At 67.1% G+C, this 49,145-nt stretch carries 47 protein-coding genes and 4 pseudogenes; 31 read left to right on the top strand and 20 right to left on the bottom strand.

Annotated elements, in window-relative coordinates; all coding sequences use genetic code 11:
- From VML93_RS16690 to eccE, 9 genes and pseudogenes are all read left to right on the top strand, one after another.
- Positions 1-1,123, top strand: a pseudogene (locus VML93_RS16690) (FtsK/SpoIIIE domain-containing protein); the annotation flags it as partial.
- A complete protein-coding gene (locus tag VML93_RS16695; protein WP_325612303.1) occupies positions 1,120-1,428 on the top strand; it encodes a PE family protein in 309 nt (102 codons plus the stop codon). The pseudogene VML93_RS16690 and the gene VML93_RS16695, both read left to right, overlap by 4 nt.
- Before the next feature lie 3 nt (positions 1,429-1,431).
- Positions 1,432-2,970, top strand: a complete 1,539-nt coding sequence (locus VML93_RS16700) for a PPE family protein (protein WP_325612304.1) — start codon at positions 1,432-1,434, stop codon at positions 2,968-2,970.
- A gap of 57 nt (positions 2,971-3,027) precedes the next feature.
- A complete protein-coding gene (locus VML93_RS16705; RefSeq protein WP_325612306.1) occupies positions 3,028-3,321 on the top strand; it encodes a type VII secretion protein EsxS in 294 nt (97 codons plus the stop codon).
- A gap of 38 nt (positions 3,322-3,359) precedes the next feature.
- Positions 3,360-3,650 carry a WXG100 family type VII secretion target gene (locus VML93_RS16710; RefSeq protein WP_325612308.1) on the top strand — a complete coding sequence of 97 codons (291 nt, stop codon included), beginning with the start codon at positions 3,360-3,362 and terminating at the stop codon, positions 3,648-3,650.
- A 10-nt stretch (positions 3,651-3,660) separates the two neighbouring features.
- Positions 3,661-4,536 carry an ESX secretion-associated protein EspG gene (locus VML93_RS16715; RefSeq protein ID WP_325612310.1) on the top strand — a complete coding sequence of 292 codons (876 nt, stop codon included), beginning with the start codon at positions 3,661-3,663 and terminating at the stop codon, positions 4,534-4,536.
- A 36-nt stretch (positions 4,537-4,572) separates the two neighbouring features.
- Positions 4,573-6,018, top strand: a complete 1,446-nt coding sequence (eccD, locus tag VML93_RS16720) for a type VII secretion integral membrane protein EccD (RefSeq protein WP_325612311.1) — start codon at positions 4,573-4,575, stop codon at positions 6,016-6,018.
- Positions 6,015-7,436 carry a type VII secretion-associated serine protease mycosin gene (gene mycP / locus VML93_RS16725; RefSeq protein WP_325612313.1) on the top strand — a complete coding sequence of 474 codons (1,422 nt, stop codon included), beginning with the start codon at positions 6,015-6,017 and terminating at the stop codon, positions 7,434-7,436. The genes eccD and mycP overlap by 4 nt, the downstream gene beginning before the upstream one ends.
- A complete protein-coding gene (eccE, locus tag VML93_RS16730; protein WP_325612314.1) occupies positions 7,433-8,434 on the top strand; it encodes a type VII secretion protein EccE in 1,002 nt (333 codons plus the stop codon). Before mycP ends, eccE begins: the two co-directional genes overlap by 4 nt.
- Here eccE and VML93_RS16735 read toward each other — a convergent pair.
- Positions 8,421-9,641, bottom strand: coding sequence for an alpha/beta hydrolase family protein (locus VML93_RS16735; RefSeq protein WP_325612316.1), 1,221 nt, complete (start codon positions 9,639-9,641; stop codon positions 8,421-8,423). The two genes, eccE and VML93_RS16735, sit on opposite strands and share 14 nt — an antisense overlap.
- 184 nt (positions 9,642-9,825) lie before the next feature.
- Here VML93_RS16735 and VML93_RS16740 point away from each other — a divergent pair, with 184 nt between their 5' ends.
- Entirely contained in the window at positions 9,826-10,611 is a 786-nt protein-coding gene (locus VML93_RS16740; RefSeq protein ID WP_325612317.1) for a trans-aconitate 2-methyltransferase, read from the top strand.
- Positions 10,612-10,614: 3 nt separating this feature from the next.
- Here VML93_RS16740 and VML93_RS16745 read toward each other — a convergent pair whose 3' ends face one another.
- Positions 10,615-12,021, bottom strand: coding sequence for a sulfatase (locus VML93_RS16745; protein ID WP_325612319.1), 1,407 nt, complete (start codon positions 12,019-12,021; stop codon positions 10,615-10,617).
- A 262-nt stretch (positions 12,022-12,283) separates the two neighbouring features.
- Between VML93_RS16745 and VML93_RS16750 the strand changes: the two genes are divergently transcribed.
- On the top strand, positions 12,284-12,967 hold the full coding sequence (locus tag VML93_RS16750) for an SMP-30/gluconolactonase/LRE family protein (RefSeq protein ID WP_325612321.1): 684 nt from the start codon (positions 12,284-12,286) through the stop codon (positions 12,965-12,967).
- Here the strand turns inward: VML93_RS16750 and bluB are convergent.
- Positions 12,892-13,623, bottom strand: a complete 732-nt coding sequence (bluB, locus tag VML93_RS16755; RefSeq protein ID WP_325612322.1) for a 5,6-dimethylbenzimidazole synthase — start codon at positions 13,621-13,623, stop codon at positions 12,892-12,894. The genes VML93_RS16750 and bluB overlap by 76 nt on opposite strands.
- A 55-nt stretch (positions 13,624-13,678) precedes the next feature.
- Between bluB and VML93_RS16760 the strand changes: the two genes are divergently transcribed.
- Entirely contained in the window at positions 13,679-14,023 is a 345-nt protein-coding gene (locus tag VML93_RS16760) for a hypothetical protein (RefSeq protein WP_325612324.1), read from the top strand.
- Here VML93_RS16760 and VML93_RS16765 read toward each other — a convergent pair.
- Positions 14,013-14,495 carry a hypothetical protein gene (locus VML93_RS16765; protein ID WP_325612326.1) on the bottom strand — a complete coding sequence of 161 codons (483 nt, stop codon included), beginning with the start codon at positions 14,493-14,495 and terminating at the stop codon, positions 14,013-14,015. The two genes, VML93_RS16760 and VML93_RS16765, sit on opposite strands and share 11 nt — an antisense overlap.
- A gap of 66 nt (positions 14,496-14,561) precedes the next feature.
- On the opposite strand from VML93_RS16765, the pseudogene VML93_RS16770 reads away from it, so the two are divergent.
- Both VML93_RS16770 and VML93_RS16775 read left to right on the top strand, forming a co-directional pair.
- Positions 14,562-14,879 (top strand): annotated as a pseudogene (locus VML93_RS16770) (phosphatase PAP2 family protein); the annotation flags it as partial.
- Between the two features lie 4 nt (positions 14,880-14,883).
- Positions 14,884-15,540, top strand: a complete 657-nt coding sequence (locus tag VML93_RS16775; RefSeq protein WP_325612330.1) for a L,D-transpeptidase — start codon at positions 14,884-14,886, stop codon at positions 15,538-15,540.
- Here VML93_RS16775 and VML93_RS16780 read toward each other — a convergent pair.
- On the bottom strand, positions 15,533-16,021 hold the full coding sequence (locus tag VML93_RS16780) for a nuclear transport factor 2 family protein (protein WP_414686380.1): 489 nt from the start codon (positions 16,019-16,021) through the stop codon (positions 15,533-15,535). The genes VML93_RS16775 and VML93_RS16780 overlap by 8 nt on opposite strands.
- 4 nt (positions 16,022-16,025) lie before the next feature.
- Positions 16,026-16,634 (bottom strand): TetR/AcrR family transcriptional regulator, encoded by a 609-nt coding sequence (locus VML93_RS16785; protein ID WP_325612332.1) that lies wholly within the window; start codon positions 16,632-16,634, stop codon positions 16,026-16,028.
- Positions 16,635-16,672: 38 nt separating this feature from the next.
- Between VML93_RS16785 and VML93_RS16790 the strand changes: the two genes are divergently transcribed.
- The 4 genes from VML93_RS16790 to VML93_RS16805 all read left to right on the top strand — a co-directional run bounded on the left by VML93_RS16790 (position 16,673) and on the right by VML93_RS16805 (position 23,645).
- The gene (locus tag VML93_RS16790) at positions 16,673-17,899 is read left to right on the top strand and encodes a hypothetical protein (RefSeq protein WP_325612334.1); all 1,227 of its coding nucleotides are present in this window, start codon (positions 16,673-16,675) and stop codon (positions 17,897-17,899) included.
- A gap of 155 nt (positions 17,900-18,054) precedes the next feature.
- Entirely contained in the window at positions 18,055-19,971 is a 1,917-nt protein-coding gene (locus tag VML93_RS16795; RefSeq protein WP_325612335.1) for an Hsp70 family protein, read from the top strand.
- A gap of 91 nt (positions 19,972-20,062) precedes the next feature.
- Positions 20,063-20,446 (top strand): hypothetical protein, encoded by a 384-nt coding sequence (locus tag VML93_RS16800; RefSeq protein ID WP_325612337.1) that lies wholly within the window; start codon positions 20,063-20,065, stop codon positions 20,444-20,446.
- A gap of 28 nt (positions 20,447-20,474) precedes the next feature.
- Complete coding sequence (locus VML93_RS16805; protein ID WP_325612338.1) at positions 20,475-23,645, top strand: AAA family ATPase; 3,171 nt, start codon at positions 20,475-20,477, stop codon at positions 23,643-23,645.
- Between the two features lie 260 nt (positions 23,646-23,905).
- Here VML93_RS16805 and VML93_RS16810 read toward each other — a convergent pair whose 3' ends face one another.
- A complete protein-coding gene (locus VML93_RS16810) occupies positions 23,906-24,610 on the bottom strand; it encodes a DUF3060 domain-containing protein (protein WP_325612340.1) in 705 nt (234 codons plus the stop codon).
- Positions 24,611-24,676: 66 nt separating this feature from the next.
- Here VML93_RS16810 and VML93_RS16815 point away from each other — a divergent pair, with 66 nt between their 5' ends.
- A complete protein-coding gene (locus VML93_RS16815) occupies positions 24,677-25,696 on the top strand; it encodes an NADP-dependent oxidoreductase (RefSeq protein ID WP_325612342.1) in 1,020 nt (339 codons plus the stop codon).
- 118 nt (positions 25,697-25,814) lie between these two features.
- Here the strand turns inward: VML93_RS16815 and VML93_RS16820 are convergent, their stop codons facing one another.
- Together VML93_RS16820 and VML93_RS16825 are read right to left on the bottom strand one after the other, a co-directional pair.
- The gene (locus VML93_RS16820) at positions 25,815-26,435 is read right to left on the bottom strand and encodes a hypothetical protein (RefSeq protein WP_325612384.1); all 621 of its coding nucleotides are present in this window, start codon (positions 26,433-26,435) and stop codon (positions 25,815-25,817) included.
- 93 nt (positions 26,436-26,528) lie between these two features.
- A complete protein-coding gene (locus VML93_RS16825; protein WP_325612343.1) occupies positions 26,529-27,275 on the bottom strand; it encodes a MerR family transcriptional regulator in 747 nt (248 codons plus the stop codon).
- 88 nt (positions 27,276-27,363) lie between these two features.
- Here VML93_RS16825 and VML93_RS16830 point away from each other — a divergent pair, with 88 nt between their 5' ends.
- From VML93_RS16830 to VML93_RS16855, 6 genes are all read left to right on the top strand, one after another.
- A complete protein-coding gene (locus VML93_RS16830) occupies positions 27,364-28,662 on the top strand; it encodes a cytochrome P450 (RefSeq protein WP_325612344.1) in 1,299 nt (432 codons plus the stop codon).
- Positions 28,652-29,842, top strand: coding sequence for a lipid-transfer protein (locus tag VML93_RS16835; RefSeq protein WP_325612346.1), 1,191 nt, complete (start codon positions 28,652-28,654; stop codon positions 29,840-29,842). The genes VML93_RS16830 and VML93_RS16835 overlap by 11 nt, the downstream gene beginning before the upstream one ends.
- Positions 29,843-29,858: 16 nt before the next feature.
- Positions 29,859-30,320, top strand: coding sequence for a type II toxin-antitoxin system Rv0910 family toxin (locus tag VML93_RS16840; protein ID WP_325612347.1), 462 nt, complete (start codon positions 29,859-29,861; stop codon positions 30,318-30,320).
- The gene (locus VML93_RS16845; protein ID WP_325612349.1) at positions 30,313-31,173 is read left to right on the top strand and encodes a MaoC/PaaZ C-terminal domain-containing protein; all 861 of its coding nucleotides are present in this window, start codon (positions 30,313-30,315) and stop codon (positions 31,171-31,173) included. The genes VML93_RS16840 and VML93_RS16845 overlap by 8 nt, the downstream gene beginning before the upstream one ends.
- 13 nt (positions 31,174-31,186) lie before the next feature.
- Positions 31,187-32,056: an SDR family oxidoreductase gene (locus VML93_RS16850; RefSeq protein WP_325612351.1), complete on the top strand. Its 870-nt coding sequence runs from the start codon at positions 31,187-31,189 to the stop codon at positions 32,054-32,056.
- Positions 32,057-32,236: 180 nt separating this feature from the next.
- Positions 32,237-33,028, top strand: coding sequence for a glycoside hydrolase family 16 protein (locus VML93_RS16855; RefSeq protein WP_325612353.1), 792 nt, complete (start codon positions 32,237-32,239; stop codon positions 33,026-33,028).
- Positions 33,029-33,040: 12 nt separating this feature from the next.
- Here VML93_RS16855 and VML93_RS16860 read toward each other — a convergent pair whose 3' ends face one another.
- The 3 genes from VML93_RS16860 to alsS are packed head-to-tail and all read right to left on the bottom strand — an operon-like array spanning position 33,041 to position 37,078.
- Entirely contained in the window at positions 33,041-34,537 is a 1,497-nt protein-coding gene (locus VML93_RS16860) for a glycosyltransferase family 39 protein (RefSeq protein ID WP_325612354.1), read from the bottom strand.
- Between the two features lie 52 nt (positions 34,538-34,589).
- Complete coding sequence (gene budA, locus VML93_RS16865; RefSeq protein ID WP_325612356.1) at positions 34,590-35,396, bottom strand: acetolactate decarboxylase; 807 nt, start codon at positions 35,394-35,396, stop codon at positions 34,590-34,592.
- A complete protein-coding gene (alsS, locus tag VML93_RS16870; protein ID WP_325612358.1) occupies positions 35,393-37,078 on the bottom strand; it encodes an acetolactate synthase AlsS in 1,686 nt (561 codons plus the stop codon). Before alsS ends, budA begins: the two co-directional genes overlap by 4 nt.
- 212 nt (positions 37,079-37,290) lie before the next feature.
- Between alsS and VML93_RS16875 the strand changes: the two genes are divergently transcribed.
- The 3 genes from VML93_RS16875 to VML93_RS16885 are packed head-to-tail and all read left to right on the top strand — an operon-like array spanning position 37,291 to position 38,584.
- Complete coding sequence (locus VML93_RS16875; RefSeq protein WP_325612360.1) at positions 37,291-37,575, top strand: hypothetical protein; 285 nt, start codon at positions 37,291-37,293, stop codon at positions 37,573-37,575.
- A 7-nt stretch (positions 37,576-37,582) separates the two neighbouring features.
- The gene (locus tag VML93_RS16880; protein WP_325612362.1) at positions 37,583-37,888 is read left to right on the top strand and encodes a hypothetical protein; all 306 of its coding nucleotides are present in this window, start codon (positions 37,583-37,585) and stop codon (positions 37,886-37,888) included.
- 21 nt (positions 37,889-37,909) lie between these two features.
- Positions 37,910-38,584 (top strand): GAP family protein, encoded by a 675-nt coding sequence (locus VML93_RS16885; protein WP_325612364.1) that lies wholly within the window; start codon positions 37,910-37,912, stop codon positions 38,582-38,584.
- On the opposite strand, the gene VML93_RS16890 is transcribed toward VML93_RS16885, so the two are convergent.
- The 5 genes and pseudogenes from VML93_RS16890 to VML93_RS16905 all read right to left on the bottom strand — a co-directional run bounded on the left by VML93_RS16890 (position 38,585) and on the right by VML93_RS16905 (position 45,760).
- Positions 38,585-41,236, bottom strand: a complete 2,652-nt coding sequence (locus VML93_RS16890) for an ATP-binding protein (protein ID WP_414686381.1) — start codon at positions 41,234-41,236, stop codon at positions 38,585-38,587.
- A gap of 50 nt (positions 41,237-41,286) precedes the next feature.
- Positions 41,287-42,091 (bottom strand): annotated as a pseudogene (locus tag VML93_RS38610) (serine/threonine-protein kinase); the annotation flags it as partial.
- 101 nt (positions 42,092-42,192) lie between these two features.
- On the bottom strand, positions 42,193-43,587 hold the full coding sequence (gene xylB / locus VML93_RS16895) for a xylulokinase (RefSeq protein ID WP_325612368.1): 1,395 nt from the start codon (positions 43,585-43,587) through the stop codon (positions 42,193-42,195).
- 9 nt (positions 43,588-43,596) lie between these two features.
- Entirely contained in the window at positions 43,597-44,871 is a 1,275-nt protein-coding gene (locus VML93_RS16900; protein WP_325612370.1) for a PE family protein, read from the bottom strand.
- Between the two features lie 97 nt (positions 44,872-44,968).
- Positions 44,969-45,760, bottom strand: coding sequence for an AraC family transcriptional regulator (locus VML93_RS16905; RefSeq protein WP_325612372.1), 792 nt, complete (start codon positions 45,758-45,760; stop codon positions 44,969-44,971).
- A 90-nt stretch (positions 45,761-45,850) separates the two neighbouring features.
- On the opposite strand from VML93_RS16905, the gene VML93_RS16910 reads away from it, so the two are divergent.
- Positions 45,851-46,513, top strand: a complete 663-nt coding sequence (locus VML93_RS16910; RefSeq protein ID WP_325612374.1) for a class I SAM-dependent methyltransferase — start codon at positions 45,851-45,853, stop codon at positions 46,511-46,513.
- Between the two features lie 12 nt (positions 46,514-46,525).
- On the opposite strand, the gene VML93_RS16915 is transcribed toward VML93_RS16910, so the two are convergent.
- The gene (locus tag VML93_RS16915; RefSeq protein ID WP_325612376.1) at positions 46,526-47,104 is read right to left on the bottom strand and encodes a TetR/AcrR family transcriptional regulator; all 579 of its coding nucleotides are present in this window, start codon (positions 47,102-47,104) and stop codon (positions 46,526-46,528) included.
- A 117-nt stretch (positions 47,105-47,221) separates the two neighbouring features.
- On the opposite strand from VML93_RS16915, the gene VML93_RS16920 reads away from it, so the two are divergent.
- Together VML93_RS16920 and VML93_RS16925 are read left to right on the top strand one after the other, a co-directional pair.
- Complete coding sequence (locus VML93_RS16920; protein WP_325612386.1) at positions 47,222-47,674, top strand: DUF1772 domain-containing protein; 453 nt, start codon at positions 47,222-47,224, stop codon at positions 47,672-47,674.
- 87 nt (positions 47,675-47,761) lie between these two features.
- Positions 47,762-48,091 (top strand): nitroreductase/quinone reductase family protein, encoded by a 330-nt coding sequence (locus VML93_RS16925; RefSeq protein WP_414686382.1) that lies wholly within the window; start codon positions 47,762-47,764, stop codon positions 48,089-48,091.
- A gap of 41 nt (positions 48,092-48,132) precedes the next feature.
- Here the strand turns inward: VML93_RS16925 and VML93_RS16930 are convergent, their stop codons facing one another.
- Together VML93_RS16930 and VML93_RS16935 are read right to left on the bottom strand one after the other, a co-directional pair.
- Positions 48,133-48,966, bottom strand: coding sequence for an enoyl-CoA hydratase/isomerase family protein (locus tag VML93_RS16930; RefSeq protein ID WP_325612382.1), 834 nt, complete (start codon positions 48,964-48,966; stop codon positions 48,133-48,135).
- 25 nt (positions 48,967-48,991) lie between these two features.
- Positions 48,992-49,145 (bottom strand): annotated as a pseudogene (locus VML93_RS16935) (alpha/beta hydrolase); the annotation flags it as partial.

A 49,145-nucleotide genomic window follows, 5' to 3' on the forward strand; every position in this document is an offset into this window, starting at 1 on the left:
TCGGCCTGGCGTACGGCATCCACGTGATCGTCACCACCCCGAGCTGGCTGGAGGTGCCGCTGTCGATGCGGGACGGCCTCGGGCTGCGACTCGAACTCAAGCTGCACGACCCGCGGGACAGCAACGTGCGGGTGGTCGGCGCCCTGCGCCGGCCGGCCGACGCCGTCCCGCACGACCAGCCGGGCCGCGGATTGACCATGGCCGCCGAGCATTTCCTGATCGCGTCTCCGGGACTGGACCAGATCTCCACGATCAACCTGCGTTACCCGGACATGGCCGCGCCGCCGGTGCGGTTGCTGCCCACCAACCTGTCGCCCGACGTGGTCGGCGTGCTCTACCCGGGCCCGGAGCAGGTGGTCATCGGCCAGCGCGAAGAGGATCTCGCGGCCGTGACGCTCGACTTCGCCGAGAACCCGCTGTTGATGGTCTTCGGCGACAGCAAGTCGGGTAAGACCACCTTGCTGCGGCACATCATCCGGACCATCCGCGACCACTCGTCCGCCGACCGGGTCGCGTTCACCGTGCTGGATCGCCGCCTGCACCTCGTCGACGAGCCGCTGTTCCCCGACAACGAGTACACCGCCAACGTGGACCGGATCACTCCGGCGATGCTGGCGCTGGCCAACATCATCGAGGCGCGGCGGCCTCCGGCCGGCCTGTCGGCGGCTGAGCTATCCCGCTGGACCTACACGGGCCACACCCACTACCTGATCATCGACGACGTCGACCAGATACCCGATTCGCCGGCGATGACGGGTCCCTACGTCGGGCAGCGGCCGTGGACCCCGCTGATCGGATTGCTGGGCCAGGCAAGCGATTTGGGGCTGCGGGTGGTCGTCACCGGCCGCGCCACCGGATCGGGGCACGCGCTGATGACCAACCCGTTGCTGCGCCGCTTCAACGACCTGCAGGCGACCACGTTGATGCTGGCGGGCAATCCGGCTGACAGCGGAAAGATCCGCGGTCAGCGGTTCGGCCGGCTGCCGGCCGGACGGGCGATTCTGTTGGGCGACAGCGATAGTCCGACGTATGTGCAGTTGGTCAACCCCTTGGTGGGCGAAGGGATCGAGGGGATGGCCCGGTAATGGTTGGTGAAACGCAACAGAAGGGATGTTTGTCATGACGTTGCGAGTGGTTCCCGAGGGCCTGGCCGCGACCAGTGCGGCGGTGGAGGCCTTGACGGCGCGGCTGGCGGCCGCGCATGCCGCTGCGGCTCCGTTGATCACCGCTGTGGTGCCGCCCGCGGCCGACCCGGTCTCGCTGCAGACCGCAGCGGGGTTCAGCGCGCAGGGCCAGGAGCACGCCGTCGTCGCCGCACAGGGTGTGACCGAGCTGGGGCGTGCCGGTGTGGGTGTGGGTGAAGCCGGTGTCAGCTATCTGGCCGGTGACGCCGCGGCCGCCGCTACCTATGGGATTGCGGGCGGCTAAATAGTGACTTCCCCCATCTGGGTTGCTTCGCCGCCGGAGGTGCATTCGGCGTTGCTGAGCGCTGGTCCGGGACCGGGGTCGCTGTTGGCGGCCGCGGGTTCATGGACTTCGCTCAGCACCGAATACGCCTCGGCGGCAGCGGAACTCAGTGGGCTGCTGGGGGCGGTACAAGCGGGGGCGTGGCAGGGACCGAGTGCGGAACAGTACGTGGCCGCACACGCGCCGTACCTGGCGTGGCTGACGCAGGCCAGCACGGACGCCGCGGGGGTGGCGGCCCAGCACGAGACCGCCGCGACGGCGTACACCGCGGCTTTGGCAGCAATGCCGACATTGCCGGAGCTGGCCACCAACCACGTGGTCCACGGCGTCTTGCTCGCGACGAATTTCTTTGGGATCAACACGATTCCGATCGCGGTCAATGAAGCCGACTACGCGCGGATGTGGCTGCAGGCCGCCGCCACGATGGGGTTCTACCAGGCGACCGCGGGCACTGCGCTGGCGTCGGCGCGGCGTGCCATCCCGGCGCCGACCGTGGTCACCCCCGGCGCCGAGGCCACCGCCGCGGCCGACGTGCCGCAGACCGCGGCGCTGGGCCAGGCCACCGATTCGGGTTCTTCACTGGACAACTCGAACATCATCGTCCAGTTGCTGGAGTCCTACGTAAAGTCGCTGCCCGATGGAGACCAGATCTGGAACTTCCTGTCCAATCCGGTCCCGACGATTCAGCAGATCCTTACCGATTTCGCCAACAACCCGTCGGCGGCGCTGGTTATCTGGGGGCCATTGCTTTTCGCGCTCGCGTATCAGGCGTTCTGGCAGCCGGTGGGGTGGACCAGCTGGGCTCTCATGCTCAGTACGCCCATATGGTTGCCTATCACGTTGGCCGCCGCCCTGGGCAATCTGAATCTGGATCTGCCCGATTTCGACGACCTGCCCGACGTCGCACCGGTGCAAGCGACGCCGGTTTCGGGTGGTGGCCAGCAGAGCTGGCCGGCCGCCGGACTGGCCTCGACGGTGGCGGGTCCCGCGGGGGCGCCGGCGTCGGCGACGGCGCCGACCGTTCCGGCGAGTGCGGCACCGGCGGGGGCTCCCTCGGCGGCGAGTTTCATGTACGCGGTCGGCGGAATCGGTGGCTGGGGGCCGAGTCTGGGGCCGACGGTGGGCGGCCGGGGCGGTATCAAAGCACCCGCGGCGACCGTGCCCGCGCCGGCTGCGGCGGTGCCGGCCCGCGCCGAGGCTAGGGCACGACGGCGCCGGCGCGCGTTGATGCACGACCACGGCGATGAGTACCTGGACATGGACTCCGACATCGGCGTGGTCCCCGACTTCGGCCCGCAGGCTTCCGGTCAGGGGGCCGGACCGCTCGGGTTCGCCGGGACCGCGCAAAAGGCGACCGCCCTGCAGGCGGCGGGGTTGATGATGCTGGATGGCGACGAGTTCGGTGGCGGCCCGCGGATGCCGATGGTGCCGGGGACTTGGCAGCCTGACCCGGAAGACCCCAGTGATCCCGGGGCGTCGGCGAAAGGGGGGCCCGACGGTTAGCGAGACGATCCACCAAAACCGGTCATATAACCGAAAAACGAAGGGAGAGAAATCATTATGAGTCTATTGGATGCTCATATTCCACAGTTGGTGGCCGCCGAAACCGAGTTCGGCACCAAGACCGCGTTGATGCGGCACACCATTGGTCAGGCCGAGCAGGCGGCGTTGTCGGCGCAGGCGTTTCACCAGGGCGAGTCCGCTATGGCCTTCCAGGCCGCGCATGCCCGCTTCGTCGAGGTGGCGGCCCGGGTCAACACCTTGCTGGATATCGCGCAAGCGAATCTGGGCGCTGCCGCCGGAACCTATGTGGCCACCGATGCCGCGGCCGCGTCGAGCTACACCGGCATCTGACCGGTCTGTCAATCCAAGAGACCTGAAAGGACATTTTGATGTCGCAGATCATGTACAACTACCCGGCGATGCTGGGCCACGCCGGGGACATGTCGGGCTACGCGGGCACCCTGCAGGGGCTGGGCGCCGACATCGCCAGCGAGCAGGCCACGCTGTCCAACGCGTGGCAGGGCACCACGGGTCTGACCTATCAGGCCTGGCAGGTGCAGTGGAACCAGGCGATGGACGACCTGGTGCGCGCCTACCAGGCGATGGCCGCCACCCACGAATCCAACACCCTGGCCATGATGGCTCGCGACCAGGCCGAAGCCGCCAAATGGGGCGGCTAACACTGCCTGGATGAGCGTCAAACCGAATGCCGTCGAGCTGACGGTCGATAACGCCTGGTTCATCGCGGAAACCATTGGGGCGGGAACCTTCCCATGGGTACTGGCGATCACCTCTCCGTACTGCGATGCCGCGCAGCGGGCAGCGTTTCTCGACCGTCAGCGGGCCGAGCTGACCGGGATGGGTCTGATGTCGCCGGAAGGTGCCATCAACCCTGCGGTCGCCGACTGGATCCGGGTGGTGTGTTTTCCGGATCGGTGGCTCGACCTGCGCTTTCTGGGGCCCGCCCCGGCCGGCAGTGCCGGCGAGCTGTTGCGCGGGGTGGTCGCGCAGCGTGCGCAGGACGGCAAGACCCTGAAGACGGTGGTCGCGCTGCGCAGTGCGCAGTTGATCACCTGCACCGCAATGGATGTGGACGACCCCCTGGCGCTGGTCCCGGTCCTCGGCGTCGGTTTGGCGCAGCGGCCGCCGGCGCGGTTCGACGAGTTCAGCATGCCCACGCGAGTCGGAGCCCGGGCCGACGAGCGGCTGCGCGCGGGCACCCCGCTCGCGGAAGTCCTTGACTACCTGGGTATCCCGGAATCGGCACGACCGGTGGTGGAGTCGGTCTTCTCCGGCCCGCGCAGCTACGTCGAGGTCGTCGCCGGCTGCCGCCGCAACGGTCGGCAATCCACCACCGAGGTCGGGATGAGCATCGTGGACACGACCGCGGGCCGGGTGCTAGTGAGCCCGTCCCGCGCATACGACGGCGAATGGGTCTCGGCCTTCAGCCCAGGTACACCATTTGCGATCGCCGTCGCTATCGAACAACTGACCGCCGGCTTGCCTGACAGCCAATGGTTTACCGGCCAGCGGCTGTCCCGAGATTTCTCCGTCCAATCGTCTTAAGTACACCAGTAGAGAAGAGAACACGATGTCCGAGGAATGGCCCCAACACGTCTCGAGGGCCCGGTGACGTCCGGCGCCGTCATGCCGATCGTCCGCGTCGCGATCCTCGCGGATAGCAGGTTGACGGAGATGGCCCTGCCCGCCGAGCTGCCGCTGCGCGAAATCCTGCCTGCGGTCCAGCGTTTGGTGGTTCCGGTCACCCGCAACGGTGAAGCCGGGGACGACGCCGGGGCGGTATCCCACTTGAGCCTGGCGCCCGTCGGTGGGGCGCCGTTCAGCTTGGATGCCAGCCTGGACACCGTGGGCGTGGTGGACGGCGATCTGCTTGCGTTGCAGCCGGTGCCGATCGGCCCGGCCGCGCCGGGCATCGTCGAGGACATCGCCGACGCCGCGATGATCTTCTCTGCCTCCCGGTTAAAGCCTTGGGGTACAGCGCATATCCAGCGCGGCGCGCTGGCCGCGGCGATCGCGGTGACCCTGCTGGCGACCGGTCTCGCGGTCGCCTACCGGGTGGCGACCGGTGCGCTGGCCGGGCTGCTGGCGGTCAGCGCCATCGCGGCGCTCGTCGCGGTGGCCGGATTGGTCATCAGGACACGTTCGGCGGCGGCGGGGATAGCGCTGTCGATCACCGCGCTGGTGCCGATCGGCGCCGCGCTGGCGCTTTCGGTACCCGGCAAGTTCGGCCCCGCGCAGCTGATGCTGGCCGCTGCCGGCGTCACTGCGTGGTCGCTGATCGTGCTGCTGGTGCCCGGACTCGAACGTGAGCGCGTCGTCGGCTTCTTCACCGCGGCGGCGGTGGTCGGCGCCGGGGTGCTGCTGGCGTCCGGCGCCGAATTGCTTTGGCAGCTGTCGATACTGGCCCTCGGCTGCGGGCTGATCGTGGCGGCCCTGCTGATCACCATCCAGGCGGCCCAGCTTTCGGCGCTATGGGCACGCTTCCCGTTGCCGGCCATCCCGGCACCCGGTGACCCCACGCCGTCGGCGCCGTCGCTGCGGGTGCTCGAGGACTTGCCCCGGCGGGTGCGGGTCAGCGACGCCCATCAGAACGGGTTCATTGCCGCGGCGGTGGTCCTCAGCGTGTTGGGGTCGGTGGCGATCGCGTTGCGCCCAGAGACGTTGAGTGGCGCCGGCTGGTATGTGGTGGGGGCGACCGCGGCGACCGCCGCGCTACGCGCCCGAGTGTGGGATTCGGCCGCGTGCAAAGCCTGGCTGCTGGCTCAGCCCTACCTGGTCGCCGCCGTGCTGTTGGTGTTCTACACCGCGACGGGACGATACGTCGCGGCGTTGGTCGCCGCGCTGGTACTCGGTGCGCTCCTGCTGGCTTGGGTGGTGGTCGCGCTGAACCCGCGCATCGCCTCGCCGGAGAGCTATTCGCTGCCGCTGCGCCGCCTGCTGGGCTTCGCCGCCGCCGGTCTGGACGTCTCGCTGATCCCCGTCATGGCCTACCTGGTCGGTCTGTTCACCTGGGTACTCAATCGATGATGCGAGCCGGATCAGTCCGTCTCACAGCCACTTTGGCGGCTTTGGCGGCGGCCATCGGATTGAGCTGCCCGCCGGCAGCGGCGATCACCAGACCGAAGGTGGACCCGGGTGTGCCGCCCCCGAGTGGAGCCCCGGGACCCGGCCAGCCGATGGAGCAGCGCGGCGTGTGCAGCACCTCCGGAGTCATCCCGGGCACTGATCCGGGCGTTGTGACGCAAAGTCAGACAATGCTGAATCTTGCTGCGGCATGGCAGTTTTCCCGCGGTGACGGTCAGCTGGTGGCGGTGCTCGACACCGGGGTGCGGCCGGGCCCGCGACTGCCGAACGTCACGCCGGGCGGCGACTATGTGGAAACGACCGACGGCCTGACCGACTGCGACGGCCATGGCACCCTGGTCGCCGGAATCATCGCCGGCCAGCCCGCCCCGGCTGGTGAGGACGGTTTCTCGGGGGTCGCGCCCGCGGCTCGGGTGATCTCCGAGCGGGTGACTTCCGCCAACTTCTCGCCGAAGACGCCGGGCGGCGACCCGCTGCTGGCCCGGGCGTCGGCCGACGTCGCGACGCTGGCCCGCGCGATCGTGCATGCCGCCGACCTCGGTGCGCGGGTGATCAACATCTCCGCGACCACCTGCCTGCCCGCCGATCGGCCGATCGACCAGGCCGCGCTCGGCGCCGCGCTGCGGTATGCGGCGGTGGACAAGGACGCGGTGATCGTGGCCGCCGCGGGCAACACCGGGCCGACCGGATCGGTCGCCGGTGGCACGTCGTGTGATTCCAATCCCCTCACCGATCTGGGCCGTCCGGAGGATCAGCGGAACTGGGCGAGCGTCACGTCGGTGTCGATCCCGTCGTGGTGGCAGCAGTACGTGCTGTCGGTGGCCTCGCTGACACCCGAGGGGCAGCCGTCGAAATTCACCATGGCCGGGCCGTGGGTGGGCATGGCGGCGCCCGGCGAGAACATCGTCTCGGTGAGCAACCGCGACGGCGGCGGCCTGGCCAACGGCCTGCCCGACGAACACCAGCAACTGATGGCGCTCAGCGGCACCAGCTACGCGGCCGGCTACGTGTCGGGCGTCGCGGCGCTGGTGCGTAGCAAGTATCCGAGCCTGACCGCAGAGCAGGTGGTGCACCGCATCACCGCGACCGCGCACAACGGTGCCCGGGCACCCTCCAACGTCGTGGGTGCCGGCATCGTCGACTCGGTCGCGGCACTGACCTGGCAGCTGCCCGCCAGCCCGGAAAGCGGACCGAACGGTGCGCCGGCCAAGCCGGTCGCCGCACCGCCCGCACCGGCACCGAAGGACAACACACCGCGGGTCGTCGCGTTCGCGGGGACCGCCGCGCTGGCTCTGGTGGTTGCGGCCGTCGCCGCAACCGCCGCGATCACCGCGCGCCGACGAAAGGATTCCACCTCGTGAGCCGATCGATCGTGTGGCCGGGAACCGGCCGCCTCACGCTGGCGCTGCTGGCCGTGGTGCCCGCGGTGATGGCCTACCCCTGGCGGTCGACCCGCGACTACTGGCTGCTCGGCATCGCTGTCGCGGTGGTGATCGTGTTGTTCAGCTGGTGGCGCGGACTGCATTTGACGACAATCCTGGGCCGCCGCCTGGTGATGATGTTCCGCCGCGGTGAGTCCGCGGCCGAATCAGACAGTGACACAAGCACAACGGCGCTGGTGCGGATCGGGCCGCCGGCCGGCGACTCGGACGTGCTCCCGTTGCCGCTCATCGCCAGGTACCTGGACTGCTACGGCATTCGCGCCGACACCGTCCGAATCACCAGCCGCGGCAACGCATCCGGTCCTCGGGACACATGGATCGGGCTGACCATCGCGGCGGTCGACAACCTGGCGGCGCTGCAGGCGCGCTCGGCGCGGATCCCGCTGCACGAGACCGCCGCGGTAGCGGCCCGCCGGCTCGCCGACCACCTACGCGAAATCGGTTGGGAAGCAAGCACTGTCGCCGACGAAGAGGTGCCGCGTCTGGTCACATCGGTCGGGCGCGAGACGTGGTGCGCGCTGCAGCAGGGCGGCTCGGATTACCTGGCGGCGTACCGGGTCAGCGTGGACGGGGCGCTTACTGAAACGCTGGATGCGATCCGGTCGGATCCGGCGCCCGAAACCTGGACGGCGCTGGAGATCGCCGGGGAACCAACGAATTACACGGTCGCGGTCGCATGCGCGTTCCGCACGCAGGCCCGGCCCGAGGCCGGAGCGCCGCTGCCCGGCCTCACCCCGGAAGGCGGAAACCAGCTGCCGGCGCTGACGGCATTGGACCTGTTGTCCACCCGGCGACTGGACGGGCACACCGCCGCCCCCGCGGACCTGCTGCTGCGGCTGAACTGGCCGACTCCGCCGACGGGCGCCCATCGGGCACCGCTGACCGAGGCCGTAACTCAGGTGATCACTCGAACATGAAGCTGTGCAGGAACGGCGTCATCCGCCGCAGGTAGTCCAGCTGACTGATGTGCATCACGTGGTTGCCGGGGAACCAGTGCAGTCTGCAGCGATCCCAATGCTCCCACAATGTGACGGCATGGTCGGGCGGGGCCATCCGATCGCCGAGACCGGTGATGATCATCCGGCGGTCCTTCGGGATCACCGGCTGATAGTTCAGCGGGCAGTGGTAGGCCATTCCGGCGTCTAACTCGTCGCGGTCGATGCTGGTGAGCCACAGGCCCAGTCGGACCAGTTCGTTGGCCGGGAACCATTCGTCGAACAACTTCGCCGGGCTCACGACGGGGCAGTTGGGGATCACGGCCTCGAGCCGGTCTTCGACGGTGGCAAGCAGCGCGGAGGTGTAGCCGCCCAGCGAAATCCCGGTCAGCGCCACACGTTCCACGCCGGTCTGGCGCAGATAGTCCACGACGGAGCGGAAGTCGTGGACGGCCTGGGCCATCGACTCGGCAAAGCCGCTGAGCCCGCTGGCGAAGTAGCCGAAACCGCTGAAAGGCGAAAGCTTTTCGGCTCGTCGCCCGTGGAACGGCAGCGTGTAGAGCAGCACATCGTAGCCCGACCGGTAATACCACGGCAGCGTGAAGAACAGGCCGTTGAGCAGGTACGACGAACCCATGAAGCCGTGGATCACGGACAGCGTCGGACGTGGTCCGTCGTCATGGCGCCAATGCTGCGCGTGCACGATGTTGTTGGCGCTCAGCCTGCTCCACTGCTTGCGCATCGCGGGGTTGATTGCGCGGAAGCTGCTGTCGAACCAAATATCGTCGACCATGCCGCGGGCGAGCCACTCGGCAACCGGGTTGGCCCGCCGCGACGAGATCCGGGGCATGTCGGTGGGCGCGGGAAACGACTTCGCCGTGTCCTGCTCAGCCGCCAGTTCCGCGTAGAAGGCCAAATTGCCGCGCTCGCTGCCGGGATGACGCATGACGTTGGCGATGACGGCCGGCGCCACCGTCGTGAGCATCGACGCGGCCGCGGTGCGCAACGCGACGTCACCGAGGGCCGACGCGTCGACAACGATGCGCTGGCGCAGCGACAGGGCGGAGCGTGGAGGTAGCCCGTCGGCCCAGGCCGGCACGTCTGCGCCGGCGGCCCCAGAGGCCTCCAAGGCCCCGGACAGATCCGGAACGGCGATGGGCGGATCGATCGTATCTGCGTCGAAGTCCACGGTCGGTTGGCCTTTCTTCCCGGTGAACGCGATGGTAACCCGCCATCGGCGCGGCTGGGCGTTTGCTCAGCGGTGGGCAGGTCATCCCCGAATTCAGTACCCACTCCGGGCGCGCCGGGGAACCATTCGGTAATACGGTTTGTCTATCAGCCGACCAGCGACGGTGTTGATCAGGAGGACCGACATGTGGGATCCCGAGGTGTACCTGGCCTTTGCGGACCATCGCAGCCGCCCGTTCTACGACTTGCTTTCGCGGGTGGGTACCGAGCGGGCCCGGCGGGTGGTCGACCTCGGCTGCGGACCCGGGCACCTGACGAAATACCTGGCCAAGCGCTGGCCCGGCGCGGTGATCGAGGCAATGGACAGCTCGCCGGAGATGGTCGCCGCCGCCCGGGAGCGCGGCATCGACGCCACCACCGGAGACCTGCGCACCTGGAAGCCGAAGCCCGACACCGACGTGGTGGTCAGCAACGCCGCCCTGCATTGGGTGCCTGAACATGTCGAGCTACTGCTTCGGTGGACTCGCGAGCTGGCGCCCGGATCGTGGATCGCCGTGCAGCTCCCAGGCAACTTCGAGACACCGTCGCACGGCGCGGTGCGGGCCCTGGCCCGTCGTGAACCGTACGCAAAGATCATGCGCGACATACCATTTCGAGTCGGCGCGGTGGTCCAGCCACCGGTGCAGTACGCAAACTTGTTGATGGACGCCGGATGCAAGGTCGACGTCTGGGAGACCACCTACCTGCACCAGCTGACCGGCGAGAACCCGGTGTTGGAGTGGATCACCGGAACGGCGCTGGTCCCGGTCCGGGAGCGGCTGGACGACGAGGGCTGGGAGCGTTTCCGTGAGGAGCTCATCCCGTTGCTGGACGACGCCTACCCGGCCCGGTCCGACGGTACGACGATCTTCCCGTTCCGGCGGGTCTTCATCGTGGCCGAGGTTGGTGGCGCGCGCCGTTCAACCGGTTAGCCGCTACTGATTGGTCTGGGTGACCTGCTCGGCGATGCCGCGGTCGTACGCGATCGCCGACCGGCTGCTGACCTTCGCGTGATGGGTCTTCAGATACGTTTCGGTGTAGCGCGACGCGATGCGGGAACCGGCGAAATCCGACGGTATGACGTCGTTGGTACGCCGGCGCCACTCGTGCAGTCGCACGGCCAGATCGGCCGCGATCTCGGCTATCTCCTCTGAGTGTTCGCTGCTGAGCAGGTTGTTGGCCTCGGTGGGATCCGCGCGCAGATCGTACAGTTCCCGCTCGGGACGCGACGCGCTGACTGATGGCGCGACGGCCAGCCCGGACGGGCTTTCCTCGATGTCTCGCGGCAGATCCAGCAGCGGCCGGGGCGCGTAGTTCTCGATGTAGCTGTAGTCCTTGGTCCGAATCGCGCGGATGGGGTCGAACGAGTCGTGATAGGTCTTCATGGTGTACACGTGCTCGCGTGCCGGATCGGTTCGCGTCTCGGGCGCAAGCATGTTGTGCGCGTGCGACACACCCTCGACGTCGGCCGGCACGTGCAGACCCAGCAGCCCCAGCAGCGTCGGGACCAGGTCGACGCCGCTGAACAGGTCGTCGTACACCTTGGGCGCCACCGCCCGGTCGGTGGGCGGGCGGACGATCACCGCGATCCCGGTTCCCGCGTCGTAAAGCGTGGACTTCGCGCGCGGGAACGGCGGACCGTGATCGGTGACGAACACGACCCACGTGCTGGCGTCCAAACCGGTGTCGGCCAGCGTGTCCAGCAGCTGGCCGACGGCCGCGTCGGCGGTGGCGATGGCCCCGTAAAAGTCGGCCACGTCCTGGCGCACCTCGGGGATGTCGGGCAGGTAGTCGGGCAGCTCGACGTTCGCGGAGTCGGCCGGCTCGTAGCGCTCGTGCGGATAGGGGCGGTGGGTTTCGAAGAAACCGGCCGTCAACAGGAACGGTTGCCCGGACAGGGCCGGGCTGCTGTCGCGCAGCCATTCCCGGGCCTTGTCCACCACGTACTCGCAATAGGAGTTCGACACGTCGAATTCGTCAAAGCCCAGCCGCTTCGGGTAGGAAGTCTCGTGCTGCATACCGAAAAGCGCTGAATACCAACCTGATTCGGACAATATCTGGGGAAGGGTGCGGATCCCTGCGCGGTACTCCCAGCCGTGATGGGCCAGCCCGACCAGCCCATTGCTCTGCGGGTAGCGGCCGGTGAAAAGTGAGCCTCGTGACGGTGAGCACAGCGGCGCGGTGGAATGGGCCCGGGTGAACAGGATGCCGTCGGCGGCGAGCCGGTCCAGGCGTGGGCTGGACACGTCCGAGTGGCCGTAGGCGCCGAGATAACGCCCCAGGTCATGCCAATGCACGAGCAGCACATTGTCACGGCCGGCCGTCACGGTGTCGTCCTCCATTCCTTCACCTCGACCGGCGACGATACCTGAGCCGGCTGACACAATGCGCTTATGTTCGCGGTGCTGACCGGTCTGGGATTGCTGGAGTCGCCGGGCTGGCATGACGGGCGACTGTGGGTGTCGGATTGGACGTCCGGGCTGATCCGTGCCGTCGAGCTGCCTGAGCGCGACGCTGACGATGACCAGCCGCGGGTCCAGGTTGTGCTCGAACACCGTTCGCTGCCAATGTGTTTCGATTTTCCTGCCGGACGGGAGCCTGGTGTTGACGAGTGCTGGGCAGGGGCTGCTTCGCCGGTCGCAGGACGGAAGCCTGACCCGGTATGCGGATCTGTCGGCGCTGTCAGCGCAACCCGTGCCCCGACCTTTTAACGACATTGTGATCGACGGGCGCGGAAATACCTACGTCAACAACGTCAACTTCGACTTCGCGGCCGGCCCGCCCGCCGGTGAGCCGGCGCCCGGGTTCGTCGCGCTGGTCGCACCCGACGGCCACGCCCGGGTGGTCGCCGACGATCTGGCGTTTCCCAACGGCATGGCGGTCACCGCGGACAACGCGACGCTCATCGTGGCCGAGTCCTACCGGCACCGGCTGACTGCCTTCGGCATCGGCGCCGACGGTGCGCTGGCCAACCGCCGGGTCTGGGCGGAGATGGGCGCTCACTCGCCCGACGGTATCTGTCTCGACCGCGACGGCGCCGCCTGGTACGCCGACGTGGCGGACAAATGCTGCGTGCGAGTCGGCCAGGGTGGCGAGGTCCTGCAGCGGGTCCAGCTGGATCGCGGCGCATTCGCCTGCATGCTCGGCGGGCCGCAGGGTTGCACGCTGTTCATGGTCGCGGCGCACTGGCCAGGGCCGCAGCACCTGATGAATTACACCGGCTGGGACGGCACCGTGCTGAGCGTTCCCGCGCCCGCCGGCGCTGCCGGATGGCCGGGCTCGGGCTGATCGAACGGAGCCTGGCCCCACCGGTTCTCGGAGACGAATTCCGCCAGCGGCCGTGCGTAGGCCCAGCCGTCCAGCTCCAGCGCGGGTCGGTCGGGAAACTCCGGCACCGGTCCCAGGCACAGGATGGCGATGGGTTCGGCGTCGTCCGGCATGGCCAGCAGGGCCGCCAGCCGTTGCGGATCGAACAGGGACACCCATCCCATGCCGAGTCCTTCGGACCGGGCTGCCAGCCACAGGTTCTGGATTGCGCACGACACCGACGCGAGGTCCATCTGCGGCAGCGTTCGCCGGCCGAAAACGTGCGCGTCGCGGCCGTCGCACAGGGCCACCACGAAAAGCTCGGCGCACTCGCGAACGCCCTCGACCTTGAGCTGCAGAAACTCGTCAGCCCTCGGTCCGAGGGCTTGCGCGGTGAGTGCGCGCTCCTCGTCGACCAGGGCGTGGATGCGTTCCCGCAGCTTCGCGTCGGTGATCCGGATGAAACGCCACGGCTGCATCAGGCCCACGCTGGGCGCGGCATGCGCGGCCCGCAGCAACCGCGCCAGCACCGCCTCGGGCACCGCCTCGCCGGGCACGAACCGGCGCATGTCCCGTCGCTCGGAGATCACCCGGTACACGGCCTGGCGCTCCTGCGGACTGAACGCGTAGTCGGGCACGAAACCATCGTAGAAAATGCGACTAGCCTCAATCTGTCGAAAGGGAGTGACCAACGTGAATCTTTCCGAGGTGCTCGACCAGTTGCCCACCGATGGCGCTGGCAGACGCGTCTTCGGTGAACCCCACGAAACGGCTGACGGCAGCACCGTCATCCCCGTTGCCCGGATTCGGATGGGCCGGGGCAGGCGTGGTTCCGGCCCGGACTCGGCGCCTTTCGGTTACGCCGCCGTGCCGGCCGGAGTGTTCGTCGTGCACGACGGGAAAGCGTCCTGGGTGCCGGCCATCGACGAGAACCGGGTCGCGCTGATCGGGGTGACCACGGGCCTGCTGGCAGCGGTGATAGGGACCCTGGCGATACTCCGTCAGCCACCGTGGCCGAAGATCACCATCAAGGGCTGAAGGTCACGCCGACCGCCCGGAAGACGTACTCGGGCGGCACATCGAAGGCCAGCGAGCGCAGCGGCAGTTGGGCCAGCACGTCTTCGGGGATGGCGTCTTTGTAATGCAGCGAGAGTTGGCCGTTGAATTTCGGGTCGACCGCAGCGACGTCCAGGTCGAGCTGCAGCCCCGCCGTCGAGATCTCGGCGGTTGCGGCGCCGGCCTGCGCATCGTTCCAGCGCACGTCGACCACGCGGCCCGCCAGCCTCGGCACCACCGACAGCGTCGCGAGCACCCGCTCGGCGGTGAAGGCCAGCGAACCCACGAAGCTGCCGACCGTGTGTGACGCGCGTAGACCCGGGATCGCACCGCTGAACCGCCTGGTCACCGCGACGTACTCGGCGAGATAGATGAGTCCTTCGGCCTCGATCTGGGCACGCATGTCGGCGGGCAGCTTGCCAATGCCGAACAGCTTGCGAACGAATACCGCCATCCCGCCAGTATGGACTGATGACCCGACGACAGGACGCCTTGGCCGTTTCTCTCGCGGTGTCCGCCGTCGTGGTCTATGGGGTCCGGACACGCGCTCGAGGCCACGGCGGGCACGCTTGCGCTGCTGGCCGTGTCGCTGCCGCTGCTGGGTGCGGCGGCGCGCCGGATCGCGGTGGCGGTGGCTGCGTTGAGCGTGCTGACTGTGGGGATCGCCAGAGTCGCGCTGAACGTGCACTACCCGTCGGACGTGATGGCCGGCTGGGCGCTGGGATACCTGTTTTTCCTATTGTGCCTGTGGATAATCCGGCCCTCTTTGTCACGACGTGGAGACCCAGCCGGGGCTAAATCTTTACTTGACCATGTGGTTGGATCGGTCCGACCATGAATGGATGCGCCGACTGGGAGCTCCGCTGTTCGCTGCGGTGTGCCTGTTGTGCGCGTGGGTGGTGCTGGCTCCGGTGAGTTGCGCGGCCGGCAATCCGTGGTTCGCGAACTCGGTTGGCAATGCCACGCAAGTGGTTTCCGTTATCGGGACCGGTGGCTCGAACGCGAAGATGGATATCTACCAGCGCACCGCCGCCGGCTGGCAGCCGATCAAGACCGACATCCCCACCCACATCGGTTCGGCCGGTCTGGCGCCACAGGCCAAGAGCGGGTACCCGGCCACCCCGATGGGCGTCTACAGCCTCGACTCCGCCTTCGGCACCGCGCCGAATCCCGGTGGGGGACTGCCGTATACCCAAGTCGGGCCCAACCACTGGTGGAGCGGTGACGACCATAGCCCCACCTTCAACACCATGCAGGTGTGCCAGAAAGCCCAGTGCCCGTTCAACACCGAGGACAGCGAGAACCTACAAATCCCGCAGTACAAGCATGCGGTGGTGATGGGCGTCAACAAGAACAAGGTGCCCGGCGGCGGGGCCGCGTTCTTCTTTCACACGACCGACGGCGGCCCCACCGAGGGGTGCGTGGCCATCGACGACGCCACGCTGGTGCAGATCATCCGCTGGCTGCAGCCCGGCGCGGTGATCGCGATCGCTAAGTAGGTTTGATGTCCGCTCGGGCGCGGCCGGGCGTGACCTTGAACTTCAGTTCGGCCACCGACATCGTCGCCTCGTAGGTGCGGTCGTAACCGGTGCCGCTGATCTTCCAGCCGTCCGCGGTGCGCCGATACTGGTCGCGGTAGAAGGCTGCACCGATCAGCATGAAGTCGTATTCGGGCACGATGACCCGGTCCTGCAAATACCAGATGCCCGAAGCCGTGTCGCCGCTGACGGTGATCTCCGGATGCGTAACCCGGTGTTCGGTGACCACGCCGGGGCCCATCGCCGAGCTCAGGTACTCCACCAGATCGGCGCGATTGCTGAAGTGCAGTTCCTTGCCCAGCGACGACCCGTAAGCACCGACGATGTCCTCGGTCATGGTGTCGGCGAACTCGTCCCAGTGCTTGGTGTCCATCGCCCGCAGGTAGCGGTATTTGACTTGCTTGATCGCTTCGATATCGGCGGCGACGTCGTTGAGGCTCATCCCGTCATTGCAGCACACGGGTGACCATGTCGATCAGCGCGCGTCGCTCCTGGCTCCAATCGATCGGGGCGCCCATGATCATCTCGGCCAGCACCACGCCCCGCAGCGCCGCCCAGATCACCTCGGCCACACCCGCATTCGCCGGGTCCTCGGTAATCAGCCGCCCGAGCTGGCTGATCGCGGCGTTCATTTCCAGCAGGTGGCGCCGCGACGACTCGTCCGAGCCGCCGCGGGTGGCCCGCAGGATCTCGAACGCGGCCATCGAGGTCGGGCTGCTGTAGCAGCTCCACGCGGTGTCCACGACCACCTCGATGCGCTCCCGCAGCGGAAGCTCGCTGACGTCGGCCGACGACAGGCTCTCGACCAGCCTGGCCACCCCGTCGTCGACGACGGCCATCAGCATGCCGTTGCGGTCGCCGAAGTGGTACTGAATGACGCCCCAGGTCACGCCGGCGCGTTCGGCCACGTGCTTGGCGGTCGCCGCGGCGAACCCTTCCTCGACGATGCAGCGGACCGTCTCGTCGATGATCTTGGTCCGGGTGTCGTCGCCGCGTTTGCGTGGCGCGCGGGTACGCCGGGTCGGGGTGACCCTCTGGCCTGCGGCAATGGACATTGTTGACTTTATAACATAGTCGCGACTATTTTTGAAGAGTGACCCAGTCCCGATATGCGCAGCTGTCCCGCGAGCAGCTGGCCGTCCTGGTGCCTGAGCTGCTTCTGATCGGGCAGCTGATCGACCGCTCCGGCATGGCGTGGTGCATCAAAGAGTTCGGCCACGAAGAAATGCTGCAGATCGCCATCGAGGAGTGGGCGGGCGCCAGCCCGGTCTACACCAAGCGCATGCAGCGGGCGTTGAACTTCGAAGGCGACGACGTGCCCACGATATTCAAGGGCATACAGCTCGACATCGGGGCGCCGCCGCAATTCATGGATTTCCGGTACACGATCCATGACCGCTGGCACGGCGAATTCCACCTCGACCACTGCGGCGCGCTGCTCGACGTCGAGCCGATGGGCGACAAGTACGTCCGCGGCATGTGCCACACCATCGAAGATCCCACGTTCGACGCCACCGCGGCCGCGGTCAACCCGCACGCGCAGATGCGGCCCATCCATCGGCCGCCCCGAACGCCGTCCGATCGGCACCCGCACTGCGCGTGGACCGTCATCATCGACGAGTCCTACCCGGCGGCGCAGAACATTCCCGCAGTGGACGTCATTCGTGAAACATGGGCCGCGACCTGGGAACTCGATCCCGTCGACCGGTCGCAGCAGGGACGGGCGGATTACTCGGGTCCGCTGCTCTCCGACTTCGACTTCGGCGCGTACTCGCATTCGGCGCTGGTGCGGGTGGCCGAAGAAGTCTGCCTGCAGATGCACCTGCTCAACCTGTCGTACGCGATCGCGGTGCGAAAACGAGCCGCCGACGCCGAAATGGCCACCTCGATAAACACGCAGCAACTGATCGGCCTGGCCGGCGTGGCCGCCGAGCGCATTCGCCGAGCCCTGGATCTGCCCGCCGGGATCGACGGCGTGCTAAAGGTTTTGGAGTTGCATCCGCTGCTCAACCCGGCCGGTTATGTGGTGGCCGACGTCGAATCGCCGAGGCTGGTCGTGCACCGTTCACCGGCGCATGACGACGCGGCCTGGATTTCGCTGTGTTCTCCCGGATCGGTAAAGCCGTTGCAGGCCATCGCCACCGCGGTCGATCCGCACGTCCAGGTGCACGTCAGCGGGACCGACCTGGACTGGGTTGCTGAGCTGGTTGAATCCGATACCACCACAACGGAATTGCCAGAGGTCATGGTGGCCAAAGTCAGTAAGGGTTCCACCTTCGAGTTCGAGCCGAGGCGTTCGCTGCCACTTACCGTGGTATGAGCTGACGGCGGCTGTCAAGGGGCCGTTGGTACCTTTTCGGTGACGACACGGCATCGACCACGTACCAATGGGGTTGTGACCCAACCGTATCGGGCCCGACCATGGATATGGTTAACGCGGCCAAAAGACCCCCCATCGACGAAAGTTTTCGCTCTATGTACGACCCCTTGGGGTTGTCGATCGGGACCACCAACCTAGTCGCAGCGCGTAATGGAAGTCCGCCGGTCACACGTCGGGCTGTGCTGACCCTATATCCGCACTGCGCACCGAAAGTTGGTGTGCCTGAAGAGAACCCGAACCTGACCGAGCCGGGCATGCTGATGAGCGGCTTCGTGGAACGCATTGGCGACTCGGTGGCACTGGTATCGTCCGACGGGTCCGCTCACGACCCGGACCTGCTGATGGTCGAAGCCCTGGACGCGATGGTGGATGCCGCCGGCGCGGACGCGGGTTCCTCGGAGATCTCGATCGCGGTGCCGGCGTACTGGAAACCCGCGACGGTACAGGCGCTGCGCAACGGGTTACGCACCCATGTCGGCTTCGTCCGAAGTGGCATGGCGCCGCGGCTGGTCTCCGAGGCGGTCGCGGCATTGACCGCGGTGAACGCCGAGCTGGGACTGCCGGACGAGGGCGTGGTCGGGCTGCTCGATTTCGGCGGTGCCGGTACGTCCGCCACGCTGGTGCAACTCGGTGCCGAATTCGTGCCCGTCAGCGCCACCATGCGGTGCGCGGATTTCTCCGGCAACGAGGTCGATCATGCGTTGCTGCTTCATGTCTTCGAGGAACTCGGCGGCGATGTCGACTCGGCGAACACCGAAGCGGTCGGGCAGATCGGCAATCTCAGGGAGCAGTGCCGTGCGGCCAAAGAGCGGCTTTCCGCGGACGTTGTCACCGAATTGGTCACGGACTTCACCGGATTCAACTGCAACATTCAAGTAACCCGGGACCGGCTCGAAGATCTCATCCAGGATCGGCTGACCAGCTTCATCTATGCGTTCGACCACATGCTGGTGCGCTACAAGAAGGGCTGGCCGGAGCTGGCGGCGCTGGTCACCGTCGGTGGCGGCGCCAGTATTCCGCTTGTCACACATCGCCTTTCCAGGCACGCTCGGATTCCAATTCTGACCGCGTCGGAGCCGGCGCTGGCGGCCGCCACCGGCGCATTGCTGGTCGCCTCCCGCGGCGAACAGCTGGATATGCGGACGCGGACGTCGGTCGGCCTGCTCAGTGCGGCCGCCGGAACCAGTGTCATCGAACTGTCGGCCGGAGATGTGATGGTGATCGACCCGGACGCGCTGACGGACCGCGAATTGGCGTGGTCGCAGACCGAGTTCCCGGGCGAGCCGTCGACCCGCTTCCGCCGCGAAACCTACGACGACGACGATGGTCCGTCCGGTTGGTCGATGCGATTGAACTTGCTCGACCCGCCCAAGGCGCGGCCCTGGCGGCGCCTGCGGCTGTCGCAGCTGGTCATCGGGCTGAGCGCGCTGGTGGCCATGACCGCGATCGGCGGTGTGGCCTACACGTTGACGGGGGTCGAAAACCGCGAGGCGCCCGTCGTGCCCAGCATCGCGCCCCAGCCCGTGCCGCCACCCAGCTCCGTGGTCCCGAGCCCGTTGCCCCCACCACCCTCGGCTCCGCCGGTCCCCAGCGCCGCACCGGTCCCCAGCAGCGCGCCACCGCCACCCCCGCCACCGCCGTCGCCGTCGCCGCCACCGCCGGTCGTGGTGACGACCACCGCGCCGAAGCCCGTGGTGACGCCGACCACCACCGTGCCACCGAGGACGACCACCTCACCGTCGCCAACCACGACGACTCCGCCGACCACGACGACTCCACCGACCACGACGCCGCCGCCGACTACGACAACGACCACCACGACCGTGCCGATGACGACCGAGTGGTTGCGTATCCCGCTCATTCCGGTGCCCATCCCGGTTCAGGTTCCCCAGAACCAGGTGCCGGCTCCGCAGACTCCCCAGTACCCGCAGGCCCCCCAGTATCCCCAGTACCCCCAGTACCCCCAGTATCCGCAGAGCCCGCAGAACCCGTTCCTAGGTCCCGGCTACTGAGCGCAGGGGACACGTGGCGGATCGCGGCGAGTGAGCGCACACTGGGCAGTATCGGCTGGGCAGAAATGCGTGTGAACTGCAAGGAGGTCGCGTGGGCGACTACGGTGCGTTCGGGTTTGATCCCGACGACTTTGATCGGGTGATCAGGGAGGGCAGCGAGGGGCTGCGCGACGCGTTCGAGCGGATCGGCAGGTTCCTGGGTGCTCCGTCGGGCCGGGCGGGCTGGTCGGCGGTATTCGAGGACCTGTCCCGGCGTTCGCGGCCGGCGCCGGAAACCGCCGGGGAGGCCGGGGACGGTGTGTGGGCCATCTACACGGTGGCGGGCGACGGCGGTGCCCGCGTCGAGCAGGTGTATGCCACCGAACTCGACGCGCTGCGGGCAAACAAGGACAACGTGGATGCCAAGCGCAAGGTGCGGTTTCTGCCGTATGGCATAGCGGCCAGCGTCCTCGACGACCCCGAAGAGCCCACCTGACCCGATTTGCGGCATATCCTCTTGGATCGTGACCGCAACACCGTTGGGGTGCCACGTATGCGGCACCGAGCCCCGCCAGGGTGCGCGGTTCTGCGATGCGTGCGGCACCCCGCTGACGCTGGTCGCTGAGCCGGCCGAATACAAACAAGTCACCGTGCTCTTCGCCGACGTGGTGCGGTCGATGGACATCGCCGCGTCGCTGGGTCCGGAGCGGCTGCGTGAGGTGATGACCGAACTGGTCGAGCAGTCGGTGGCCGTGGTGCAACGCTACGGCGGGATCGTGGACAAGTTCACCGGCGACGGGATCATGGCGCTCTTCGGTGCGCCAATCGCATTGGAGGATCATGCGTTTCGCGCATGCCTGGCGGCAATGGACATCCAGCAAGACGCTCAGCGGCTGGCTGTCGAGGTGGGCCGCCGGGACGGGATCGACCTGCGGGTGCGCGTCGGCCTGAACTCCGGCCCGGTGATCGCCGGCGAAGTCGGCGCCACCCACCTGGGTTACACGGCGGTCGGTGAACACGTCGGCATGGCCCAGCGGATGGAATCGGTTGCGCCCCCGGGCGGCGTGATGCTCAGTGAATCGACGGCTCGGCTCGTCGAGGATCGGGTCGTCCTGGGAGAGCGCGAGAACGTGCAGATCAAGGGTGTCGACACCGGTGTGCCGGCGCGTCTGCTGCTGTCCACTGATGTCGACCGGCGCCGTAAGACCCGGCATGAGTCCAAGTTGGTGGGACGCCAATCGCAGAAGGACGCCGTCGCGGCGTTACTGGACCGGGCCGCCGACGGCGCCGGGAGCGTCATCACGGTGACGGGTCAGCCGGGCGTCGGCAAGACCAGGCTGGTCCGCGAGTCGGCCGGCGAGGCGCGCAAGCGCGGTTTCGAAGTGTTCGTCACCTATTGCGAATCCCACACTCGGGAGATCCCGCTCTACGTCGTCTCCCGGCTGTTGCGCACCGTCTTCGGGATCGGCCATCTCACGCTCGAACTGGCGCGGGCGCGGGTCCGCAGCAAAATTCCCGACGCCGCTGCGCAGGACTTGCTGCTGCTCGACGACCTGCTCGGCATCCGCGACACCGATGCACCGTTGCCCGATGTCAGTCCGGACGCGCGCCGTCGCCGCCTGCTCGACCTCATCAACACCATCTCGCTGGCACGCACGGAGCCCGCGGTCTACGTCATCGAGGACGTCCAGTGGATCGACAGCGTCAGCGAGGCGCTGCTCGCCGACTTCGCGGCGGCGATACCCGCAATGCAGGCGGTACTGATCGTCGCCTACCGGCCCGAATATTCCGGGACCCTGTCATGCATCGCCGGTGCTCATGCCTTTTCGCTTGTGCCGCTGAGTGATTCGGAAATCGCAGAGTTGATCAAAGGGCTGCTGGGTGAGCATCCTTCGGTGCTCGGACTGTCGAGCGTGATCGCCGAACGAGCGGCGGGCCTGCCGTTCTGTGCCGAAGAAATCGTGCGCGATCTGGCCGAGCGTTGTGAACTCTCGGGCGGGCCGGGCGCCTATGTGTGCGTGCGGGAGGTGCGGGATATCCACGTGCCGGCCAGTGTGCAAGCGATTATCGGCGCCCGCATCGATCGGCTCAGCGCTGCCGCGAAGCTCACCCTGAACGCGGCCGCCGTCATCGGCGCACAGTTCGATTCCGAATTGCTGGAGTCCCTGCTGGACTCACCGGATCTGGCGCCGCTGATCGAGGCCGAGCTCGTCGAACAGGTCGCGTTCACCCCGCACGCCACCTACGCGTTCTGCCATCCGCTCATCCAGGCGGTGGCATATGAATCGCAATTGAAGGCCGGGCGGTCCGACTTCCACCGTCGGGTGGCCGCGGTGATGCAACGAACGCACGGTGGGTTCACCGGCGAGGAGGCGGCCGTCGTCGCCACCCAGTACGCGGCCGCCGGCGACCTGCGGGATGCGTTCGACTGGCACATGCAGGCGGCGACCTGGTATGGCGCGCGGGACATCCGGGCGGCCCGGAAGAGTTGGCAGCAGGCGCTGCTTGTCGCCGACCAACTGCCCGGCGACGACGCCGATCGCCTGGCCATGCGGATCGCGCCGCGGGCGCTATTGTGCGGCAGCGCTTTTCAGGTGGGTGGCACGCCGGCCGACACCGGCTTCGACGAATTGCGGGAACTCACCACCGTCGCCGGCGACAAGAAGTCACTCGCCGTCGGAATGGCCGGGCACCTGACCACACTGACGTTCAATGCGCGCCATCGCGAGGCGGCGACCATGGCGTCGGAGTTCGCCACCCTCGTCGAGTCGATCGGCGACCCGGCGATGACGGTCGGGCTGTTCTACGCGGCCGCTCAGGCCAAATGGGAAGCGGGCGAGGCGACCGAGAGTCTGCGGTTGGCCCAACGGGTTATCGACATCGCCGACGGCGACGCCACCATGGGTGACTTCGTGATCGGATCGCCGCTGGCCTGGGCGCTCACGCTGCGCGGTGCCGCCGAGATGTGCCTGGGACGGTCGGGCTGGCGGGAGGACCTCAGGGCCGGAATCGTGCTGGCCCGGACGGCCGACGACGCCGCCCGGTCGTTTGTGCAGCTGTACAAGTACGCGGCCGCCATCCAGAACGGCGCCATCCAGCCCACTGCGCGAGACCTGGCTCTGGCGGACGAGTCGCTGGAAGTCGCCCGGCAATCCGGCGACAACGTCGCCGTCGCCTACGCGCTGATTAATTGCGCTATCGCCTTGTTGCACAAGGATTCTGAAGCCAGTGGCCTGGAATATCTGGCGCAGGCCAAACAGATGCTCGTGACCGAACAGCTGACCATGACGCTGCGCCGAATGTCCGTTATCGAATTCGCCCGCGAGCGCGCCCGATCCGGGGACATCGACGGCGCGATCGAGCTGGCCAACGGGGTTCTGGCCCAGCAGTTTGACACCGGGGAGATGATTTTCCGCGGCCCTGCCACAACGGCGTTGGTCGAGGCGCTGCTGGCGCGCGGCTCCGCTGCCGATTTCGAAGACGCCGAACGCGCGGTCGACACCCTCGAGGCGGTACCGACAGAACCTGGATTCGTGCTGCACCAGCTCCCGATACTGCGGCTGCGCGCGCTGCTGGCGCGGGCGCGGGGTGACGACGACGGGTATCGGCAATTCTCAAAGCGCTTCCGGGACAAGGCGAAAGAGGCCGAGTTCGAGGGATATCTGGCGCAGGCCGAAGAAATGCTCGGCGCTTGACGGTGGCGACCTGCGTCGCCGTGCTGCGCCGCGCTTGCCACCGGGCCTTTCGCCGAATGTGCTCTCAGGTCGGTTTTTTGAGGCCAATCGCGATCTGTGTGCAGTTTCGGCGGCCTCAGTTCAGTCTCGGCGCGTGCGGCCTGGGCATGCGGGCGGCCGGCTCGCCGAGACTGTAGTGAGGGTGTGGTTTTGAGCCGATTTTTCGCAGCAGTTACACGTTCGGCGCGGGCCGCGAAGTCAATCAGGCGATCGCTACGAATTCAGCCCTGCTGGACGACGTTCGACTGGCCGGACTTGGTGATCTTCGGCGAGCCCGAGTGATACGTCACCTGGTTTTGCAGACCGGAGGCCGTGATCGTGTCGACAGCGTCGACGGTGATCGAGTTCTTCACGCCGGACACGGTGAGGCTGGCGCAGTGGCCGGTGATCGTGACAATGTTGGACACCCCGCTGACGTTGACGATGTTGTCGCTGCAGGCAATGGTCCGACTCTCGCTGACGCCGCTGACGGTGATGGTGCCGCCGGCGGGTGGGCCGCCTGACGGCGCGGTCGGCGCGCTGGGGATGGTCGGGATGGCAACGGAGGGAATGGGAGGCAGCGCGATGCTCGGGACGGTCCTGGGCGCAGCGCTGGCCGGTCCAGCGCTCGGGGTCGTCGGCGCGACCGACCCGCCATGCGAGAAGCGGTGCGTGGCGACGGCGAAGATCCCGCCGATCAGCACCAGTACCCCAATGACCACAAACGCGGCCACGACCCAAATGACTCGACTGCCCGAGGACGATCTCGGCGCTGCGCCGGAGTAGGGGAGGCCTTGAGGATACGAGCCGTACGGGGGCGGTGGCGGTGGCGGTGTGTAGGCGTAGCCGGGCGGTTGAGTTCCACCCAGTTCGGACGCCCGTGCGTAATCGGCCAACGGTTGCTCCAGCTGCCGGATCCGATCTTCCGGGTCATCGTCTGGCTTCATGCACAGATGCTCCCACACGGCGGTTCGTTCTTACATTGTTGTTTGCTTCCTCTGTAGTTTCGGAGGGTGCCCGATTTGCCGAACCGCCAGATCCTGTTGCGTCGCCGTCCCACCGGTCTGGTCGAGCCCGGTGACACCCAGCTGATCACGTCGGCGGCACCCCAGCCCGCCGAGGGCGAGGCGTTGCTTCGCACCACCTATGTGGGGATCGACGCCGCCGCCCGCACTTGGCTCGACGACCAGCCCGGGTACCTGCCGCCGGTGCAAGTGGGCGAGGTGATCCGTGCCGCCGGGATCGGCGAAGTGGTCGAGACGCGCTGTGCCGCTTATGCCGTCGGCGATGTGGTCACCACGCTGACCGGCTTTCAGGAGTACGTGATCATCCGCGACGACGTGTTCAGCACGCCGATCCCCGGCGAGGACGACCAGCTGGCGATCATGTCGGTGTACGGCCCGACCGGTGCCACCGCCTACTTCGGGATGACCGACATCGGCCGGCCGCGCGGCGGGGAGACGGTGGTGATCTCGGCGGCCGCCGGCGCCACCGGATCGGTGGCGGGGCAGATCGCCAAGATCGCCGGAGCCCGGGTGGTGGGCATCGCGGGCGGGCCGGAGAAGTGCCGCGCGGTGGTCGAGGACTTCGGGTTCGACGCGTGCATCGACTACCAGAACGACGACCTGCCCGCGGCGCTCAAAGAGCACTGCCCCCGACGCGTCGACGTCTACTTCGACAACGTCGGCGGGCCCATCCTCGACGCGGTGCTCGGTCGGCTCAACCACAATGCCCGCGTTGTGCTCTGCGGCGTCATCTCCAGCTACCTGACCGGAGACCACCCCGGGCCGGCGAACTATGTGAACCTGCTGTCCAAGACCGCGCTGATGCAGGGCTTCAACTCCCTGCACCAGTGGGGCCGCTTCGACGAGGCATTCGCCAACCTCCGTCAGTGGGAGGCCGAGGGACGCCTGCGGCACCGGCAGACCATTTTCGAGGGCATCGAATCCTGCGTCGACGCCCTCAACGGGCTGTTCATCGGCGCCAACATCGGCAAGACGCTGGTCAAGCTCAGCGAACCGACCAGCGGGTAGGGCCGCACCACCGGTTACCTTGCCGCACAACGATTATCGCGGATTATCGCGGATTATCGCGGATTGTCGCGCGGGCCGTCAGTTCACGCCGGCCGCCCTACCACCGCCCAATTCAGGCCTAGTCTTCCGCCAGGACGCGATGCAGGGTCTTCTTGGCGTCGGTCAGGGCTTCCAGCACTTTGGTCCGGGTTTCGGCGAGCTGCTGCTTCTGCTCGTCGGTGCCGGTCCAGACGATGGTGCGGGCCAGTCCCGCGATTTCGAAGAGCGTCCTGCGGATCTTGAAGACATCGCCGAACTTGGCTGCGCGGGACAGGAATGCCTGAGCGGTCTCGCTGGTGACACCGCGCCACGCCAGCAGGTTCTGGCCGAACTCGGTCAGGGTGGCGACGCCGTTGTCCACGGTCACCACGCCGCGACCGGCGAGCAGTCCGATGGCGAGGTCGGCCATCTCCTGCGGCGGGGTGATCGCACCGTCGGTCTTGTCGGAGACCCGCTGCACGACCTGCGCCGCGTCAGCCGGCCCGTCGAGCAGCATCGCGGCGGTGCCGAAGGCCGCGCGCTTGAGCGGGCCCCGGCCATGCTTGCCGAAGCCGGGAACGCCGCCCCAGCCGGGACCGCCACCCCAGCCGGGGCCGCCGGCCCCGGGACCGCCACCCCAGCCGGGACCCCCGAAACCGGGTCCGCCGAAACCAGGCCCGCCAAAGCCGGGGCCACCACCGAAGAATCCACCACCGAACATGTCCACTGCTTCCTTTCCTGTGATGACGACTGTCACCGATATATCAACTTCCTTGATACCAGCGATCGCACCGGTGTCAACTGCGTTGATGGCCTATGCGCTGGAGGCTTGGCCCGGCGCGTCGGTGTCGAGGCTTTCGCGCGACCTGTCTGACTGCGCCACCATGATCTTGGCCGCCACGTCGTCGAGCGCGCTCTGCAGCATCCGGGACAGCAGTGTCATCGCCAGAGGTCTTGTCCGGGTTGCATTTTCGGCGATATCGGCCCAGCCCGGCGTGGCGAACCCGGATTCGACGAACGGATTCCACACGTCATTGACATACATCTGCAGGACCAGGTCGGCGATCTCGTGCTGATGCCGGTCGACCTCGAGCAGGGTGTCGACCAGGCGGTCCAAGGTCATGCCCGCCGCCACCATCTGCTCGATCTCGGTCAGCATCGCGAGATCGCGGACGGCGACCGTGTCGTCGTCGACATCGGCGATCAGCCCCAACCGGGCCAGCGCCTCCTCCGCCGCTTCGCCCAGTCGCTCGGCCAGCTCCGCGCGCGGCATATTCGCCGGCAAGCTGGCGGCGAATGGACTCAACACCTGGGTCGCCAGATTGCGGACCTGGTCCTCCGAGTCGCTGCTGCGTTCGATCAGCTTGCGGATGATGTCGAGTGAGAGGCCCTGCGTCCGTAGCTGCTTGACCCGCTCGATCAGCGCGACGTGCTCGCTGGAGTACACACCGACGCGCCCGCGCCGCTCGGGCGGAGGGATCAGGCCCAGCGTTTGCCACTCGCGGATATTGCGCGCCGTCATCGCGACGCGCTGAGCAAGCTGGTCGATCGTAAGCTCCATTAGCTCGGAAGATTACACCGTTGACTGTTACGGAACTGACCGTTACGGTTCAAACCGTAACAATTGGGGCGCGGACAAGGGGCCTGCGATGGTGGTGAAATACGACGCACGCCTGGCCCGGTCGGTCTTGCCGTCCATCGCCAAGGGGCTGGTGAAGAACCTCAGCGTCGACATTGCGGCGAAGTTCTCGCACCGGACGTATCCGGGTGTCGCGGACACGGCGTTCGATCCCTTCGACCCGGTCACGGCGGCCAATCCCTACCCCGGTTACCGGGAGCTGCTGGCGGGCCCGCGGGTCCACTTCAACCGCCGCCGAGGCATTTTCATCCTTAGCCGGCACGATGACGTCCGCACGGCCGCCCGCGCCGACGCGCTGCTGTCCAGCCGGGAGGGCGTGGTGCGCTCGCGCGTCGAGGCGCCGATTCTGCTGCACCTGGATCGCCCGAGGCACACCGAGCTGCGGCGCAAGGTGCAACCGGCCTTCGCGCGCGGGGCGCTGCACAGCTGGCAGCCGATGGTGGATCGGCTGGCCCGCGAACTGGTGACGGGCCTGCTCGAACGGCCGGGAGCCGATGTCGTGCGGTCGCTGGCGGTGCCGATGCCGATGCGGATGATCGCCTACATCCTGGGCGTCCCACCCGAAGACGAGAAGTTCTTCCGGCGTTGGTCCAACGAGGCCATCCGGGTGGCCAACGTCCAGTCGACGCCGCGCGGGCTGAGTCAGATCGCCCCCACCTGCTACGGAGTCCGCCAGTTACACACCTACTTTCAGACCCAACTCGAAAGAGGCGCGTTGCTGGGCGAGAACACCGTGATGGGGCGGCTGGTCGCCAACACCGAAGACGGTGAGATCACCGCCGACGAGATGTTCTTCTTCGTGCTCCTGTTGCTGCTGGCGGGGAACGAGACGACGACCAACCTGCTCGGCGCCATGTTCCTGGTCCTGTCGCAGCATCCCGACCAGTTCGAACAGATCCGCGCCGATCCCGACGGATTACTCGGCAGCGCCATCGAGGAGCTGCTGCGGTATATCTCGCCGATCCAGGGCTTCTACCGAACTGCGCTGCGCGACTACCATGTTGGCGACGCCGTCATCCCCGCCGACTCCCGCGTCGCCCTGCTGTGGGGTGCCGCCAACCGTGACCCGCGCGTCTACGACAACCCCGACGCCTTTGTCGCCGCACGCAATCCCACCAACCACGTCGCGTTCGGATCCGGTGTCCACCTGTGTCTGGGCGCCGGACTGGCCCGCATGGAGGGCAAGGCGGTGCTGCGCGAGCTGGTCGAGCGGGTGGACCGCATCGATGTGGTCGGTGCGCCGGAGTGGACGACCAACAGCTCACTGCGGGGATTGAAACGGATGGAGGTCAGTCTGCATGGCAGATAGGGTTTTTATCGTCGGCGTCGGAATGACGAAGTTCGAGAAGCCCGGCCGCCGCGAGGGCTGGGACTATCCCGACATGGCCCGCGAATCGGGTGGAAATGCATTGGCGGACGCGGGCATCGACTATCGAGAGGTTCAGGAAGCCTACGTCGGCTACGTCTACGGCGAGTCCACCTCGGGACAGCGCGCGGTCTACGAACTCGGCATGACCGGCATCCCGGTGGTCAACGTCAACAACAACTGCTCGACGGGTTCGACGGCACTGTTCCTGGCCGCCAGGGCAATTCGCGGAGGACTGGCCGACTGTGCACTGGCGCTGGGCTTCGAGAAGATGCAGCCGGGCTCGCTGGGATCGACCTATGACGACCGGGCGCAACCGATGGAGAAGCACATCCTGGCGATGGCCGAGATCTCCGAAGTGCTGTTTCCGCCCGCACCCTGGATGTTCGGGGCGGCCGGCCGTGAACACATGCGCGAATACGGCTCTACCGCCGAGCATTTCGCCAAGATCGGGTACAAGAACCACAAACACTCGGTGAACAACCCGTACGCCCAGTTCCAGGACGAGTACACCCTCGACGACATCCTGGCCGCTCGAATGATCTACGACCCGCTGACTAAACTGCAGTGCTCGCCCACGTCGGACGGATCGGGCGCGGCCATCCTGGCCAGCGAGCGATTCGTCGACGAACACGACCTGGCCGCCCAAGCCGTCGAGATCGTCGGGCAGGCGATGACCACCGACTTCGCCGACAGCTTCGACGGCACCTGCAAGGCACTGATCGGCCACCACATGAACGTGGCCGCGGCCCGCAGTGTGTACGAGCAGAGTGGACTGGGGCCCAGCGACTTTCAGGTCATCGAACTGCACGACTGCTTCTCCGCGAACGAACTGCTGCTCTACGAGGCCCTCGGATTGTGCGGCGAAGGAGAAGCGCCCAAATTGATCGACAACGGCGACACCACCTACGGCGGGCGCTGGGTGGTCAACCCGTCGGGCGGGCTGATTTCCAAGGGGCATCCGTTGGGTGCCACCGGGTTGGCGCAGTGCGCGGAGCTGACCTGGCAGCTGCGCGGCACCGCCGACAAAAGGCAGGTCGAGGGCGTCAGCGCAGCGCTGCAACACAACATCGGGCTCGGCGGCGCTGCCGTCGTCACCGCTTACCAGCGGGCCGAGCGATAGCAGGAGGGAACCACATATGGGACACATCGAAGCCAGTCGCACGCTGGCGGCCGACCCGGCGGATCTGTGGGCCACCGTCGCTGACCCAGGGTCCTGGGACAAGTGGTTCACCGTCCACGAGCGCTGGCTCGGCGAGGCGCCGGCCGTGCTCACCGAGGGCGACACGCTCACCGCGAAGATCGTCATGCTCGGCATGGCCAACAAGATCGAGTGGACCGTCGAGGAAATGAATGCGCCCAGCAGAATGGTGATGTCGGGCACCGGAATGGCCGGGGTCAAGGCGCGTTTCACGTTCAGCATCGACCCGGCCGACGGTGGATCGAACTTCACTGTCGCCGGCGACTTCGAGGGTGCTTTGATCAAGGGTGCACTGGGCAAGGCCGTGGAGAAGGACGGGATGAAGCAGCTCGACAAGACTCTCGAGCAACTGGACGCGGTTGCGGTGTCGCATGGGGTCGGCGGGGGGGAGCATGCCTGACGAGGTGGCATTCGACGACAGTGGGCTCTGCCGGTGGACCGACGAGGAGCGGTTCGTGGTCACCCCGGAGCGGGTTGCCGAATACGCCGCGGCCACCAACGATCCCATCGAGGCGCACCGCAGTGGCGCCGCGGCGCCGCCGGTGTTCGCGATCGTCCCGGTGTTCGATGCCATGCTCAGCCCGGCCGTCGATGTCATGCCGGTGGAACTGATCCCTCGAGTGGTACACGGAGAGCAGGACTTTCGCTTCCACCGGGCGATTCGGCCGGGTGAAGAGTTGTTGTCGCGGGCCAAGATGATCGGATACGAGGGTCTGCCCAACGGGACCCGTGCGACGATCCTGATGGAATGCCGTTCGCTCGACGGGGAGCTGGTCAACGAGCAGTACGCGACCTGCTTCGTGCGCAAGTTCGACGCCGGCAAGAAGGTCGGCGAGCTCGGCCCCGGCCATAAGTTCGACGCCGGACTGCGGGGGCAGGCGCCCGTCGCCAAGGTCACCCAGCACGTCGACGCCGACCAGACGTTCCGGTACGCGCAGGCCTCGGGTGACCCGATGCCGGTCCACCTCGACGAGGAAGTGGCCAAGGCCGCCGGGCTGCCCGGCATCATCGCCCACGGCTTGTGCACGATGGCATTCGCTTCGTGGGCGTTGCTGACCGAGCTGGCCGACTCGGATGTGAACAGGCTCAAGCGCTTTGCCGTCAGGTTCTCGAAGATGGTGCTGCCCGGAGACGACATCGAGACGCACATCTGGCGCACCGGGTCGTCCGCTGGAGTCACCAGCTTTGCCTTCGAGACCGTTCGCGGCGAGGATCTGGTGCTCACCGACGGACTAGCCGAAATCGCGGACTGAAGGAAGGCAGAAAGTGGGAGTTTTAGAGGGACGCGTCGCCGTCATCACCGGTGCCGGGCGTGGCATCGGCCGGGAACACGCACTGCTGTTCGCCGCCGAAGGCGCCGCGGTGGTGGTCAACGACCTGGGCGGCGACAACACCGGCGAAGGCTCCGACGCGGGACCGGCATCCGAAGTCGTCGACGAGATCGTCGCCGCCGGTGGCCGCGCGGTGGCCAACAACGCGAACGTCTCCGATTGGGATGGAGCGAAAAGCCTTGTGGAGCAAGCCGTCAGTGAGTTCGGCCAGCTCGACGTCCTGGTCAACAACGCAGGCATCCTGCGCGACTCCTTCATCCCCGGGCTGGACGAGTCCCAATGGGACGCCGTCATCGCCGTTCACCTCAAGGGGCACTTCGCCACCCTGCGCCATGCCGCCGAGTACTGGAAGGCGCGGACCAAGGCCGGTGACCGGCCCAAGGCGGCGGTAATCAACACCGCGTCCGGGTCGGGGACCACGCTGCCCAATCCAGGCCAGGCCAACTACGGCGCGGCCAAGGCCGCGATCGCGGCGCTGACACTGGTCGCGGCCGCCGAACTGGACCGCTACGGAGTGCGGGTCAATGCCATCGCACCGATCGCGCGCACCCGGTTGACGCTGGCCACGCCGGGGATGGGCAACCTGATGGCCGAGCCGGACGACGGCAGCTTCGACCTGTTCTCGCCGGCTAACATTTCGCCGCTGGTCGCCTACCTGGCGATGGAGAACTGCCCGATAACCGGCCATGTGTATGCCGTCCAGGGCGGTGCGATTTCCCAGCTCGGGGGGTGGCACGACGTCGCGACCATCGAAACCGACGCACTTTGGCAGATCGAGGACATCGCCGCGCGGCTACCACACTGACCGGCGGGTATGTCCAGCCAGACGCCTGGCGGTGCGCGAGAAATCCACTTCAGACGAGCGGGAACGGCCGGATGCGGATGCGGTCGCCCCCTGACGCATGGTTGTATAACAGCGTTTGCGAAAGTTGCTAGGGGATGGCGCCGAGTCGGACGTCCCGGTCGATTGATGGGTGGTTTGTGTATGGATCGTCGCAGCATGTTGACGATGGCGGGGATGGGAATGCTTGCTGCTGCGGTCGGCGTCCCGAACATTCCGGAGGCCCAAGCCGGGCCCTACATCTTCAACGACGAGTTCGACGGCCCTGCCGGCTCAGGCCCCGATCCCGCCAAATGGACAGTGCAGACCTGGCAGGACGACGTGTTCCCGCCGGTCGACGGGATATACCGCAACGATCGCCGAAACGTGTTCCAGGACGGCAAGTCCAACCTCGTCCTGATGGCAACCCAGGAGATGGGCACCTACTACAGCGGCAAACTGCGCGGCAACTTTCGGAGCATGATCAACCAGACCTGGGAAGCGAAGATCAAGCTGGACTGCTTGACCGTCGGCCTGTGGCCCTCGTTCTGGGGTGTCAACGAGGATCCGCTGCCAGACGGTGAGGTCGACATTTTCGAGTGGTACGGCAACGGCAGCTGGCCGGCGGGGACCACGGTCCACGCGGCATCCAACGGGAAGACGTGGGAAGGCAAATCGATCCCCGGTCTGGTCGACGGCAACTGGCACGTATGGCAAATGCATTGGGGTGAGGACGGATTCAAGTTCTCGCGAGACGGTGCACCGTACTTCAGTGTTCCGCCGAAGCCCATCCAGGTGCATGGCGGCGCTCCGGGTGACCTGCGGTGGCCGTTCAACAATCCCGGCTACTGGATGACTCCGATGTTCACCCTCGCGGTCGGTGGGGTCGGCGCAGGCGACCCGGCGGCGGGTCAATTCCCGGCGGCCATGCTGATCGACTACATCCGGATCTATTAGCATTAGCCGACGCTATTTCTCCGCCTTGATCACCTGAACCAGGTTGAACTGCCAGCGCTCGACGAGCCGGAAGCCCAGGTCGTGCGGAACCGCGAAAGCGGGTGTCGGGCCGTAGACCGGGCCGGGCGGAATCGCCACACCCTGCTCGTGCGCGGGCATCGACTTGTCGGCTTGGGTGATGATCCATACCACGCGGCACCGACTCAACGGCCTGGCGACAACCTCCGGGATCAGGTTGGTGTCGAAGACATCGCGGCGGTCCGTGGCGCGCTGCCAAAGGGTGAGGTCGACCAGCTTCCGATAGGCATCAGGGCGCGCCGCCAGCAACGGTCGCATCGGGGCAGGCATGAAGGTCACGGTGTCGTTGACGAGCAGGCAATCACCCGGTGCTGCCTGTGCCGTGATCAGATCGGCGACCTGACTGTAGTCCATGCCGTATTTAGCGTACGGGTTACTTTGCACACGAACGTAATTCGGCGCGGCAGCGACGGCGAAAAGGCTCACCAGAGCCACCGCCACCCACGGTCTGACCGCCAATGCGCCGACACAGACCCCCAGGACCAGTGCCATCGCCGGTGCGGTGAAGGACAGGTAACGCGGCGTGTAGACCGGGTGAGTCAGCGCCGACAAGGTGACGACGAGGGCGGTCGGTATCACGATCCAGGCACCCGCTAACGTCAGCAGTTGCCGATCTGTCTGCGCGAGTTTCGCGGATGTGAAGAGCCACAAGGCAATAGCCGCTGCTAGCACGATCGCGGACAACAGCGCGAACGCGGGGCTTCTTTCGAAGTATTGCTGAACCAGCACGTCTTCGATCGTTCGGTGGCCGATCGGCGCGATCCATTTGACCTGGTGAACCTGGCCAACGACCTCAATCACGAACGGCGCCAAGGCGCAAACAGTCAGAACCGACGTGACGGCGAACTGGATCAGGACCTTTTGACGGCGCAGGAAAGCGCACATGTAGACGACGTGCGCCAGCAGCACCAGCACCAGATACACTTCGAGCAGCACCGCCAGCGCCAGGGCAATCCCGTAACACAGCCAGATCCAACGGCTTTCACGACGGGCAGCGACGACGAGCAGCACGGTCAGCCACACGGCGGCCATCATCGACATCGCGTAGGGGCGAGCCTCGATACCTGCCCAGGTCGTCCGCGGCAAGATTCCGCACAAAACTCCGGCGCTCAGAGCGACGGTGCGAGACGAGAACTGCTTGCCCAGCACCACGATTCCCGCCGCCGCACCGCCCGCGGCCAGACCGCTGGGCACGCGCGACCAGAACTCGGTGGGCGGAAAGATCTGAAACCAGCCGTGCATGAACAGGTAGTACAGGCCGTGCACCGCGTCGACGTTGCCCAACATCTGCCACAGCTGACCAAGCGATCGGCTGTACGACGCCGAAATGGTTGCGGCTTCGTCGTACCAGAAAGACGGACGGGCGGCGCCGGCCAGACTCACCGCGGCGGCCAGCACGCAGGCGATCAACGGATCCAGACGCCGCGACACACCGCTATGTTGCCAGAGCCGTTCAGCGCGCAGTGTTCGCCTCGACGCGCCGCTAGCCTTCCGCCTTCTTGATCTGTTCATGCAGGTCAGCTGCGGATAGCTGGGCGCCCAGAAACGCTCCGGTGGTGGGCAGGCTCAGGTGCAGCTCGGAGGCGCCGCTGATGGCGATCTGGCCGTGTTCGAGTTCGAAGTCGAGCACGTGGCCGCCGCCGGTGCGGTCGCTGTCCAGGAAGTGCAGGTGGTAGCCGGCCACCGAGATGCCCTGCTCGAAGTCGGGGGTGCGGAACCCGACCAGGGTTCCGATCGCATCCGTGGTCCGGGTTTCGGCCTGCCCCTCGGTCGCTTCCGTCAGGGGCGGATAGGGCTGGTGCTGGGCCATCACGGTGCGGGTGTGCAGCACGGCGAAGCGCCCGGTGACCTTGACGGCATAGATCAGGTTGGCGCTGGCGATCTGGTGGTCGACGGCGGCGATGACGCCGGCGCGGTCGGTGCGGTTTCGGATCGCGATCTCGGTGTCGGCGTGAAATCGGGTCACCGCCGCAAAGGGCGTCAGATCGGTTGGCGCCGCCGGGGTGGCGGTGCCGTCGGCTCGCAGCCGGTAGCAGACGCCGTCGAGGACGACCATCTCACCGTCCAGGCGGTTGAACGTGCCGAGGCCGAAGTCGCCGTGTCGCAGGATCTGCGCGACGGTGACGTCGCCGTCGTAGACGCCGTCGAGCAGAGCGCTGATGGTCGAGAACTGATACACCTCGTCGTCATGGCCGGCCGTTGCCGGATGATGTGCCCGTTGGTGGGCGAGAAGTGTTGCAGCCCAACGGCGGAACCGTTCAGGTGCGCTGGGTGTGCCGGGCGAGGTCATTCGAACGGATCGTCGTGCAGGTGGGCGGCCAGCTCGATATTGCGGCTGTAGTCGACGGGAACGTCGATCAAGGAGGGGCCCGGCTCGGCCAATGCCCGTCGCAGCGTGGTGCCGAATTCGTCCATGGTCCTCACCCGGTAGCCGTGGGCGCCGAATGCCGCTGCATACGAGACGATGTCGTAGTCGCCGAGCTGCACGCCGGATTTGCGCCCATATTTCATGACTTCCTGGAAGGCCACCATATCGTAGGTGTTGTCGCGCAAGATGATGTGAGTGAACGTCAGTGCCAGGCGGGTCGCCGTCTCCAATTCCTGTGCGGAGAACAGGAAACCGCCGTCGCCGGAGACCGAGACGACGTGGGAGCCGGGCCGTACCAGGCAGGCCGCCATCGCCCAGGGCAGCGCGACCCCCAGGGTTTGCTGCCCGTTGGAGAACAGTAGCCGTCGCGGCTGGTAGACGCGGAAGTGCCGGGCCATGTAGATGTACACCGACCCCACGTCGCAGGTGATGGTGGCGTTGTCGTCGAGTTCCTCGCGCAGCCGTAACAGCACGGCTACCGGGTTGAGCCCCGAGCCCTGTGGCGGGCGGTTCAGCGCGGCGGTGTCGATGTCGGCCAGGGCGTCGCGCTGCGTGGCGATCTGCGCCTGATATTCGGGGGTCAGCGAGAGGTGATCCACCAGGCACGCATTCAGTGCCCTGAGGGTTTCGGCGACGTTGCCGCGCAGCTCCAGCGTGGGTTGATAGCTGTTGTCGATGTCGGCGGGCAGCGAGTCGACATGCACGACGGAGCGTCCCTGTAGGTGTCGGTCGGTGTTCCACAACGCGGGGTCGTACTCCACCGCGTCGTAGCCGACGGCGATCAGCACGTCGGCGTGGTCGACGACGAGATCGCCCGGCTGGTTGCGGAATAGCCCCACCCGGCCCAGGTAGCGGTCTTCCAGTGCGCGCGAGATCACGCCGGCCGCCTGGAAGGTCTCCACCACCGGCAACCCGGTGGCCTCGACGAGGGCACGCAGCGCCGCGCAGCTTTCGGGATCGGCGCCGCGCGCCCCCACCAACAGCGCCGGACGTTGTGCGTCGCGGATCAGCCGACTGGCCTCGACGATCGCCGGGGGCGGGGCGGCGGCGAGCGGGGGAATCGGCAGCCGGGCCGTGATACCCGCCGTGGTCGATGCGGCCAGCACATCGGCCGGCAGTACCACGGCCGTCGCGCCGCGCGGCTCGGCGATCGCGGCACGGAACGCGCTGACGAGCGTCTCGGCGACGTTGTCGGGGTCGTTGACCTCGCCGGTGAACTTGGTGACCGTCTTGAGCAGCGCAGCGGCGTCCATCGACTGATGGGTGCGCTTGAGCCGGTCCTCGCGGCTCACGGCGCCGCACAGCGCCACCACCGGATCCTGCTCGGTGTTGGCGGTCAGCAGCCCGGTGGCCAGGTTGGTGGTGCCCGGACCGGACGTCACCAGCACGACGCCGGGGACACCGGTGAGCCGGCCGATCGCCTGGGCCATGAACGCCGCGTTCTGTTCGTGGCGGCAAACCACCAATTGCGGCCCGCCGTCGACGAGGGCGTCGTACACCGCGTCGATCTTGGCGCCCGGCACCCCGAAGATGTATTCGACGCCCTGCGCCGACAGCACGTCGACGATTTTCTGCGCGCTGCGCACGGCACCGCTGTTTGCCATACCGATGATTGTGGCCGCAACTATGCCTTACAGTCTTGTCGTGCCGAGTCTTGACAAGGCGGGAAGCGGCGTCGACGGTTTGCTGAAGTCGCCGTTCTCCGGCTTGGCGCCGTGGGTGCTGCTCTCGGTGTTCTCCACGCCGGGCCACTTCGAACTGGCCGTCTGCATCGCCCTGGGCACGTCGTTGCTGACGATGCTGCTCTCGGCGGTGCGTGCTGCAGTTGGCAGCGATCTTCGTCGCGGTCGCGTTGACCGAGTTTTATCCGGGCCACGCCGCCGCCAAGGCGGCTCCGGCGGCGGGGGAGACGCCCGACGAACCGGCGCCGTCGATGGTCAAGCTGATCGATTGGCTGCCGAGCTTCGTCCTGGTCGCGGGCATCTTCGGGTGGTCGACCGGGGCGGTGTCCGAGGGGGTCGGAATCGGCATGGTCGTCGCCGGCATTGTCGGCAGTTCGCTGGTCGCCAAGCTCTCCCCGGCAGCGGATTCGAACGTATGATCGATAAATGGCTCCGCTCGGGTCGATCGGGTACAACGGGCAGCCGGTCCGCAACCCGTTTCGGGTGGTGCGTCCTCCGGTCACGGTGCTGGTTGACCTGACGGTGCTCTTCCCGCGCGAGCCGCACCGCTCCGGCCGGTACCAGCCCAACGGTCTGCAGCTGCACAAGGTGGTCGAGGGGCGGTTGAGCTGCTGGGGTGTTTGCGAGCAGGGCGACTGGTGGGGGCTGGTGACCTATCCGATCGCGTACGGATCCAAGCGGAAAACCGTGACGCACTGGGTACCCGCGTGGACGTTGCGCCAGCAGCGCTAGTCAATGCGATGATTGCTGCTCGTGGCAGGAAGCTGGGTTTCAGTAACGGCCGGGCTCATTCCGCTCGGGCTGGTTATCTCGCTCTCACCGCTGTCGATCATCCCGGCGGTGCTGGTCCTACAGGCGCCGCGGCCGCGGCCGAGCAGTCTCGCCTTTCTCGGCGGCTGGCTATCGGGCCTGATCGCGGTGACGGCGCTTTCCGTGGCGGCGTCCGGTGCGCTGGGCGGTATGCACAAGTCGCCGCCGCACTGGGTGTCGTGGGTGCGCGTGGTCTTGGGGTCGCTGTTGATCGTGTTCGGTATCGTCCGGTGGCTGACCCGGAAACGCGAGAGCGGATCGCCGCGCTGGATGCGTTCGTTTGCCAGCATCTCCCCGCCGCGGGCGGGCATAACCGGGCTGGTGTTGGCGGTGGTGAGGCCCGATGTGTCGCTCCTCTGCGTGGCGGCCGGATTGGCCATCGGCAGCGGCCGGCTAGAAGTCGCGGGCGTCTGGGTATGCGTCGCGATCTTCGTCGTCGTTGCCGCGTCGTCTGTCGCGATCCCGATCGTGGCCTACCTGGGTGCCGGTGAGCGTCTCGACGAACCGCTGGCGCGCTTGAAGAATTGGATGGAGCAAAACGATGCCGCGCTGACGGCGGTCGTCCTCGTCGTGATCGGTCTCATGGTGCTCTACAACGGAATTCACGCGCTGTCGTAGCTAGCGGGTGGCGCGTGCCAGTTCGGCCCGGACGCGTTGAGCCCACAGCGGTGTTCCCATGTCCTCGAAGGTGCGTAATGCCTCACGCAGCGTCGCGGCGGCCTCGTCCTGGTGACCGCGTCGATGCTGGAGTTGCCCTAGCAGAATCTGGGTTCGGGCGCGTTCGAACGGCATAGGCAGCGCGTTGTGCTCGGTCATCGCCTGCTGCGCCATCTGCTCGGCCGCGTCGGTATCACCGCGGGCGGCCAGCCACATGCTGCGGCACCGAGCGCCGACCGCCAGCATCCAGGATCGGTTGAGTCTGGCGCCATGCCGTTCCAGTGACTCGATCAACGGCACCGTGTCGTCGAGATAGCCGAGCGCGACCATAGCCTCGACCGCATCCGGGATGTGCCAGGCGCAATAAATCTCCGGAGTGGGCATCGTGTCGAACTCGGTGAGCAGCGGCGCCACCGTCATCAGTGCGTCCGCGTAGTTGCCGAGCGACACGTCCAAGAAACTCAGTGTCCTGATTGGCCATTCGGCCAGGCGCGGTGCGCCGCAGCGCCGTGCGCCCTCGATGACCATTTCCGCGTCGGCGCGGGCCTCGCGGACCCGGCCGGTGTAGGCGCACACCACGGCCCGGATGGTCAGCGGGATGTCGAGAATGTCGCCACCGCCGAGCTGTTCGCCCCTTTGGAACGCATCCGCGGCGTTGGCTGCGGCCTCGTCGAAGCTGCCGCGCCATACGTCGATCAACGCGCAGTATCCCGAGACGGCCATCAGGTCTCGCTCGGCACCGTGTGCGACGAATCGTTCACGTAATGCCAGCATTTGGATTCGGGCCTCTTTGAGGCGCCCGGTCCAGGCGAAGATCAGCGGTTGCATAACGCTGGCGCGGAAGGTGATTGGCGCATCGATATTGCGGTCTTCCAGTTCGAGTGCCCGATCCAGTGCGTCCTGGTCGAGCCCCGGGCCATGCTGGAAGCTGGTCTGAACCCAATTGGTGAGCGCCTGACTCGTGATCGCCGGGAAGCCCAGTTCGTCGGCGAGCGTCACCGCTTGTCGGGCGTGCCGCAACGACTCGTCGAACTCGCCGATGTTCTCCTCGGTGAACGACAACATGAGCAGGGTGCGGACCAGCATCGCGGGGTTGCCGGCGGCGTCGTCGAGCGCGCGCTTGAGCAGATCTGCGGCGTCGGCAATTTTGTTGTCGTAGACCATGATTCCGGCAAGCAGGTTCAGCGCCAGCGCCCGCAGCGGGCCCGGCCGTACCCGGTCCATGACGGACTCCAGCTCGGCTCGGGCTTGCATGGTATTGCCGGCTTCGAAATGGTAACCGGCAGAGCGTATGCAACGCCCCGGTTTGTCGCCGCCGAGTCGGATCGCCATATCCAGCAGCTCGGCCGCGGCCGCCGGTGCGCCCCTGGCCCGAGCCGCGACCGCGGCATCATCGAGTGCTTGCATGATTTCCGGTTGCGCGCTGGCGGCGGACAGCGCGAGATGTCTGGCCTTCAGCTCGGGTAGCGCTACGACTTCGGCGAGGGCCCGGTGTGTGTGCCGGCGACTGGCTGGCTTGGCCTCGGTGTACACGCCGCGGGCAAGCAGAGGGTGCGAAAACCGCACGCGGTTGCCCTCGATCACCACGATGCCGTTGGCCTCGACGTCCTCGAGTAACTCGACCGACCGTTCCACGCTGGTGCCGGTGACCTGCGCCAGCAGCTCCACCGTTGGATCGGAGACGCATGCGGCGGCCAGCAACACCTCCCGCACGTCGTCTTCCAGGCGACCGATGCGGCGGCGCACCAGCTCGGTCAGCGTGCCGGGCAATGCCAGCTCGCCGCTTGCTGATTCATCGCCCATGGCGCGCGCGAGTTCGATCGCGTAGAACGGATTGCCGTTGGAAATCTCGGCAATCCGCACCACCTTCGACCACGGCAGCGTGCGACCTATCTTTGCCGTGATCAACGCATTAAGGCCGTCTAAACCCATGGGGCGCACATGAATTCGCTCGACCGCGTCGGTCCTGCCCAGCTCCAGCCAGGAGGTGGCGACATCGGTGGGCGATTCGGTGCGTTCGGCTACCAGCACACCGACCGGGCCTTTCAGCCGCCGCGCGGCGAAGAGCAGCGCCTCTTTGCTCGAGGCGTCCAGCCATTGCACATCGTCGATCGCCAGCAGTACGGGTGCATCCGTGCAGACCTGTTCGAGTACCGACAGGAACGCCGCGGCGACCAGGCGTTGATCGGTCACCGGCCCGTCACCACTGTCCCGCAGCAGGACCCGGTCCAGGGCGAGGCGCTGCAGGGACGGCAGTCGAGCGAAGACGTCTTGCTCGATATCGGCGATCAGGTCGGCCACCGACGCGTACGCCAGCGCCGACTCGGTGGCGCCCACCCGCGCGGAGAGCACCCGAAACCCGCGGTCGGCCGCGTCGTCGACCGCGGCCTGCCAAAGCGTGGTCTTCCCGATGCCCGCCTCGCCGGCGATGACCAATCCCGCGGCCCGGGTGCTCGCCGAAACCAAGAAGCGGGTTACCGCGTGCAATTCGACCGAACGGCTCAGCATGCCGGTCGACGAGTGCCCGACCGCGCCCGATCGAGGCTGCCCGTCGGTCGTCGGGTCGGTGACGGTGGCGGCGCTTTCTGGTAGGCGTTCCACCGGGTGCGGCATGATGTCGACGGTGCTCGGCCGGCGCAGCACAGCCACAGGCGAATTCGAGGTGGCGAGTGCGTCGCCGGCCGCCCGCGCCAATTGCACGGCGGTGGCATACCGGTCGCCGGGGTCCTTGGCCATGCCTTTGGCGATGACGTCATCGAAGGCGACCGGCACCGGGCCGACGCTCGACGGCTGCGGTGGCGGTGCCCCGAGATGGGCGGCGAGTTGCTGCTCGACGCTGTCGCCGGGAAACGGGCAGCTGCCGGTCAAGCACACGTACAGCACGCAGGCGAGCGAATAGACGTCCGAGCGCGCGTCGACGGGCGCTTTGGTGAACCGCTCCGGCGCCATGTAGTGCACCGTCCCGACCACGCCGCCGGCGGTCGTCGGGCCGGCCTCGCCGGTAACGCGTGCGATCCCGAAATCGATCAGGTAGGCGAAGTCGTCGGCGGTGACCAGGATGTTCGACGGCTTGACGTCGCGATGCACCAAACCGGCATTATGCACAGCCTGCAAGGCCTTCGCCGTCTGCTCGATGATCAGCACCGCACGCGCCGGCTCCAGGGGTCCGGCCGCGATGACGGCCTGCAAGTCGCGGCCGTCGATCAGCCGCATGTCGACGAAAAGTCGGCGTTCGATTTCCCCGTAGGTGTGGATCGGCACCACGTGCGGCTCGCTCAGCCTGGCGGCCGCGTGCGCCTCGCGGCGGAAGCGCTTTTTGAATACTGCGTCCGCTGCGTAGTGCGTCGGAAGGAGTTTCAGCGCCACGACGCGATCGGTGGCCGTGTCGTACGCCCGCCAGACTTCGCCCATGCCGCCCCGGGCAAGCAAGTCGATCAGCCGGTACTGTCCGAACGGAGCCCCTTTCACCGAGTCCTCCCAAGGCAACGGCGAACTACCCTGGGCTGAACGATAGACCTCTCTCGGCAACAGCCGCACCCATTCGAGCGGGCTTTACTTGCCGGATTGGCTCAGCGGGCCCCTTCGGTCAGGTCACGCACGCGCGCATAGCGTTCCAGGACGGCCGGCACCGAGACGGTGGTGTGCTCGCCGGTCGCCGGGGGTTTCCAGGCGGGTGGTTGGGGCGATCCGCTCAAGGCCCAGGCCGCTTGTCGGGCGGCGCCCAAAGCGACGCATTCCGCGGGACTGGGGACCAGCACCGGCACCCCGAACACCGCGGGTGCGATCTCGCGCAGCGCTTCCGATCGGGCGCCGCCGCCGATCAGCAGTATCCGGCGGGCGCGGACGCCATGCACGGTCAGCTGCGCAAGGCCCTCGGCCAGCGCGCACAGCAGCCCCTCCACCGCGGCCCTGGCCAAGTTGGCCGGCGTCGCGTTCGACACGCGCAGACCGTGTAGCGCGCCAGTCGCGTTGGGACGGTTGGGAGTTCGCTCGCCCTCTAAGTAGGGCACCAGGACCAGGCCTTCGCTGCCCGGCGGCGCCGACAGTGCCAACCGGGACAGCTCGTCGTGGTCGACCCGCAGCATCGTCGCGGCCGCGTCCAGCACCCGCGCGCCGTTGAGCGTGCACACCAGCGGAAGGTAACGGCCGGTGCCGTCGGCGAATCCGGCCACGAACCCGTTGTCGTCACGGACCGGGTCTGCGGCGACGGCGCACACCACTCCCGAGGTTCCGATCGAGACGATCGCATCACCCTCCTCGGCGCCCAGGCCGAGTGCGGCCGCGGCGTTGTCGCCCAGACCCGCACCGAATGTCTTTGTGCCACTGGTGGTTCGCTCCGATGGCCCGAGAACGGTCGGCAGCTGAGGACCGCGACCGCGTATGGCCAGCTCGACGAGGTCGAAACGGTAAGCGCCGCTGGCGGCGTCGTAGTAACCGGTGCCGCTGGCATCGCTGCGATCGGTGGTCAGCTCGGCAATCTCGGTGTGCCCACCGAGACGCCAGGTCAGCCAGTCGTGCGGCAGGCAGACCGCCGCCGTGCGATCGGCATGCTGTGGCTCGTGGTCGGCGAGCCAGCGCAGCTTGGCCACCGTCACCGCGGCCAGCGGCACGACGCCGACGGCCTGCGCCCACGCGCGGGGGCCGCCGAGCTCGTCGACCAGCGCGCGTGCCGCGTCGGCTGACCGGACGTCGTTCCATAGCAGTGCGGGACGCACCACCTGGCCGGTCTCGTCGAGACAGACCATGCCGTGTTGCTGCGCACCGACCGCGACCGCGTCGACGTCGTCGAAACCACCGGCGGCTGCGATTGCTTGCTGGGCGGCGAATTCCCATGCCGCCGGGTCGATTTCGGTGCCGTCGGGATGGGCGGCGCGGCCCTGGCGCACCACCTCGCCGGTGTCGGCATCGCAGATTAGAACCTTGCAGGCTTGAGTGGACGAATCGATACCGGCAACCAGGGTCACTTGATAAGGCTAGGTCGACACCCCGTTCGCGCCACTGTTGCCGAGCAGCAGCCCTGCGACACCGCCGGTGCCCGGGGTCCCGTTGTTCACCGAGTTCCCGCCCTTGCCGCCGTTGCCGACCAGCCCGACGGCGTTGCCGCCGTCGCCGCCGTCGTCGGAGGCTCCCGCGGCGCCGTCGCCGCCGTTCCCACCGCTGCCCAGCACCAATCCGCCGTCCGCCCCGTTTTGCCCTGATCCGCCGCTGCCGCCGTTGCCGATGAACATCCCAGCCTTGCCGGCCTGCCCGAACAGCGGGTCGCTCAGGCCGTTAAGGCCGCCGTTGCCGCCGTTGCCGACGAACTGGGCGCTGCCGCCGTTGCCGGCAACACCGTTCTGGCTACCGGTGCCCATGCCGAGCGTGGCGTTGCCGCCATTACCGCCGCTGCCGGCAAGGAGTCCGCCGCCTCCGCCGTTGCCGCCGTTCCCGCCGTCGCCGCTGATCAGCCCGGTAGCAAAGGCAAGGCCGCCGTTGCCGCCGTCTCCGCCAGGGCCGAACAGGGTCCCCCCGTCAGCGCCCGCTCCGCCATCACCGCCGCTGCCGCCGCCCAGGTTGTTCCCGTTGCCACCGGCGCCGCCGTTGCCGCCCCGGCCGAACAGCCCGGGCACGCCGCCATCACCGCCCGATGCGCCGTCGAAGGCAACGCCCGTAGCGTTGCCGCCGGCCCCGCCGTTACCGCCGCGGCCATGCAGCAGTCCGCCGGATCCACCGTTACCGCCGGCGGTGGGCGTCGTGCCGCTGAAGCCGGGCCCGCCATTGCCGCCGTTGCCCCACAGTCCGGCATCCCCGCCTCTGCCGCCGTCGAGCGTTGCGGTGCCCGGGCCACCGTTACCGCCGTTGCCAATCAGTATCCCGCCGTCCGTGCCCGGCTGCCCCGGGGCTCCGGGGGTGCCGTTGCCGATCAGCGGCCGGTTCGCCAACGCCAAGGTGGGCGCATTGACCGCGTTCAGCATGGCCTGCTCGGCGTTGGCGGCCTCGGCGCTCAGATACTGGCCCGCGCCCCCGTTCATCAGCTGGACGAACTGGCTGTGAAAAGTCGCAGCCTGCGCACTCATCGCCTGATACGCCTTGGCGTGCGCACCGAACAGCGCCGCGATGCTCGCCGAGACGTCGTCGGCACCCGCCGGCAGCACCGCCGATGTCGGGAAGGCCGCGGCCGCGTTGGCCGCGCTGATCGTCGAACCGATGCTGGCCAAATCCGAAGCTGCCGCCGACACATATTCGGTCGCCGCGATCACAAACGACATCCCGCACCTCCAGGTGTGGCACAGACGCGGCAACCGGCTTTTGCCGGTCACCGATGGAGAGCCGCCGAGGGAATACTATGCCCGCCGATGCCCGGCATCACCCGAGTTGGGCGGATGACTTTTCCGGCAACTCGCTACCGTGGCGACGGTAGGCCGACGGAGGCTGGCCCCACGCGCTGCGGAATGCCCGGGTAAACGAACTGGCACTGTCGAAGCCGACTCGGGTCGCGACTTGCAGAACGCTCAACTCGGGATCGGCAAGCAGTGCCGCGGCCCGCATCAGACGGGCCTGCTGGGTGTACTCACGCCAGGTCATCTTCAATTCGCGGTCGCACAGCCGTCGCAGCGAACGGGCGGACATACCCGCGGCAGCGGCGGCCTGGTCAATCGTGATGTCCGCCAGTGCATTACGCGTGAGTTGGAGCGCCGTCCCGAGTTGCGGATGGTTGGTCGTGGGCAAGCTGAACGGGCTCTGCGACTCGAGAAGTTCGGTGAGCAGCTCGGCGAAGCACTGGAAGTACGCATCGGCCGTCGCGCCTGACGACTGGCGGTCAATGGGCCACCGGCAGGCGTACATGATCATGTGCCGGATCAGCGGTGATACCACCACGATTCCGGCTGCTTGGCGGGCCGGTTGCATGAGGATGGGATGCAGGAATATCGACACCGAGCGCACTCGTGTGTCGATGGTGCTGATGTGCCCGAGTCCGGCGGGAATCCACGCGGCTTGTCGTTCGGACAAGATGTAGGCGCCCGCGTCGGTCTCGACTTCGAGCACACCCTGGACGACGTACTCCAGCTGATGCAGATCGTGGGCGTGCCGCGTGGTGGTGACCCGCTGCCCTTCGTAGACGAAGGCTCCCGCGGTGGGCCGACCTCCCTGGCGCATGTCAACCATCTCGGTCGTGTCCGCTGAGGACAAGATTGTGGCCGTTTGTGCAGAGACAGTCATCGCTGACCGATGGTACGACTAGAACTCATGTCAGCGCAGTCCTTTACACCGGCCACGGGTAACCGCAGGTGGACCAAGTACTACGACACCCTCGTCGCATTGTTGACGCGCGAGCAGCGTTGGCGTTCCGCGGCGGTTCGGCAGCTTGCGCCTGCCCCGGGTGAGGTGGTCGTCGATATCGGTTGTGGCACTGCATCATTGGCGCTGATGATCAAGCGCGACCAGCCGGCGGCCCGGGTGATCGGCGTCGATCCCGACCCGGAGATCCTCACCATAGCGCGCGCGAAAGTGCGCAAAGCAGGCCTGGAGATCGAATTCGTGCCTGGCATGGGGGACCGGGCCGCCGAGCTCGTCGGGCCGGGGACGGCCGACAAGACGGTCTCGAGCCTGGTGCTGCACCAGTGTCCGGTACCGATGAAGAGAGCGATCATCGGCAACATGTTCGAGCTGTTGCGGCCAGGGGGTGAACTCGTCATCGCTGACTACGGATGGCAGCGCAGCGCCCTGATGCGGCTGGGATTCCGGATCGTCCAGTACGCCGATGGCAAGAAGGACACGCAGCCCAACGCGGACGGGATCTTGCCCGAGCTTATCGAGCAGGCCGGCTTCGCGAACGTCACTGAAGCATCGGTGATTCGCACGGTGTCAGGATCTCTTTCGATCTACCGCGCAACGCGGCCCGGACTCTAATTGGTGCCGGCATTACGGTGCGGGGCAGAACTGACTGATCAGGAGCTCGACTCGAGCAGACTGTAGCCCGGGACGTAACCGGGCTCCGCGGCTGAGCATAACCAGCCCGTGCAGCGCCGCCCACAGCACTTCGGTGAGGGTGTCGACATCCTGGCGACCGGCGATCTGTGTGACTGCTTGACGCAACTCGGCGAAGGACTCCGACAGTTCGGGGGGCGTAGCCGCGTCGGCGAATCGCAATGTGGTGGCGCGGGTGAACATCGCGTCGTAGAGCGCCGGGTTCTCGGTGGCGAAGTCGATGTAGGCAAGCGCCACTCGTTTGAGCGTCGCCCTGGGGGTCCGTCGCCCGCGACGAGCATCGGACAGCACCTCGGCCAGTTCACCGAAGCCGTCGATCGCCACGGCCTCGGCGATGTCGTCCATGCCCGAGAAGTGCTTGTACAACACCGGTTGGCTGTATTCGATCTCGTCGGAGAGCCGACGCGTGGTGACGCCCTCCCAACCCTCGGTTTCGGCTAATTTCCGTGCCGTACTGATGATCAGCCGACGACGTGCGGCTTGCTCGCGAGCGCGGCGTTCATTGATAGCCATGCCTGATGATAGCACCGATATATATGGTAGCAATGCTATTGACACAGTCCGACGCTGACGCTAGCGTTGCTAGCATTACGACTTAACGGGAGGTGCGACGTGATAGAACTCGCCAAGATGCTGGCGCTGATCTCGGTGCTGGGTACGGCGGTTGTCTATGGCACGGACGTGTTCTGCGCGATTGTTCAGCGACCGGCATTGGCCCTCGTCGACGATCGTGCCCTGGTCGCGGTGATGGGCAACGTGCATCGTTACGGCGACCGGCGCATGCCGGTGCCCGGTGTCGTCGGCGGCGTGGCCGCCATCGCAAGCGCCGCACTGTTCGCGCTGGCCGGTCAATGGGACCAAACAGTTTCGGCAGGCTGTGCGGTGGTGCTACTGCTGGCGTGGATCGCGCTCTACATGCGAATCAGCGCGCCGATTAACCGCCAGCTCACCCAGGCTGCCGCCGACCATCAGGTCCCACCGAACGCACGTGCGCTGCAGTCCAACTGGGACCGCATCATCAACGCTCGTGCCATCCTGCAGGCCCTCGCACTCGCCGCGCTGTGCGTCACGCTGATCGCCTGACCGCAGTGGCCCGAGATCCCCGCATGATCCACACCTGAAGGGATAGTGATCGTGACAACACGACCGAAAACACTGGGACGACTTTTGATGCGCGCCGCACCGCTTTTCAACGCGCCGGTTGCCGCGGTGGTCAACTCGACACTCTTCGGCAGGCGGGTGAACAGCAACATCGCGATGCTCAGCTATACCGGACGCCGTTCCGGACGCACGTTCAGCATCCCAGTGGCATACCGCCGCACCGGTGACGCGGTCATGATCAGCGCCAACATGGCCGAGGCGAAGACGTGGTGGCGCAACTTCGTCGGCAGCGGAGGCCCAGTCACGGTGCGACTGGACGGGACGGAGCACACCGGGCATGCGGTTGCCGAGCGCGACGACAAGGGACGCGTCACCGTCACCGTGCGACTGACCGACTGACCCAGCCGAATCGCGTCATACCGCGATGCCGAGCGCGGTGATCAGGTCAGCAACGCGAGCAGATCGCCGCGCTCGGCATCGCGGGTCTGCCCACCCGCGTCCAGGAGCGCCTGCATGCGTTCGGCGGCCCCAGGGAGGCCCAGGGTCTCACGGAACAGTTGGTCCTCGACCTTCAGGCCGTGGCTGGGATCGCCGACGGCGGCGACAGCGGTGTCAACGGCCCGCTTGGCCCGAGCGACCGCCTCAGCCGGATACGAAGCGATGCGCGCCGCCAGCGCGTCGACGAACGGCCGCAGTTCTTCAAGTGGCAGAGCGCGATTGACGTAACCCCATGCGGCGGCGGTCTCCGCGTCGATGTCCGCACACCCGAGGACGATTTCCAGGGCCCGCGCCCGGCCGACCAACCCGGGTAACCGCTGGGTGCCGGAGCCGCCCGGGATGATCCCGACGGCGACTTCGGGCTGAGAAAGCCGGGCCTTGCCGAGCGCGGCGAACCGCATATCGAACGACAGGGCGGTCTCGCTGCCGCCGCCGCGGGCGATGCCCTCGATGACCGCGATCGTCGCCTTCGGCATGGTGCGGAACAGTTCCACCATCGCGTGGAATGGCGATAGCTCATCGTGCAAGGTGGTGTCGTCGGTGGGCATCATCTGGATGAGCTTGAGATCGGCGTGCGCGATGAAGAAGTCCGGATCCGCCGAGTCCACGATCAGCACTCGCACCTGCTCGTCGGCTGTCACTTCGGTCGCCAACCGGCCGAGTTCCAGGATGAGGTCGAGATCAAGCAGATTGATCGGCGGATGGTCGATGGTCGCGCGGCAGATCCCGTCCGCGGCCGAGATGCGAAGGCATTGGTAATCCTGGTAGGCGTTCATCGGCAGAGCTTGCCATAGCAGGCCCCTACGGATCGCCCAGGTATGCGTCGGCCCAGGCGCCGATGATCCGGCCCGCCCGATGAGCCTGGCCGCGCTTGGTGAGCAGGTGATCGGAGCCCTCGAGCGAGACGAAGCTGCGCGGGTGGCGGGCCAACCGGAAGATCTCGCTCGCGTTCGCG

This window comes from Mycobacterium sp. (assembly GCF_035499775.1).
In the GTDB taxonomy this organism is placed as follows: domain Bacteria; phylum Actinomycetota; class Actinomycetes; order Mycobacteriales; family Mycobacteriaceae; genus Mycobacterium.

Bases quoted from the DNA above. Each gene is read 5' to 3' on its own strand.
- VML93_RS16780 (WP_414686380.1), bottom strand. From the start codon at position 16,021: ATGAGCCTCAACGACGTCGCCGCCGATATCGAAGCGATCAAGCAAGTC.
- VML93_RS16845 (WP_325612349.1), top strand. From the start codon at position 30,313: ATGCCTGACGAGGTGGCATTCGACGACAGTGGGCTCTGCCGGTGGACC.
- VML93_RS16905 (WP_325612372.1), bottom strand. From the start codon at position 45,760: ATGCGCCAGGGAGGTCGGCCCACCGCGGGAGCCTTCGTCTACGAAGGG.
- VML93_RS16810 (WP_325612340.1), bottom strand. From the start codon at position 24,610: ATGAAGCCAGACGATGACCCGGAAGATCGGATCCGGCAGCTGGAGCAA.
- VML93_RS16880 (WP_325612362.1), top strand. From the start codon at position 37,583: ATGGCTCCGCTCGGGTCGATCGGGTACAACGGGCAGCCGGTCCGCAAC.
- VML93_RS16910 (WP_325612374.1), top strand. From the start codon at position 45,851: ATGTCAGCGCAGTCCTTTACACCGGCCACGGGTAACCGCAGGTGGACC.
- VML93_RS16820 (WP_325612384.1), bottom strand. From the start codon at position 26,435: ATGTTCGGTGGTGGATTCTTCGGTGGTGGCCCCGGCTTTGGCGGGCCT.
- VML93_RS16830 (WP_325612344.1), top strand. From the start codon at position 27,364: ATGGTGGTGAAATACGACGCACGCCTGGCCCGGTCGGTCTTGCCGTCC.
- eccD (WP_325612311.1), top strand. From the start codon at position 4,573: ATGGCCCCAACACGTCTCGAGGGCCCGGTGACGTCCGGCGCCGTCATG.
- VML93_RS16840 (WP_325612347.1), top strand. From the start codon at position 29,859: ATGGGACACATCGAAGCCAGTCGCACGCTGGCGGCCGACCCGGCGGAT.
- VML93_RS16740 (WP_325612317.1), top strand. From the start codon at position 9,826: ATGTGGGATCCCGAGGTGTACCTGGCCTTTGCGGACCATCGCAGCCGC.
- VML93_RS16795 (WP_325612335.1), top strand. From the start codon at position 18,055: ATGTACGACCCCTTGGGGTTGTCGATCGGGACCACCAACCTAGTCGCA.
- VML93_RS16745 (WP_325612319.1), bottom strand. From the start codon at position 12,021: ATGGAGGACGACACCGTGACGGCCGGCCGTGACAATGTGCTGCTCGTG.
- VML93_RS16900 (WP_325612370.1), bottom strand. From the start codon at position 44,871: ATGTCGTTTGTGATCGCGGCGACCGAATATGTGTCGGCGGCAGCTTCG.
- VML93_RS16765 (WP_325612326.1), bottom strand. From the start codon at position 14,495: ATGGCGGTATTCGTTCGCAAGCTGTTCGGCATTGGCAAGCTGCCCGCC.
- VML93_RS16925 (WP_414686382.1), top strand. From the start codon at position 47,762: ATGCGCGCCGCACCGCTTTTCAACGCGCCGGTTGCCGCGGTGGTCAAC.
- alsS (WP_325612358.1), bottom strand. From the start codon at position 37,078: ATGGCAAACAGCGGTGCCGTGCGCAGCGCGCAGAAAATCGTCGACGTG.
- VML93_RS16710 (WP_325612308.1), top strand. From the start codon at position 3,360: ATGTCGCAGATCATGTACAACTACCCGGCGATGCTGGGCCACGCCGGG.
- VML93_RS16835 (WP_325612346.1), top strand. From the start codon at position 28,652: ATGGCAGATAGGGTTTTTATCGTCGGCGTCGGAATGACGAAGTTCGAG.
- VML93_RS16930 (WP_325612382.1), bottom strand. From the start codon at position 48,966: ATGAACGCCTACCAGGATTACCAATGCCTTCGCATCTCGGCCGCGGAC.
- VML93_RS16825 (WP_325612343.1), bottom strand. From the start codon at position 27,275: ATGGAGCTTACGATCGACCAGCTTGCTCAGCGCGTCGCGATGACGGCG.
- mycP (WP_325612313.1), top strand. From the start codon at position 6,015: ATGATGCGAGCCGGATCAGTCCGTCTCACAGCCACTTTGGCGGCTTTG.
- VML93_RS16775 (WP_325612330.1), top strand. From the start codon at position 14,884: ATGCGCCGACTGGGAGCTCCGCTGTTCGCTGCGGTGTGCCTGTTGTGC.
- VML93_RS16705 (WP_325612306.1), top strand. From the start codon at position 3,028: ATGAGTCTATTGGATGCTCATATTCCACAGTTGGTGGCCGCCGAAACC.
- VML93_RS16785 (WP_325612332.1), bottom strand. From the start codon at position 16,634: ATGTCCATTGCCGCAGGCCAGAGGGTCACCCCGACCCGGCGTACCCGC.
- VML93_RS16915 (WP_325612376.1), bottom strand. From the start codon at position 47,104: ATGGCTATCAATGAACGCCGCGCTCGCGAGCAAGCCGCACGTCGTCGG.
- VML93_RS16695 (WP_325612303.1), top strand. From the start codon at position 1,120: ATGACGTTGCGAGTGGTTCCCGAGGGCCTGGCCGCGACCAGTGCGGCG.
- VML93_RS16855 (WP_325612353.1), top strand. From the start codon at position 32,237: ATGGATCGTCGCAGCATGTTGACGATGGCGGGGATGGGAATGCTTGCT.
- VML93_RS16715 (WP_325612310.1), top strand. From the start codon at position 3,661: ATGAGCGTCAAACCGAATGCCGTCGAGCTGACGGTCGATAACGCCTGG.
- VML93_RS16920 (WP_325612386.1), top strand. From the start codon at position 47,222: ATGCTGGCGCTGATCTCGGTGCTGGGTACGGCGGTTGTCTATGGCACG.
- VML93_RS16890 (WP_414686381.1), bottom strand. From the start codon at position 41,236: ATGCCGCACCCGGTGGAACGCCTACCAGAAAGCGCCGCCACCGTCACC.
- budA (WP_325612356.1), bottom strand. From the start codon at position 35,396: ATGACCTCGCCCGGCACACCCAGCGCACCTGAACGGTTCCGCCGTTGG.